Annotated in this window: 53 protein-coding genes and 1 pseudogene (2 of these 54 only partly in view); 22 read left to right on the top strand and 32 right to left on the bottom strand. The window is 64.2% G+C overall.

The features are described from left to right. Window positions 1–63 (bottom strand): annotated as a pseudogene (locus UP10_RS25070) (3-keto-disaccharide hydrolase) (it extends 608 nt beyond the left edge of the window). Window positions 64–202: 139 nt separating this feature from the next. Between UP10_RS25070 and UP10_RS25065 the strand changes: the two are divergent. Together UP10_RS25065 and UP10_RS25060 are read left to right on the top strand one after the other, a co-directional pair. Next, window positions 203–685: a cupin domain-containing protein gene (locus UP10_RS25065; RefSeq protein ID WP_245321842.1), complete on the top strand. Its 483-nt coding sequence runs from the start codon at window positions 203–205 to the stop codon at window positions 683–685. A gap of 82 nt (window positions 686–767) precedes the next feature. Next, complete coding sequence (locus UP10_RS25060) at window positions 768–1,109, top strand: hypothetical protein (protein ID WP_044589866.1); 342 nt, start codon at window positions 768–770, stop codon at window positions 1,107–1,109. Here UP10_RS25060 and UP10_RS25055 read toward each other — a convergent pair. Next, window positions 1,083–5,198, bottom strand: coding sequence for a bifunctional diguanylate cyclase/phosphodiesterase (locus tag UP10_RS25055; protein WP_044589865.1), 4,116 nt, complete (start codon window positions 5,196–5,198; stop codon window positions 1,083–1,085). The genes UP10_RS25060 and UP10_RS25055 overlap by 27 nt on opposite strands. Window positions 5,199–5,585: 387 nt before the next feature. Between UP10_RS25055 and UP10_RS25050 the strand changes: the two genes are divergently transcribed. The 4 genes from UP10_RS25050 to UP10_RS25035 all read left to right on the top strand — a co-directional run bounded on the left by UP10_RS25050 (window position 5,586) and on the right by UP10_RS25035 (window position 10,488). Beyond that, complete coding sequence (locus UP10_RS25050; protein ID WP_044589864.1) at window positions 5,586–6,644, top strand: Ldh family oxidoreductase; 1,059 nt, start codon at window positions 5,586–5,588, stop codon at window positions 6,642–6,644. A 119-nt stretch (window positions 6,645–6,763) separates the two neighbouring features. Further along, entirely contained in the window at window positions 6,764–8,128 is a 1,365-nt protein-coding gene (locus UP10_RS25045) for an LLM class flavin-dependent oxidoreductase (protein ID WP_044589863.1), read from the top strand. 12 nt (window positions 8,129–8,140) lie between these two features. Continuing rightward, entirely contained in the window at window positions 8,141–8,926 is a 786-nt protein-coding gene (locus UP10_RS25040) for a fumarylacetoacetate hydrolase family protein (protein ID WP_044589862.1), read from the top strand. 374 nt (window positions 8,927–9,300) lie between these two features. Further along, entirely contained in the window at window positions 9,301–10,488 is a 1,188-nt protein-coding gene (locus UP10_RS25035) for a serine hydrolase domain-containing protein (protein WP_044589861.1), read from the top strand. 131 nt (window positions 10,489–10,619) lie between these two features. On the opposite strand, the gene UP10_RS25030 is transcribed toward UP10_RS25035, so the two are convergent. Further along, window positions 10,620–11,075 carry an Lrp/AsnC family transcriptional regulator gene (locus UP10_RS25030; RefSeq protein WP_044589860.1) on the bottom strand — a complete coding sequence of 152 codons (456 nt, stop codon included), beginning with the start codon at window positions 11,073–11,075 and terminating at the stop codon, window positions 10,620–10,622. A 155-nt stretch (window positions 11,076–11,230) separates the two neighbouring features. On the opposite strand from UP10_RS25030, the gene UP10_RS25025 reads away from it, so the two are divergent. Next, the gene (locus UP10_RS25025; RefSeq protein WP_044589859.1) at window positions 11,231–14,713 is read left to right on the top strand and encodes an indolepyruvate ferredoxin oxidoreductase family protein; all 3,483 of its coding nucleotides are present in this window, start codon (window positions 11,231–11,233) and stop codon (window positions 14,711–14,713) included. Here UP10_RS25025 and mctP read toward each other — a convergent pair. The 3 genes from mctP to UP10_RS25010 form a co-directional block, all read right to left on the bottom strand. Continuing rightward, complete coding sequence (mctP, locus tag UP10_RS25020; protein ID WP_044589858.1) at window positions 14,678–16,174, bottom strand: monocarboxylate uptake permease MctP; 1,497 nt, start codon at window positions 16,172–16,174, stop codon at window positions 14,678–14,680. The genes UP10_RS25025 and mctP overlap by 36 nt on opposite strands. 10 nt (window positions 16,175–16,184) lie before the next feature. Further along, window positions 16,185–16,364, bottom strand: a complete 180-nt coding sequence (locus UP10_RS25015; RefSeq protein ID WP_044538843.1) for a DUF3311 domain-containing protein — start codon at window positions 16,362–16,364, stop codon at window positions 16,185–16,187. Between the two features lie 143 nt (window positions 16,365–16,507). Then, the gene (locus UP10_RS25010; protein ID WP_082077257.1) at window positions 16,508–17,479 is read right to left on the bottom strand and encodes a Bug family tripartite tricarboxylate transporter substrate binding protein; all 972 of its coding nucleotides are present in this window, start codon (window positions 17,477–17,479) and stop codon (window positions 16,508–16,510) included. A gap of 143 nt (window positions 17,480–17,622) precedes the next feature. On the opposite strand from UP10_RS25010, the gene UP10_RS25005 reads away from it, so the two are divergent. Beyond that, window positions 17,623–18,693 (top strand): peptidyl-alpha-hydroxyglycine alpha-amidating lyase family protein, encoded by a 1,071-nt coding sequence (locus UP10_RS25005; RefSeq protein WP_044589856.1) that lies wholly within the window; start codon window positions 17,623–17,625, stop codon window positions 18,691–18,693. Window positions 18,694–18,821: 128 nt separating this feature from the next. On the opposite strand, the gene UP10_RS25000 is transcribed toward UP10_RS25005, so the two are convergent. Continuing rightward, entirely contained in the window at window positions 18,822–19,733 is a 912-nt protein-coding gene (locus tag UP10_RS25000) for a LysR family transcriptional regulator (protein WP_044589855.1), read from the bottom strand. A gap of 140 nt (window positions 19,734–19,873) precedes the next feature. On the opposite strand from UP10_RS25000, the gene UP10_RS24995 reads away from it, so the two are divergent. From UP10_RS24995 to UP10_RS24985, 3 genes are all read left to right on the top strand, one after another. Beyond that, window positions 19,874–21,031 (top strand): HlyD family secretion protein, encoded by a 1,158-nt coding sequence (locus tag UP10_RS24995; RefSeq protein ID WP_044589854.1) that lies wholly within the window; start codon window positions 19,874–19,876, stop codon window positions 21,029–21,031. 125 nt (window positions 21,032–21,156) lie between these two features. Continuing rightward, the gene (locus tag UP10_RS24990; RefSeq protein ID WP_044589853.1) at window positions 21,157–22,782 is read left to right on the top strand and encodes an MDR family MFS transporter; all 1,626 of its coding nucleotides are present in this window, start codon (window positions 21,157–21,159) and stop codon (window positions 22,780–22,782) included. Window positions 22,783–22,812: 30 nt separating this feature from the next. After that, a complete protein-coding gene (locus tag UP10_RS24985) occupies window positions 22,813–23,271 on the top strand; it encodes a carboxymuconolactone decarboxylase family protein (RefSeq protein WP_044589852.1) in 459 nt (152 codons plus the stop codon). Window positions 23,272–23,427: 156 nt separating this feature from the next. On the opposite strand, the gene UP10_RS24980 is transcribed toward UP10_RS24985, so the two are convergent. The 10 genes from UP10_RS24980 to UP10_RS24935 all read right to left on the bottom strand — a co-directional run bounded on the left by UP10_RS24980 (window position 23,428) and on the right by UP10_RS24935 (window position 33,197). Next, entirely contained in the window at window positions 23,428–24,288 is an 861-nt protein-coding gene (locus tag UP10_RS24980; protein ID WP_044589851.1) for a D-amino-acid transaminase, read from the bottom strand. Window positions 24,289–24,458: 170 nt separating this feature from the next. Next, on the bottom strand, window positions 24,459–25,190 hold the full coding sequence (locus UP10_RS24975) for an amino acid ABC transporter ATP-binding protein (protein ID WP_044589850.1): 732 nt from the start codon (window positions 25,188–25,190) through the stop codon (window positions 24,459–24,461). Between the two features lie 44 nt (window positions 25,191–25,234). Further along, window positions 25,235–25,927, bottom strand: a complete 693-nt coding sequence (locus tag UP10_RS24970; RefSeq protein ID WP_044589849.1) for an amino acid ABC transporter permease — start codon at window positions 25,925–25,927, stop codon at window positions 25,235–25,237. Between the two features lie 2 nt (window positions 25,928–25,929). Next, entirely contained in the window at window positions 25,930–26,661 is a 732-nt protein-coding gene (locus UP10_RS24965; RefSeq protein WP_044589848.1) for an amino acid ABC transporter permease, read from the bottom strand. 266 nt (window positions 26,662–26,927) lie between these two features. After that, window positions 26,928–27,839 carry an amino acid ABC transporter substrate-binding protein gene (locus tag UP10_RS24960; RefSeq protein WP_044589847.1) on the bottom strand — a complete coding sequence of 304 codons (912 nt, stop codon included), beginning with the start codon at window positions 27,837–27,839 and terminating at the stop codon, window positions 26,928–26,930. A gap of 28 nt (window positions 27,840–27,867) precedes the next feature. Next, window positions 27,868–28,731 carry an alpha/beta fold hydrolase gene (locus tag UP10_RS24955; protein WP_044589846.1) on the bottom strand — a complete coding sequence of 288 codons (864 nt, stop codon included), beginning with the start codon at window positions 28,729–28,731 and terminating at the stop codon, window positions 27,868–27,870. Next, a complete protein-coding gene (locus UP10_RS24950) occupies window positions 28,728–29,144 on the bottom strand; it encodes a hypothetical protein (protein ID WP_044589845.1) in 417 nt (138 codons plus the stop codon). Before UP10_RS24950 ends, UP10_RS24955 begins: the two co-directional genes overlap by 4 nt. 153 nt (window positions 29,145–29,297) lie before the next feature. Then, window positions 29,298–30,143 carry an IclR family transcriptional regulator gene (locus UP10_RS24945; protein ID WP_050043793.1) on the bottom strand — a complete coding sequence of 282 codons (846 nt, stop codon included), beginning with the start codon at window positions 30,141–30,143 and terminating at the stop codon, window positions 29,298–29,300. 171 nt (window positions 30,144–30,314) lie between these two features. Continuing rightward, window positions 30,315–31,544 carry an MFS transporter gene (locus UP10_RS24940; RefSeq protein ID WP_044589844.1) on the bottom strand — a complete coding sequence of 410 codons (1,230 nt, stop codon included), beginning with the start codon at window positions 31,542–31,544 and terminating at the stop codon, window positions 30,315–30,317. Between the two features lie 270 nt (window positions 31,545–31,814). Then, window positions 31,815–33,197 carry a M20 family metallopeptidase gene (locus UP10_RS24935; protein ID WP_044589843.1) on the bottom strand — a complete coding sequence of 461 codons (1,383 nt, stop codon included), beginning with the start codon at window positions 33,195–33,197 and terminating at the stop codon, window positions 31,815–31,817. Window positions 33,198–33,369: 172 nt separating this feature from the next. Here UP10_RS24935 and UP10_RS24930 point away from each other — a divergent pair, with 172 nt between their 5' ends. Further along, entirely contained in the window at window positions 33,370–34,752 is a 1,383-nt protein-coding gene (locus UP10_RS24930; protein ID WP_044590108.1) for an LLM class flavin-dependent oxidoreductase, read from the top strand. Between the two features lie 136 nt (window positions 34,753–34,888). Here UP10_RS24930 and UP10_RS24925 read toward each other — a convergent pair whose 3' ends face one another. After that, window positions 34,889–36,553, bottom strand: a complete 1,665-nt coding sequence (locus tag UP10_RS24925; protein WP_044590107.1) for a thiamine pyrophosphate-binding protein — start codon at window positions 36,551–36,553, stop codon at window positions 34,889–34,891. Between the two features lie 199 nt (window positions 36,554–36,752). Between UP10_RS24925 and UP10_RS24920 the strand changes: the two genes are divergently transcribed. After that, the gene (locus UP10_RS24920; protein WP_245321840.1) at window positions 36,753–38,261 is read left to right on the top strand and encodes an argininosuccinate lyase; all 1,509 of its coding nucleotides are present in this window, start codon (window positions 36,753–36,755) and stop codon (window positions 38,259–38,261) included. 6 nt (window positions 38,262–38,267) lie between these two features. Here the strand turns inward: UP10_RS24920 and UP10_RS24915 are convergent, their stop codons facing one another. Both UP10_RS24915 and UP10_RS24910 read right to left on the bottom strand, forming a co-directional pair. Then, window positions 38,268–38,786 (bottom strand): GFA family protein, encoded by a 519-nt coding sequence (locus UP10_RS24915; RefSeq protein ID WP_044590106.1) that lies wholly within the window; start codon window positions 38,784–38,786, stop codon window positions 38,268–38,270. Between the two features lie 112 nt (window positions 38,787–38,898). Next, window positions 38,899–40,026 carry an alkene reductase gene (locus UP10_RS24910; RefSeq protein ID WP_044589841.1) on the bottom strand — a complete coding sequence of 376 codons (1,128 nt, stop codon included), beginning with the start codon at window positions 40,024–40,026 and terminating at the stop codon, window positions 38,899–38,901. 103 nt (window positions 40,027–40,129) lie between these two features. On the opposite strand from UP10_RS24910, the gene UP10_RS24905 reads away from it, so the two are divergent. Then, entirely contained in the window at window positions 40,130–40,513 is a 384-nt protein-coding gene (locus tag UP10_RS24905) for a winged helix-turn-helix domain-containing protein (RefSeq protein WP_044538801.1), read from the top strand. A gap of 285 nt (window positions 40,514–40,798) precedes the next feature. On the opposite strand, the gene UP10_RS24900 is transcribed toward UP10_RS24905, so the two are convergent. Continuing rightward, window positions 40,799–42,295, bottom strand: a complete 1,497-nt coding sequence (locus tag UP10_RS24900) for an aldehyde dehydrogenase family protein (RefSeq protein ID WP_044589840.1) — start codon at window positions 42,293–42,295, stop codon at window positions 40,799–40,801. 199 nt (window positions 42,296–42,494) lie between these two features. Here UP10_RS24900 and UP10_RS24895 point away from each other — a divergent pair, with 199 nt between their 5' ends. Next, window positions 42,495–43,346: an SDR family NAD(P)-dependent oxidoreductase gene (locus UP10_RS24895; protein WP_044589839.1), complete on the top strand. Its 852-nt coding sequence runs from the start codon at window positions 42,495–42,497 to the stop codon at window positions 43,344–43,346. Window positions 43,347–43,445: 99 nt separating this feature from the next. Here UP10_RS24895 and UP10_RS24890 read toward each other — a convergent pair whose 3' ends face one another. Next, the gene (locus tag UP10_RS24890; RefSeq protein ID WP_044589838.1) at window positions 43,446–44,237 is read right to left on the bottom strand and encodes a substrate-binding domain-containing protein; all 792 of its coding nucleotides are present in this window, start codon (window positions 44,235–44,237) and stop codon (window positions 43,446–43,448) included. Between the two features lie 183 nt (window positions 44,238–44,420). Next, window positions 44,421–44,801 (bottom strand): hypothetical protein, encoded by a 381-nt coding sequence (locus tag UP10_RS24885; protein ID WP_044589837.1) that lies wholly within the window; start codon window positions 44,799–44,801, stop codon window positions 44,421–44,423. A gap of 169 nt (window positions 44,802–44,970) precedes the next feature. On the opposite strand from UP10_RS24885, the gene UP10_RS24880 reads away from it, so the two are divergent. Continuing rightward, the gene (locus tag UP10_RS24880) at window positions 44,971–46,380 is read left to right on the top strand and encodes an aldehyde dehydrogenase family protein (protein WP_044589836.1); all 1,410 of its coding nucleotides are present in this window, start codon (window positions 44,971–44,973) and stop codon (window positions 46,378–46,380) included. 71 nt (window positions 46,381–46,451) lie between these two features. Beyond that, window positions 46,452–47,012, top strand: a complete 561-nt coding sequence (locus tag UP10_RS24875; protein WP_044589835.1) for a DUF2478 domain-containing protein — start codon at window positions 46,452–46,454, stop codon at window positions 47,010–47,012. Between the two features lie 131 nt (window positions 47,013–47,143). Here the strand turns inward: UP10_RS24875 and UP10_RS24870 are convergent, their stop codons facing one another. The 5 genes from UP10_RS24870 to UP10_RS24850 all read right to left on the bottom strand — a co-directional run bounded on the left by UP10_RS24870 (window position 47,144) and on the right by UP10_RS24850 (window position 51,132). Beyond that, window positions 47,144–47,350 carry a zinc ribbon domain-containing protein gene (locus UP10_RS24870; RefSeq protein WP_044589834.1) on the bottom strand — a complete coding sequence of 69 codons (207 nt, stop codon included), beginning with the start codon at window positions 47,348–47,350 and terminating at the stop codon, window positions 47,144–47,146. A gap of 111 nt (window positions 47,351–47,461) precedes the next feature. Next, window positions 47,462–48,763 (bottom strand): hypothetical protein, encoded by a 1,302-nt coding sequence (locus tag UP10_RS24865; protein WP_044589833.1) that lies wholly within the window; start codon window positions 48,761–48,763, stop codon window positions 47,462–47,464. After that, complete coding sequence (locus UP10_RS24860) at window positions 48,760–49,821, bottom strand: GNAT family N-acetyltransferase (RefSeq protein ID WP_197086896.1); 1,062 nt, start codon at window positions 49,819–49,821, stop codon at window positions 48,760–48,762. Before UP10_RS24860 ends, UP10_RS24865 begins: the two co-directional genes overlap by 4 nt. Window positions 49,822–50,112: 291 nt before the next feature. Next, window positions 50,113–50,388: a YiaA/YiaB family inner membrane protein gene (locus UP10_RS24855; protein WP_044589832.1), complete on the bottom strand. Its 276-nt coding sequence runs from the start codon at window positions 50,386–50,388 to the stop codon at window positions 50,113–50,115. 48 nt (window positions 50,389–50,436) lie between these two features. After that, complete coding sequence (locus tag UP10_RS24850; protein ID WP_044589831.1) at window positions 50,437–51,132, bottom strand: PspA/IM30 family protein; 696 nt, start codon at window positions 51,130–51,132, stop codon at window positions 50,437–50,439. A 112-nt stretch (window positions 51,133–51,244) separates the two neighbouring features. Between UP10_RS24850 and UP10_RS24845 the strand changes: the two genes are divergently transcribed. The 4 genes from UP10_RS24845 to UP10_RS24835 all read left to right on the top strand — a co-directional run bounded on the left by UP10_RS24845 (window position 51,245) and on the right by UP10_RS24835 (window position 53,708). Beyond that, entirely contained in the window at window positions 51,245–51,853 is a 609-nt protein-coding gene (locus tag UP10_RS24845) for a TetR/AcrR family transcriptional regulator (RefSeq protein ID WP_044589830.1), read from the top strand. 180 nt (window positions 51,854–52,033) lie between these two features. Continuing rightward, window positions 52,034–53,158, top strand: a complete 1,125-nt coding sequence (locus UP10_RS45950; RefSeq protein ID WP_044590104.1) for a hypothetical protein — start codon at window positions 52,034–52,036, stop codon at window positions 53,156–53,158. A gap of 74 nt (window positions 53,159–53,232) precedes the next feature. Next, on the top strand, window positions 53,233–53,406 hold the full coding sequence (locus UP10_RS44525; RefSeq protein ID WP_156164595.1) for a hypothetical protein: 174 nt from the start codon (window positions 53,233–53,235) through the stop codon (window positions 53,404–53,406). 65 nt (window positions 53,407–53,471) lie between these two features. Next, window positions 53,472–53,708, top strand: coding sequence for a hypothetical protein (locus UP10_RS24835; RefSeq protein WP_044538790.1), 237 nt, complete (start codon window positions 53,472–53,474; stop codon window positions 53,706–53,708). A 53-nt stretch (window positions 53,709–53,761) separates the two neighbouring features. Here the strand turns inward: UP10_RS24835 and UP10_RS24830 are convergent, their stop codons facing one another. Then, complete coding sequence (locus UP10_RS24830) at window positions 53,762–54,133, bottom strand: cupin domain-containing protein (RefSeq protein WP_044589829.1); 372 nt, start codon at window positions 54,131–54,133, stop codon at window positions 53,762–53,764. Window positions 54,134–54,303: 170 nt separating this feature from the next. Between UP10_RS24830 and UP10_RS24825 the strand changes: the two genes are divergently transcribed. After that, entirely contained in the window at window positions 54,304–54,708 is a 405-nt protein-coding gene (locus UP10_RS24825) for a hypothetical protein (protein WP_245321839.1), read from the top strand. A gap of 96 nt (window positions 54,709–54,804) precedes the next feature. On the opposite strand, the gene UP10_RS24820 is transcribed toward UP10_RS24825, so the two are convergent. From UP10_RS24820 to UP10_RS24810, 3 genes are all read right to left on the bottom strand, one after another. Continuing rightward, window positions 54,805–55,632: an amino acid kinase family protein gene (locus UP10_RS24820; RefSeq protein WP_044589828.1), complete on the bottom strand. Its 828-nt coding sequence runs from the start codon at window positions 55,630–55,632 to the stop codon at window positions 54,805–54,807. An 11-nt stretch (window positions 55,633–55,643) separates the two neighbouring features. Continuing rightward, window positions 55,644–56,456: an amino acid kinase family protein gene (locus tag UP10_RS24815; protein ID WP_044589827.1), complete on the bottom strand. Its 813-nt coding sequence runs from the start codon at window positions 56,454–56,456 to the stop codon at window positions 55,644–55,646. A 252-nt stretch (window positions 56,457–56,708) separates the two neighbouring features. Further along, on the bottom strand, window positions 56,709–56,820 hold the end of the coding sequence (locus UP10_RS24810) for a 2Fe-2S iron-sulfur cluster-binding protein (protein WP_044589826.1). Its footprint extends 1,964 nt past the window's final position; only the last 112 of its 2,076 coding nucleotides appear in the window; its start codon lies beyond the right edge, outside the window; its stop codon occupies window positions 56,709–56,711.

Here is a 56,820-nt window from a genome sequence, read left to right as displayed (position 1 = left end):
CCCGTTTGTTTTGGTGGCGCGCAACCTAGCATCGCCGCGCGCGGCGTAAATCCCGTTTTTCATGTTGCATCTGCGTTGTTGCCGCATCCTCGGGTCACACGTGCGCGAGCGTGTCTTGCCGAGCCGGAACGAGAGCGGCTAGCATCGCCACAACGACACGGAGCGCCAGTATCGAACGGCGCCCATCCAGCGGGAGGACACGATGACGTCGTCGAACCGATCTCGGCAATATCTCTGGCGATACCTGATGCTGCCGCTGGCCTTTGCCGGCATGCTGAGCATCAGTTCCGCGGCTGAACTCAATCCCGCCGCGGTCACCTACAAGCTGCCGGACCAGATCCCCTGGAGCCCGGTCGACGCGCGCGGCGCGCAGAATGCCGTCGTGGTCGGTGATCCCTCGAAGCCCGGGTTCTACATGGTCTACACCAAATGGACGAAGGGCAATCACTTCAGCCGCCCGCACTTCCATCCCAACGATCGCTACATCGTGGTGCTACAGGGCACCTGGTGGGTCGGCACCGGCCCGAAATTCGACCCCGAGCACGGCACGGTGCCGATGCCGGCCGGCAGCTTCGTCACCCATACCGGCAAGCAGGTGCATTGGGACGGCGCCAAGGACGAGGACGCCGTGCTGCTGATCATGGGCGAAGGGCCGGCGACCGCGACCGAGGTGGAGCAGAAGTAGCCGCCGCGCGCCGGCAGGGCCGCACCGCGCATTGCATGGATCGAGGGCGCTGCTATCATCGAGGGCCAGGAGAGACCGATCGATGCATCCCGCCGCCAAGCTGCAATTTGCCCGCATCGTCGACGAGTTCGTGCGCTGGCGCGCGATTGCCGAACCGGAGCGGCCACCTGCTCCGGCCTGGTGGTGGGGACCGGCGTTCGAGATGCGCGACGTCGCCGAGGCGCTGCCATCCCGGTGGTGCCGCCAGCTCCGCCTCAATGACGGCGCGACCTATGCCGACGGCGCCGCGGCGCTGCGCCGAACGATGGCCGACCAGACCCTCGTGCCCTGGCCCTATGATTTCTCGCGCATGGTCGCATCCACCGATTCCGACGTCCGCGACCTCCACGTGCAGCCGTCAGACGACAGCGCGTTTCCGCCCTGAGTCCGGCTCGACATCAGCCGCAGCCTCGTGGTCCAACGCCGGCTGCAGCGGCGGCGAGGCCAGCAGCGGCGACGAGTTCAGCAGTTCCGCGAGATCGCGCGGCGGCAGCGGCTTTGAGAACAGGAAGCCCTGCATCTCGTCGCAGGCATGCGCCCGCAGGAAGTCCCGCTGCTCGGAGGTCTCGACGCCTTCGGCGACGATGGTCATGCCGAGCGCCTTGCCCATGCTGATGATCGCCTGCGCGATCGCGACGTCCTCGGAATCGTCGGGCAGGTCGCGCACGAACGAACGGTCGATCTTGATGGTATCGATCGGGAACTGCTTCATCAGTGACATCGACGAATAGCCGGTGCCGAAATCGTCGATCGCAAGCCGGATGCCGCGGTTCTGGATTGCGTCGAGCACGCGGATCGCCCGCGGCACGTTGCGCATCACCATGCTCTCGGTGACCTCGAGCTGCAGCAGCACCGGCGACATGCCGCTGTCGCGCAACGCCGCGTCGATATCGTCGAGCAGATGCGGATCGGCGAACTGCCGCGGCGAGAGGTTGACCGCCATGGTGCCCGGTTTGAGGCCGCCGCGCTGCCACGCCATGTTCTGCGCACAGGCTTCCTTCAGCACCCAGCGGCCGATCGGCACGATCAGCCCGGTTTCCTCGGCCAGCGGAATGAATTGCCCCGGCGTGATCTGACCGAGCTCCGGATGGCTCCAGCGCAGCAGCGCTTCGACGCCGCTGATCTGTCCGCTCGCCATATCGACCTTGGGCTGATAGTGCAGCGAGAACTGCTCGCGCTCGAGCGCACGGCGCAGCGCGTTCTCCAGCGTCAGGCGCTCGATCGACTGCGCCTTGATCTCCTTGGAGAAGAAGCGGAAGTTGTTCTTGCCGTCCTCCTTGGCGAGATACATGGCCATGTCGGCGTTCTTGGTCAGGGTCTGCACGTCCGAACCATCGGCCGGATAGGTCGCAATCCCGATCGAGGCGGTGGTGTGGCACTCATGGCCGCTGAGCTGCAACGGCTGACTGAGTTCCGCCAGCAGGACGCCCGCGATGCGCTCGACGTCGGCGCGCTCGGCGGCTTCCTCCAGGATCACCACGAATTCATCACCGCCGAGCCGCGCCACGACGTCGCTCGCACGCAGCGAGCCGCGCAGCCGCTCGGCGATCGCGACCAGCAGCATGTCGCCGGCGTCGTGCCCGAGCGAATCGTTGATCACCTTGAAGCGATCGAGGTCGATGAACAGCACGGCGAACTGCCGCTGGTGGCGGTCCGCCGCCTCGATCGCATGAAGCAACAGCTCGTTGAACATCTCGCGATTGGGCAATTTGGTCAGGCTGTCATGCGAGGCGAGATATTCGATCCGCTCGTCGGCCTTGTTCTTTTCATCGGCACGAACGAAGCTTTCCAGTGCGAACGCCAGATTGTCGGCGAGCCGCTGCAACAGCTCGACGAACTCCGGTGTGAACGTGTCCTTCTCGATCGCCACGAAGATCATGACGCCGACGACCTGCCCGCCGACAACAAGCGGAAACGAGGCGCCGGATTTCGTGCCATCGAGGCGAGCCCGCTCGTGGAAGGCCGCCGTATGCGGATCGGCAGAGTAGTCGTTGATGATGCAGGCCTTGCCCGAGCGGAACGCCCTGCCGCAGGCGCCGCGTCCTTCCGGGTGCGCCTCGTTGATCGACAGCGTGACCTGGCGCGCGCCCTCCGCGGCCGGTCCTGCGATTGCGACGATCTCGAGGTAGTCGCTGCCAGGCCGCGCCAGCGCGATGGTGGTGGAGGTGAACTTGCCGCCGGTCGCCGCCGCCTCGCAGACCAGCCGATACAGCTCAGTGCGGGACTTCGCCCGCATCATGGCCTCGTTGGTCGCGCTCAGCGCCGCGAACATGCGCGACAGCCGCTCCTTCTGCTCGTCTGCCCGGGCCTTCTCGTCGACGCGGTCGAAATTGTCGAGCGCAAAGGACACGTTCTCGGCGAGCCGCTGCAGCAGCGCCATCATCTCCGGGCTGAATGTGCCGAATTCTCCGGAGAGGAACACCAGCGCGCCGATCGCCTCGCCGTTCTTGAGCAGCGGCAACGCCGCGCCGGATTTGCCGCCGCTGTCGCGGGCGACCTGGTAGACATGCGACTCAGGTCCGAAATCGCTGAGATAGTCGTTGCTGATGCAGGGCCTGCGGGTGCGGATCGCGACGCCGGTGAGAGTCTGCCCCTCCGGGCGCGACGCATCGGCCGACAGCAAAACCTCACGAGCGCGAACGCGGTCAGAACCCGAGACCGCCACGTTCTCCAGGAGGACCTCGCCCGGCCGCACCAGCCTGATCGTGGCTGAGACAAACTGGCCGCCGACGGCCGCGGCATCGCAGACCAGGTCGAACATCTCGCTGCGGGATTTCGCCCGCATGATCGCTTCGTTGGTCGCGCTCAACGCGGCAAACATCCGCGTCAGGCGCTCCTTCTGCTCTTCGGTGCGCGCCTTCTCGTCAGCGCGGTCGAAGCTGCCGAGCGCAAAGGACACATTGTCGGCGAGCCGCTGCAGGAGTTCAGCGAATTCAGGCGAAAAGGTATTGCGCTTGGCGGAGATGAACAACATCACCCCGACCGGCCGGTCGTCGACCAGCAATGGAAACGCTGCACCCGATCGCGCCTCCTCTCGGTCGATGACGTCGCGGAATGCGCTGTTCGTGATGTCGTTCAGGAAGTCGTTGTTGATACAGGCCTGCCGCGAACGGAACGCCCTGCCGCAGACCCCGCGCCCCTCGGGGCGCGCCTCATTCGGCGAGACGTTGAGACGGCGCGCATTGTCCGCGGTGGGACCGGCGACCGCCATCATCTCCAGGAAGTCGTCGCCGGGCTTCGCCATCAGGATGCTGGTCGAATTGAACCCGCCGCCATGCGCCGCCGCCGCACAGACCAGCTCGAACATCTCCAGACGCGACCTGGCGCGCATGATCGCTTCGTTGGTCGCGCTCAGCGCCGCGAACATCCGCGACAGCCGCTCCCTTTCGGCGTCGGCCTTGGCCTTTTCGGTGGTCCGACCGAAATTGTCGAGCGCGACCGACACGTTCTCGGCAATTCCGGCGAGCAGCGCGATGATCTCCTCGTCGCGGGCCCAGGAATTGCTGATGAAGAAGATCAGGACGCCGATGCTGTTGCCGAATCGGGTCAGCGGAAGCGCGACGCAGGCCATCAGGCCACTGCCGTGGATTTTCACCTGCGAGGAACTCGCCGATTTGGGGATGTCGCTCTCGACACAGGGCCGCCGGGTCCGGAACGCTTCGCCGCAGATACCCTTGCCGTAGACGCTGGCCGGGTCGGTCGAGAAGCGGGTCTGCGTGATCAGATCGATCGCCTCGCCGGTGCCGGCGACGGGTTCAAGCCAGTGCGTGTCGGGTTCGGCCAGCAGCACCACGGTGGCGAAGGACTTGCCGCTGAACACCGCGGCATCGCAGACCCGTTGATACAGATCGTGCTCGGTCTTGGCGCGCAGGATGGCTTCGTTGGTGGCGCTGATGGCGCCGAACATGCGGTTCAGCCGGCGCATCGCCCGCTCGCCGCTCTTGCGCGACGCCTCATGGTCGAAATTGTCGAGCGCAAATGACACGTTCGCCGCCATGCGTTCGAGCAGCGAGACGATCTCCTCGCCAAGCGAATGCGGCTCGCGCCGCGTCACCATGAAGACGCCGACGCTGCGCCCATTACAGATCAGCGGCATTGCTGCAGACGCACCGATGCCGGCCGCAACCGCGCCGCTGCGCCAGGCCACCGAACAGACTTCGTTGATGTAGTCGTTGCTGACATAGGCCTGCCGGGCACGGAACGCCCGCCCGGCAACGCCCTCGCCCTCGGGGGTGTTCGCGATAATAGAGATGCTGATGCTGCGCAGGCGCGCGACGTCGTCGCCGAAGCCGGCCGCGAATTTCAAGCGGCCGGTATCAGGCTCCAGCAGGAAGACGGTTGCGGCCAGGAAGTCCCCGCTCGAGAAGGCGGCTTCGCAGACCTTGCCGTACAGTTCTTCCGGTGATTTTGCGTACAGGATCGCTTCGTTGGTGGCATTCAACGCCGCAAATGTACGTCCGATGCTCGACTGCACGATCCCTGAGGCCCTGGGGCCGCCCCCTTCAATCTGGGCGGGAACCATGCCCGCGAGAGGACTAAGTGGAGGTTAGGACTTCGGGCAAGTTGCGAGTCAAAGTAAACACATGACGAACAAAGGCAGCCGGTTTCCGGAGAATTACGGGCCCTGCTGTGCCAGGCTGAGGCGCTGATGCCGCCGCCCGGCTCGCGCCGTCATGGTGCCCAAATTCCGCATCGCGACCGCGCCCGTTCCACGCTGTGAAATCGACGTGGCAAGCACCCTGCTCCCGGTATGGCCGTCCGCATTTTCTGCCCTTGCTCCGTCAGCGGCGCTTTGAGACCATGTGGCCAACCACGGTAAGCAAGACCCGCTGATTGTGCGGGCGGACAGCGAGGAAATTCCATGCCGATCGTCCAGGCCGACCGTCTCACGCGCATCGGCGCGGCGCTCCTCAAGGCCGCCGGCGCATCGGAGGAGGAGGCGAACGCCGTCGCCTCCGGCTGCGTCAACGCCAACCTCGCAGGCCACGATTCGCACGGGATCATCGCGATCCCGACCTATATCGACCGCGTCAAGGCCGGCCACATCGTGCCCGGCGCCAAATGGACCATCGTGCAGGAGACCTCGACCACCACCGTGATCGACGGTCACTGGGGGTTCGGCTTCCACGTCAACGCCAAGGCGATGGAAATGACCATCAACAAGGCCAAGACCGCCAATGTCGCGGCCTGCACCGTGTTCCGGCAGAGCCATGTCGGCCGGCTCGCGCATTATCCGCTGATGGCGATGCGCGAGGGCATGATCGGGATCGCCACTGCCGATTCCGGCCGCTCACCGAAGCATGTCGCCCCGTTCGGCGGCCGCGAGGCCCGGCTCGGCACCAACCCGATCTCGATCGCGGTGCCGTCCGATCTCGACGCGCCGTTCTACCTGGACATGGCGACCTCGGCGGTCGCCGCCGGCAAGATCCAGCTCGCGGTCGCGCGCGGTGAAGCGATCCCCAAGGGTTGGATCATCGACGCCGAGGGGCGCGACAGCACCGATCCGAAGGACTACCGCAAGGGCGGCGCGCTGCTGCCGCTCGGCGGCAGCGAGGGCTACAAGGGCAGCGGTCTCGCCGCGATGGTCGAAGTGCTGTGCGGCCTGCTGACGGGTCTGGGTTTCGGCGTCGAGCCGACCGGCCGTCACAATGACGGTTGCTTCATGGCGGTGTTCAACGTCGCCGCGTTCCGCCCGCTGCAGGATTTCAAGAAGGAAGTCGCCGACTTCGCCCGCTATCTGAAATCGACGCCACCCTCCGAAGGAAGCCGCGGCGTGTTCTATCCTGGTGAAGTCGAATTCATCCGCGAGCAGCAGCGGCGCAAGGACGGCATCGAGATCGAGGATGCCACTTGGGACAAGCTGAAGGCGCTCGCGGCCGACTACAAGCTTGCCACCGACCTCGACCTGCATCGATCGTGATACGATGACAAGACATCGCATCACGATCTCGCTTTTCGTTTGAGCATGATCCGTTCGGAAAACCGGTTCCCACTTTCCCGGATCATGCTCTGACCCATCGTCAAGCACGGGAGAACAGCATGACACGGCAAATGGCGATGGTCGGCTTTTTGCAGGCCCAGAACTGCACCAATCTGCCGAGCTCATGGCGTCACCCGGAATCGCGCGACGATTCGATGTCGGCGGACTACTACCAGGAGATCGCGCGCATCCTGGAGGCCGGCAAGTTCCATATGGCGTTCTTCGACGATCGCCTCGCGATGCCGGACCGCTATGGCAACGATCACGCGCACACCGTCGAATACGGCATCCGCTGCGTGAAGATGGATCCGATCGTGGTGCTGACCACGATGGGCATGGTGACCTCGAAGCTCGGTCTCGCGTCCACCGCGTCCACCACCTATTTCGAACCGTTCGACGTCGCCCGCCGCTTCGCCACCCTCGACCTGATGACCGGCGGCCGCGCCGCCTGGAACGTGGTGACCTCGGTCAATGACGGCGAAGCCCTCAACATGGGCCGCGAGCAGCATCTCGAGCATGATCACCGCTACGACCGCGCCGACGAATTCATGGAAGTGGTGCTCGGCCACTGGGATTCCTGGGAAGACGGCGCGCTGATCATCGACAAGACATCCGGCCGCTTTGCCGATCCGGCCAAGGTGAAGCGGCTTGACCACAAGGGCGCGTTCTTCAGCTCGCGTGGCCCGTTCACGGTGCCACGCTCGCCGCAGGGCCATCCCGTCGTGATCCAGGCCGGCGCCTCCGGCCGCGGCCAGCGCTTTGCCGGACGCTGGGGCGAGGTGATTTTCACCGCGGCACGCAATCTCGCCAATGCCAAGCAGGGCTATGAGGCCATCCGAAGCGAAGCCGCCAAGGCCGGCCGCGATCCCGACCAGATGTTCCTCTGCAATCTGATCACGCCGGTCGCCGGTGCCAGCAAGGCCGAGGCCGAAGACAAAATGGCCGTGATCCAGAAGCTGCCGCTCGAGATCGACGCGCTGTCGCTGCTCGCCGAAGGGCTCAACTTCGACTTCGGCGCCAAGGGAATCGACGAGCCGCTGACGACGGAGGAGTTGCACGGCATGCAGGGCATGATCGGCATCCGCGACGGCGTGCTGCGCACCTCCGGCAAGACCAATCCCTCGACCCGCGACTTCATCACGTTTTCCGGCCGCGGCCAGGTGCAGGACGCGATCGTCGGCGGCCCGAAGGAGATCGCCGACCGGCTCGAGGAAATGTTCGTCGGCCGCGGCTGCGACGGCTTTGTCGTTGCGGCGAGCTACGTGCCTGGCTCCTACGCCGATTTCGTCAACCACATCGTGCCCGAGCTGCAACGCCGCGGCCTGTTTCACAAGGATTACGCCGGCAAGACGCTGCGCGAAAATCTCGGCCTGCGGCGCCCGGCGGCCGGCAGCTGGAAGACACGCGCGCAAGCGGCGGAATAGAAGGACACCAACATGCGCTGGCTCAAATTCACCGCCGCAGGCAAGACATCCTGGGGCGTCGTCGAAGGCGACAAGGTCACAACCGTCAGCGGCGATCCGTTTGGCGAATGGACCGGGACGTCGCAAACCCATGCCCTCAACGCCGTCAAGATCGAGCTGCCGCTGATTCCGCGCACCTTCTACTGCGTCGGGCTAAACTATCTGAAGCATCTCAAGGAAGCCGCCGACAAGGCCGGCACGGTGCCGAACATCCCTGATCGTCCCGAGATCGGCTACCGCGCGCAGAACGCGCTGATCGCCCATGACGAAGACGTCGTGATTCCGGCAAGCGCGACCGAGAAGATCCATTACGAGGGCGAGCTCGTCGTCGTGATCGGCAAAAAAGCAAAACATCTCACTGAAGCCAATGCGATGGATTGCGTGTTCGGCTACACTATCGGCAACGACGTCTCCGAGCGCAGCTGGCAGAAGGCCGACCGCAGCCTGTGGCGCTCCAAGAACGCCGACACTTTCAAACCGATGGGCCCGTGGATCGAGACCGACGTCGATCTCGACACCATGGAAACTGCGATCTGCGTCAACGGTAAGGAAACCGGCCGCTTCCGCACCAACGACATGATCTTCGGCATCGTGCCGTTCCTCGTCGAGCTGACGAAATATTTCACGCTGTGGCCCGGCGACGTGATCTGGATGGGCACCGACGGTGCCTCGCCGGATTTGAAGCACGGCGATGTAGTGGAGATCGACATCACCGGCATCGGGACGTTGCGGAACAGGTTTGTGAGGGAAAAGGCGTGAGGCCACTGCGTTTCTGACCGCGCTCCACCCCCATCGTCGTTCCGGCCTAGTGCGCAATTGCGCACGGGAGCCGGGACGACACTGAGTTTGTGGCGCGGTCTGTGAATCATGCATCCGCATTCTCGCGACACGTTCTGTCCGAGGTTTGCCGGTCTTTTCGTCACTCTGGAAACAAGGGCGCAGGGAAAGCCGGGTGCCGATCGCACCCATGGGTCCCGTGCAACAAAAAGCACGGGAGTAGGACCACAGGTGTAACCGGAAAAAACCCGGCTTTCGTCGGGCCATCGTCACGTGGTCACACAGCCACTTTCGTAACGTGACAAGACCAGGGGACACGCAATACCGTGGCCCCACTCCCAAGTCGGCAGGCCGCCATGTCCATTTCACGCCGAACCTTGCTTCAGAGCTCCCTGATTTGTGCTGCGGGAATGGTCCAGGGGCGATCACCGGCCCTTGCCCAGGAGCCTGCGGCGTTACCGACGCCGGATCAACGCAAGCAGATGGCCGAGTTGGCCGCCGATTTCATGAATACCTACGACGTTCCAGGTCTTTCAGTCGCCGCCGCAATCAAGGGAAAGCCCGCCTACGTCGAGGCTTTCGGCGTTGCCGATCGGGAAACCGGCGAAGCACTGACGCCGCAACACCGCTTCAGGATTGCGAGCATATCGAAGCCGGTGACCTCGACCGGGATCTTTGCGCTCGTCGAAGCGGGCAAATTGCGGCTCGGCGATTACGTGTTCGGACCAAATTCCATTCTCGGCGGCGAATACAAGACGACGCCGACCCTGCAGAATTTGATGACGTCCGATACGGCTCGCTCGTACATTGAGCAGATCACGATTGAGCATCTGTTGACTCACACCACCGGCGTCTGGGGAAACCAGTCTCATGATCCGATGTTCATGAACCAGCAAATGAAGCATCGGGAGCTCATCAATTGGACACTGGAGCACATGCTGCTCACCAATCCTCCGGGCGAGTCCTTCGCGTACTCGAATTTCGGCTATTGCATCCTTGGGCGTGTCATCGAGAAACTGACCGGTCAGACCTATGAGCAATACATCAAGGACAGCGTTCTGAAACGATGCGGCATCGCCGATATGCAGATTGCCGGAAATACGCTGAAGGATCGAGCCACAAACGAGGTCAAATACTATAGCCAGACGGGCGGCGATCCGTATGGGATGAATGTCGCTCGAATGGATTCTCACGGCGGCTGGATTGCGACGCCGAGCGATTTAACGACGCTCTTCGTCCACATCGACGGGTTCAAGGATACCGAACAATTGCTGACCGACGACAGCCTCCGCGTCATGAGCGCGCCCAGCACCGCAAACCCTCGCTACGCCAAGGGCCTCTTCATCACGCCGAACAATAATTGGTGGCATAGCGGGCTGCTCGATGGAACGACGACCATTTCCGTAAGAACGAATGGCGATTTCTGCTGGTCGGCGTTTACCAATACAAGGTCGCGGGATGCAGGCATGAGCCGCGCGCTCGATCAGCTGGTATGGCAGATGACAAAGGCGGTGCCTGACTGGCATCCTCAGAAACGCGCCTAGGCCTCTCGTCATTCCGGGGCGCGCCACTTGGCGCGAACCCGGAATCCATTAGGCCGCATGATTCATGGATCGATGGATTCCGGGCTCGACGCTTCGCGTCGCCCCGGAATGACGAGGGGAGATACCGCCCCTCAAAACGGCAGCGTGACGCCGGTCTTGATTTCCTTCAGCACCACGTTAGTGCGGACGTGGCGGATGCCGGGGATGCGGAACATGAAATCGTCCAGGAATCTGTTGTAGGCGTCCATGTCACGCACGACGACGCGGAGGTGATAGTCGGCGTCGCCGGTGGTCGCGAAGCATTCCAGCACCTCGCGGCGCTGCATGACGCGTGCGACGAACTCGTCGACGAATGTCGCGTCATGCCGCTCCAGCGAAACGTGCAGGATCGCGGAGGTCGCAAAGCCCGCCTGCTGGCGCGCGACCAGCGCTGAATAACCTGCAATGACGCCGGACTCTTCCAGCGCGCGGACCCTGCGCCAGCAGGCCGAGGTCGACATCCCGACTGTCTCGGCGAGCTGCTGGTTGGTGGCGCGGCCATCCTTTTGCAGTTCGACGAGGATCTTCTCATCCTGTTCTTCAATCACTGCTCGGCTCCATTTCGGTAAATTCTACCGAAATTGGCATTTTAATGCAATATTCTACCGAATGACGCACCTACTCGGGACACATAGGTATGACCTACCAACCCGGCAGGCGTAGCGTCATCCGATCAGACATTGCGACTCGCGAGAGGTCAGTCATGGGCCAGATGCCGCTGCTCGACGCCTACCAACTCTCCGACCGCTACACGCGCGAACGCGGCCGCGTCTTCCTCACGGGCACGCAGGCAATCGTCCGCATCGCGCTCGACCAGATCAGGCGCGATCGCGCCGCCGGGCTCAACACCGCGGGCTTCATCTCCGGCTATCGCGGCTCGCCGCTCGGCGGCGTCGATCTCGAACTGTGGAAGATCAGCGAGCGGCTGAAGGACAGCCGCATCGAATTCCTGCCCGCCGTGAACGAAGACCTTGCGGCGACCGCGGTGCTCGGCTCGCAGCAGGTCGAGACGCAGAAAGACCGCGAGGTCGATGGCGTGTTCGGCCTCTGGTACGGCAAGGGTCCGGGCATCGATCGTTCCGGCGATGCGCTGAAGCACGGCAATGCCTATGGTTCGTCGCCGCATGGCGGCGTGCTTGTCGTGGCCGGTGACGATCATGGCTGCGTGTCGTCGTCGATGCCGCACCAGTCCGACGTTGCCTTCATGAGCTGGTTCATGCCGACGCTGCATCCGGCCGATGTCGGCGAATATCTCGCCTTCGGCGAATATGGCTACGCGCTGAGCCGCTTCACCGGCATGTGGGTCGGCTTCAAGGCGATCTCGGAGATCGTGGAGTCGGGTGCGTCCGTCGAACTGCCGGCGCCGCGCGACTTCGTGCCGCCGGAGTTTACGCCGCCGGCGGGCGGACTGCATTATCGCTGGCCGGATTTGCCGGGGCCGCAGATCGAGGAGCGGCTGGAGGCGAAGAAACACGCGGTCTATGCCTTCGCGAAAGCCAATCCGATCGACCGCCGCATCTACGACGTCAAGGGTGCGCGCTACGGCATCGTCACCACGGGCAAGGCGCATCTCGATCTGATGGAGGCACTGCGGCTGGTCGGACTTGACGAGGCCGCCTGCCGCGATCTCGGCATCGATATCTACAAGGTCGGTATGGTGTGGCCCCTGGCGCTGCACGATGCGATGGAGTTCGTGAAGGGCAAGCGCGAGATCCTGGTGGTCGAGGAGAAGCGCGGCATCATCGAGAGCCAGTTCAAGGAATATTTCTACGACTATCCCGGTTCGAAGCCGGAGCGGATGGTCGGCAAGCATGACGAGCGAGGGGCGCGGCTGATCTCCTGGATCGGCGAGTTGTCGCCGCGGATGCTCGCCGACGTGCTGGCGCGACGGCTCGATCCGATGTTTCCCGACTTGCAGCTCGCCCGCCGCGTCGCTGCGCTCGCACCTGAACAGGACCGAACGATCGCGGTGCCGGGCGCGACCCGCACGCCGTATTTCTGCTCGGGCTGCCCGCACAACACGTCCACGAAGGTGCCTGAAGGCTCCAAGGCGTTGGCCGGCATCGGCTGCCACTTCATGGCGAGCTGGATGGACCGCGAGACCTCGTCCCTGATCCAGATGGGCGGCGAAGGCGTCAACTGGGCGGCCTCGTCGCGATTTACAGGCCATCAGCACATCTTCCAGAACCTCGGCGAAGGCACCTATTATCACTCCGGCTCGATGGCAATCCGGCAGGCGGTCGCCGCGAACGCCAACATCACTTACAAGATCCTGTTCAACGATGCAGTCGCGATGACCGGCGGCCAGCCGGTCGACGGACCGGTCAGCGTGCATGCGATCGCGCACAGCGTCCGCGCTGAGGGCGTGGCGCGCATCGCGCTGGTCTCGGACGAGCCATCGCATTTCTCGCCGGCGGATTTTCCCGCCGGCGTCACCATCCATCCGCGCGAGGCGATGGACGCCGTGCAGCGCGAGCTGCGCGAGATCAAGGGCGTCACCGTGCTGATTTACCAGCAGACCTGTGCCACCGAGAAACGAAGACGCCGCAAGCGCGGCACGATCGCGGATCCGGCGCGTTTTGCTGTGATCAACGACCTCGTCTGCGAGGGCTGCGGCGACTGCTCGGTGGAGTCGAACTGCCTCAGCGTCGAGCCAAAGGAGACGCCGTTCGGCCGCAAGCGCAAGATCAACCTCTCGACCTGCAACAAGGATTTTTCCTGCCTCAACGGCTTCTGCCCGAGCTTTGTGACCATCGCGGGCGGCAAGCGGCGCGCGAAAACCGCCAGCGGGATCGATCCGCTGGCGCGCGTTGCGAAACTGCCGTCGCCGGAGTTTTCCGCACTCGCGCAGCCCTATGATTTGCTCGTCACCGGCGTCGGCGGCACCGGCGTGATCACGGTCGGCGCGCTGGTTGCGATGGCCGCACATCTCGAAGGGCGCGGCGTCTCGGTGCTCGACTTCACCGGCTTTGCGCAGAAATTCGGCCCGGTGCTGAGCTTTCTGCGGCTTGCCGCAACACCCGACGCGCTGCACCAGGTGCGGATCGACCAGGGCGCGGCCGATGCGCTGATCGGCTGCGACCTCGTGGTGAGTTCGTCCGCCAAAGCCTCCGGCACCTATCGCAAGGGCATGCGCGCCGCGATCAACCTCGCGGAGATGCCGACCGGCGACGTGGTTCGCTTTCGTGATGCCGACCTCGCCTCGCCGGTTCGGCTGCGCGCGATCGAGCGGGTGATCGGATCAGGCAATCTCACGGCGATCGACGCCAATGCGCTGGCCGAACGGCTGCTCGGCGACAGCGTGTACGCCAACATCATGATGCTCGGCTTCGCCTGGCAGCAGGGGCTGGTGCCGGTGTCGCTGGACGCATTGACGCGCGCGATCGAGCTCAACGGCGTCACCGTCGAGCGCAACAAGCAGGCGCTGGCGTGGGGACGGATTGCATGTGCCGATCCGGAGTTCCTGCCGAAGCCCGAGAACGCCGCCGCCAATGCGGCGGAGACGCTCGATCAGATGATCGCGCGGCGCACGGATTTCCTCGTAGGCTATCAGGATGCTGCCTATGCCGCGCGCTACCAAGCGACCGTCGACAGCGTCCGCCGCGCCGAGGCGGCGCTGGGCAGCGAGAGCCTTACCGACGCCGTGGCGCGGTCGCTGTTCAAGCTGATGGCGTACAAGGACGAATACGAGGTAGCGCGGCTGCACATGCAGACCGGCTTCCTCGACGACCTCAAGCGCGAATTCGACGGCGATTTCACGGTGCAATACCACATGGCGCCGCCATTCCTCGCCGCTGGCCACGATGCGCGCGGACGGCCGCGCAAGCGCGCGTTCGGCCGGTGGATCCAGACGCCGCTACGGCTGCTGGCGCGGCTCAAGGGGCTGCGCGGCACGGCGTTCGACGTGTTCGGCTACAGCACCGAGCGCCGCGCCGAGCGCGAGCTGATCACGTGGTACGAGACTCTCATCGACATGATGCTCGGCAAGCTCGACGCGGCGCACCTGCCCGATCTCATCGCGATCGCAGAGGCGCCGATGGAGATCAGGGGCTACGGTCCGGTGAAGGACGCTGCGATCGACAAGACCAAAGCGGAGGTCGCGCGGCTCACCGCGCGCCTCGCCTCAGATCCGACGCATCATGGCGACGGCTCAGGAGCCGACCGCCGCGCTGCGCTTGGCGGGTGATATCAAGCCGACCACGATAGTCGCGAGCACGGCCACCACGATGTTGAGCAGCAGCGCGCCGAGGCCGACATAGAAGGTGTAGCTGGTGTCGCCGAGCGTGATGGTGGCGAGCGGCTTCAGCCCGTTGCTCCACGCCGTATATGTACCCCAGCCGATGCCGACGGCCCAGCCGAGCAACAGCCCCTCGGCGCGGAACCAGACGGTGAACAGGCCGAACACCAGTGCCGGCAGCGTCTGCACGATCCAGAGGCCGCCGAGCAGTTGCAGGTCGAGCGCATATTGCGTCGGCAGGAACAGGATGAAAGCGAGCGCGCCGACCTTCACCACCAGCGAGGTGATCTTTGCCACCGACGCCTCGCCGGCGTTTGAAATGTCCGGATTGACGTAGGACTTCCAGACATTGCGGGTGAACAGATTCGCGGCGCCGATGCTCATCACCGCGGCCGGTACCAGCGCGCCGATCGCGATCGCGGAGAATGCGAAGCCGGCGAACCAGGACGGGAACAGGGTCTTGAACAGCGTCGGCACCACGTCGTTCGGCGACGTCACCTTGATGCCAGCGGCGTAGGCCATGTAGCCGAGCAGCGCGATCAGGCCCAACAAGAGCGTATAGGCCGGCAGCAGCATCGCGTTCTTGCGGATGGTATCCGCCGATTTTGATGCAAAGATGCCGGTCAGCGTGTGCGGATACATGAAGGCAGCCAGCGCCGATCCGAGCGCCAGCGTCGCATAGGGCAGGAACTGCGCGGGCTTCAGCGTCAGCCCGGTGGCGCCGCCCTTCGCGGTGAAGGCGTCGTTGGCGGCCGAGAACACCGCGCCGTAGCCGCCGAGCTTGGTCGGCACCACGATGACGGCGACCAGCACCACGATGTAGATCATGATGTCCTTGACGAAGGCGATCAGCGCCGGTGCGCGCAGGCCCGAGCTGTAGGTATAGAGCGCGAGGATCACGAAGGCCGCGATGATCGGCAACTCGCCGGTCAGGCCCATCGCCTTGATCACGACCTCCATGCCGATCAGCTGCAATGCGATATAGGGCATCGTCGCGACCAGGCCGGTCAGCGCGACCGCGAGTTCGAGACTACGCGACCCGTAGGCGGCATGGACGACGTCGGCGGCGGTGACGTGGCCACCGGCATGCGCCTTCTTCCACAGCACCGGCATCACCGCGAACACGAAGGGATAGACGATGATGGTGTAGGGCAGCGCGAAGAAGCCGTAGGCGCCGACCGCATAGACCAGCGCCGGCACCGCGATCACGGTATACGCCGTGTAGAAATCGCCGCCGACCAGGAACCAGGTGATCCAGGTGCCGAACTGCCTGCCGCCGAGACCCCATTCATCGAGGTGATCGTTGACCGGGCCTGATTTCCAGCGCGCGGCGAAGAAGCCCATCACGGTGACGAGCGCGAAGAAGAAAATGAAGACGGCGAGCGCCGTCCACTCGATCTGACCGGTCATTTCTGTCCCCTCACCGCGTCTCGTCAGGCGTTTGGCGGCGATAGACCAGCCAGATCAGCAGCGAAGAGATCGGCACCCAGGCAAGCTGGTACCAATAGAAGAACGGAAAGCCGAACAGCGACGGCTCGGCGAAATTGTAGAACGGCACCCACAGCAAGCCGATAAACGGCAGCAGCAACAGAACCCACATGGCTCACTCCCACCCCAAACCGGCTTGATTCGCCGGCACCTTCTATCAAACGATCTAGGAACCGGTTCGTCGCGCATGCAACCGGAATTGCGGTTGCTGCGCTGCGATACCGATAGATGTGATTATCAAACTCATCCCGCGCTCTACTCCGCCTTGATGCCGGCATCAAGGATCACCTTGCGCCAGCGCGCCTCCTCGCCGGCGAAGTAGCGGTCGAGCTCGGCCGGCGGCGCGGTGACCATCACGAGGCCTTCGTTGACGCTGAGCTTCTTGAAGGCCTCCGACTGTGCAGCCTTCGCGGCCGATTTGTTGAGGCGATCGATGATCTCGGGCGGCGTGTTCGCAGGCGCGTAGAGACCGTACCAGGATTCCGCAGCATAGCCCGGCACGCCGGCCTCCGACACCGTCGGCAATTGCGGAAACGCCGTCGAACGTTCCGCCGAGGTCACCGCGATCGCGCGCAATTGCCCGGCCTCGACCAGCGCCGCGCAGCTCGCGACCGTTGTGAACATCACCTGGATCTGGTTGCCGAGCAGGTCCGAGATCGCGGGCGCCGCGCCCTTGTAAGGCACAGTGGTGAGATTGACGTTCGCCAGATGCTTGAACAGCTCGCCGGCGAGGTGCGCCGAGGTGCCGGTGCCGTATGTGCCATACGACAGCTTGTCCGGATCGGCCTTCGCCGCCGCGATCAGGTCGGCGATCGATTTGATCGATGACGATGGGTTCACCACGACCACGTTGAAGGAGCGCGCAACCAGCGCCACCGGTGCAAAGTCTTTATGCGCATCGTAAGGCAGCTTCTTGGTGAGGCTCGGATTGACGGCGTTGGCAAACGTACCCATCAGCAGCGTATAGCCATCGCCCGGGCTGCCTGCGACGCTCTGCGTGCCGATGATGGTCCCCGCGCCCGGCTTGTTCTCGATGATGATTGTGGCGCCGAGGTCTTTCTGCATCTCCTGCGCCAGCGTGCGCGCGACGACGTCGGTGCCGCCGCCCGGCGCAAACGGCACCACCATCTTGATGATATGATCGGGATAGGCGGCGAGGACCGGCGACTGCAACAGCACGTTTGCTGCAATCGCGAACAGAATCGAGATCAGAATTCGAAACGGCATGACGCGCCCCGGCGGCGAGAAGCGCCTCTTCATACACGCGCGCGCCATGCAAGGGACGATGAGCGGTCATGACGTGGCGCGCGTGGGCGTCGCTGCGTCCATCGACTAGCCTCCGCGCCGAAAAACCGCTTCGGGAGGATCGTATGAGGCATTGGCTCGCTGGATTGTTGCTGCTGGTTGCGCCGCAGGCGTTCGCACAGCAGGCCGTGCCCACGATTGCCTTCGAGTCCGCGCCCAATCCGCTCAAGCTGCCGCCGAACATGTATTTCGGCGAAGCCTCGGGCGTTTCGGTCAACTCCAAGGGCCACGTGTTCGTGCTGTCGCGTGGCAACACCAGCGGCCCCGCCTACGCCGCTGCAGCAACGCAACTACTCGAATTCGACGCGCAGGGCAAATATGTCAGGGAGATCGGCAAGAACCTCTATGCCTGGTCGTTCGGACACACCGTGAAGATCGATCCCCAGGACAATATCTGGGTGACCGACAAGGGTTCGGACATGGTGATCAAGTTCGATCCCGAGGGCCGTGTCCTGATGGTGTTCGGCCGCAAGCAGGAGGCCTCCGACGAGGACACCGCGCCGCTGAAGCACCCGAAGCCGCCGCTGCCGGCCGAGGACGGCCGCTTCCGACAGGTCACCGATGTGGCCCGGGACAAGGCCGGCGACACCTTCATCAGCGACGGCTACATCAATTCGCGCGTCGCCAAGGTCGACAAGGATGGCAGCTGGTTGAAGTCATGGGGCGACCGCGGCAAGGAGCCCGGCCAGTTCAACACGCCGCACTCGATCGCGACCGACGCCAACGACAACGTCTACGTCGCCGACCGCGGCAACCACCGCATCCAGGTGTTCGACAAGGACGGCAAATTCCTGCGCCAGTTCGCGATCGACCTGCCGGTGCCGCCGGACGCCAGACCTGCGATCGGCAAGATTCCCGATGAAACGATGATGGCTGGCGGCACGTTCCATCCGGGCTCGCCCTGGGCGATCTGCATCACGCCGCCGCCGCACCAGGTGCTGTACAGCTCGGACGCATGGCCCGGCCGCATCTACAAGCTCTCGCTCGACGGCAATGTGCTCGGCATGCTCGGCCAGTCCGGCAAGCAGCTCAAGCAGTTCGGCTGGATCCACGCGATGGCGTGCCCGTCGGAGAACGTGCTCTACGTCGCTGAGCTGTTGAACTGGCGGGTGCAGAAGCTGCTGCTGAAGCCGTAATGTGATGCACAGGCTCGCTATCCACTACGCTCCGTCATTGCGAGCGAAGCGAAGCAATCCATGCCTCAGCGTATGCGGAGCGATGGATTGCTTCGTCGCTTCGCTCCTCGCAATGACGGTTGGGTCCATCACGAATACGGATTGATCAGTTTCTGCTGCTCGGTGGCGTGGCGCACCAAGAGGTCGATGAAGGTTCGCACCTTCGCCGAGAGATGATGGCGATGCGGATAGACCGCGTTCATCGTCAGCTCGACCGGGCGGTATTCGGGCAGCAGGCGAACCAGCGCGCCGGATTCCAGATCGTCGCGGACGAGGAACCCTGCCGCCAGCCAGATCCCGACGCCGGCGATCCCGGCCAGCCGCAGCGTCTCGCCGCTGTTGGAGACCAGATTGCCGGACACCCGCACCGATGCCGGCGCGCCCTTGCGGTCGACGAAACGCCACTCGTCCTTGAAGGGATAATTGACATGCTGGATGCAGTTACGATCAGCGAGATCGGCGAGCTGTTCCGGCTTGCCGTGCTGCTCGACATAGCCGTGCGAGCAGCACAGCACATGTCGCCATGTGGCAATGCTGCGCACGATCAGGCTGGAATCGCGCGGCTGGGTCATGCGCACCGCGAGATCGTAATTCTCGTCGATCAGATCGACATCGCGCTCGCCGATCGTAAGATCGACCTTGACCTCCGGATAGGACGCCAGGAACTCGGCGACTGCCGGCGAGAGGAACTGCACGACGTGGGTATTGGTATAGATGCGCAGCGTGCCGCGCGGTACCGATTGCAGCGCGCCGGCGATGTCGTCGGCCTGCTCGATATCGGCGAGGATCTGGATGGCGCGGTCGTAATAGGCCTGGCCGACCTCGGTCAGGCTGACCTTGCGCGTGGTCCGATTGAGCAGCCGCGCGCCGAGCCGATCTTCCAGCGACTGGACGTGGTTGCTCACCATGGTCGTGGACATGTTGAGCTTGCGGCCGGCGGCGGAGAAGCCGCCGGAGTCGACGACCCGGACGAAGGCGGTCAGGCTGGTCAGGCGATCCATTTACAAGCTCTAGATTGTCCGCTCTGGCTTGATAATGCTTCCGGTTTTATCGGGATTATCACAGCGCGGCGGACATTGCATCTTTCCGGCGTAGCCGGCGCCCTCCCGACGAGGACGCATATGTCGTTCCGGAGGATGCCATGTCGACCACAACCTATGTCTCTGATGATGCTCCGAAAATAAGGCTGCGCCTGTCCCGGAAGGCGATCAAGCGGACAGCCCTCGCGCTGGCCGCCGCGCTCGGTGTCGCGGTGGTGGGCGATTTTGGCTACGGCTACCTCACCACCGGCCGCTACCTCGAGAGTACCGATGACGCCTATGTGAAGGCTGATTCCACGATCATCGCGCCGCGCGTGTCCGGCTACATCGCGCGGGTCCTGGTCAGCGACAACCAGCCGGTCAAGGCCGGGCAGTTAATGGCGCAGATCGACGATCGCGATTTCCGTACCGCGCTGGGCCAGGCCAAGGCCGATGTCGATGCCGCCCAGGCGTCAGTGCGCAATCTCGACGCCCAGATCTCGCTGCAGCACCCGCTCATCGACCAGGAGACCGCCGACGTCGCCGCCGCCGACGCCAATCTGAAGTTCGCCCAGGAAGAGCAGACCCGCTACGACGGCCTGATGAAGACCGGCTCCGGCACGGTGCAGCGTGCGCAGCAGACCGACGCGGCGCTGCGCTCGAACAACGCGCAATTGCAGCACGCCAAATCCGGCCTGCTCGCAGCCCAGCGCAAGGTCGACGTGCTCACCACCCAGCGCGCCCAGGCCACAGCGCAGCTCGATCATGCCCGCGCGGTTGAACAGCAGGCCGAGCTGAACCTGTCCTACACCGAGATCACCGCGCCGGTGGAGGGCACGGTCGGCGCCCGCACGCTCCGCGTCGGTCAGTATGTGCAGGCCGGCACACAGCTGATGGCGGTGGTGCCGCTCGATGCGGTCTATGTGGTCGCCAATTTCAAGGAGACCCAGCTCACCCATGTGCGCAACGGCCAACCGGTCGAGCTCACCGTCGACAGTTTCCACGGCACCAGGCTGAAGGGCCATGTCGACAGCCTGTCCCCGGCGAGCGGCCTCGAGTTCGCGCTGCTGCCGCCCGACAACGCCACCGGCAACTTCACCAAGATCGTGCAGCGCGTGCCGGTGAAGATCGTACTCGACGACAACAGCCTGACCGGCCTGCTGCGCCCGGGCATGTCGGCGGAGCCCGTCGTCAACACGAAGGCAACGGTGCTGGCTGAGCGCGACTCGAAGAGCCGCATCGCCTTGGGGATTGCCGCAAACCGCGGCAACGGCAGCTGACGCCGACAAACCCTGTCCGGTCTGAGATTATCAATCCCGGCCGGACAATCCTTCCAACATTTCTCCGATTATCGAAAGCTGCCGCCAAATGCATCCTCCGCTTGCCAAAGCAAGGGACGACCCCAATGACCGCGCTCCAGCCCACATTGAATACCGCAGCGTCGGCTAACCTCGATGCCCCCAAGGCCGCGACATCAGCGCCGGCGGCGATCTCGCTCAAGACCTGGATCGCGGTGATCGGCGCCACGCTCGGGGCTTTCATGGCGGTGCTCAACATCCAGATCGTCAACGCATCGCTGGCCGACGTGCAGGGTGCGATCGGTGCCGGCATCGATGACGGCGGCTGGATCTCGACCTCCTATCTGATCGCCGAGATCATCGTGATCCCCCTCAGCGGCTGGCTCGCGCAGGTGTTCTCGGTCCGCATCTACCTCCTCACCAACGCCGTCCTGTTCCTGGTGTTCTCCGCGGCGTGCGCACTGGCGCAGAACCTGCCGCAGATGATCGTGCTGCGCGCCGTGCAGGGTTTTGCCGGCGGCGTGCTGATCCCGATGGCCTTCACGCTGATCATCACGCTGCTGCCGCGGGCGAAGCAACCGATCGGGCTCGCGCTGTTTGCGATCTCGGCGACGTTCGCGCCCGCGATCGGCCCGACCATTGGCGGCTACCTCACCGAGAACTGGGGCTGGCAGTACATCTTCTATGTCAACCTGGTGCCCGGCGCGGTCATGATCGGCATGCTGTATGTCTCGCTCGAGCCCGGCCCGATGAAGCTGTCCCTGCTCCGTCAGGGCGACTGGCTCGGCATCATCACCATGGCGATTGGGCTGGCCGCGCTGCAGACCGTGCTGGAAGAGGGCAACAAGGACGACTGGTTCGGCTCGCCCTTCATCGTCCGCCTGTCGGTGATCGCATTGGTTGCGCTGAGCGCCTTCCTGGTGATCGAGCTCAGCGTCGCGAAGCCGCTGCTCAATCTGCGGCTGATGCTCCGCCGCAATTTCGGCTTCGGCATGCTGGCCAACTTCCTGCTCGGCGTCGCGCTGTACGGCTCGGTGTTCATCCTGCCGCAGTATCTGTCGCGCATCCAAGGCTACAATGCCGAGCAGATCGGCATGGTGCTCGCATGGACCGGCCTGCCGCAGCTCCTGCTGATCCCGATGGTGCCGCGGCTGATGCAGCGCCTCGACCCCCGCATCATCATCGGAATCGGCTTCGCGCTGTTCGCCGGCTCCAACTTCATGAACATCTTCATGACCAACGACTACGCCACCGATCAGCTGTTCTGGCCCAACGTGGTCCGCGCCGCCGGCCAGGCGCTGGTGATGGCGCCACTGTCCGCGGTCGCGACCGCAGGCGTCGAGGCGGAGAACGCGGGTTCGGCATCGGGCCTGTTCAACATGATGCGCAACCTCGGCGGCGCGGTCGGCATCGCGGTGCTGCAGACGGTATTGACCAAGCGCGAGCAGTATCACTCCAACGTGCTGAGCGAATCCGTCTCGTTGCTGGAGCCGGCCACCCGCGCGCGGATCGACCAGATGACCCAGTACTTCATGAACCGCGGCATCGCCAGCCAGGCCGAGGCCGCTCATAGCGCGATCGTTGCGATCGGCCGCATCGTGCAGAAGCAGGCCTTCATCCTCGCCTTCAGCGACACCTTCTATCTGCTCGGCATTGCCCTGATCGTGGCGCTGATCGCAGGCCTGTTCCTCAAGAAGCCCGGCCATCTCGCAGGTGGCGGCGGCGGACATTGACCATTACTGACCAAGGAAGGAGAAACGACGATGAAACCCCGCATGAATTTCTACCAGGCTGCCCCCGAGACGATCAAAGCGCTGGTCGCAGTGGAAAACCAGGTCGGCGCCAGCGGTCTCGAGCAATCGCTGATCGAGCTGGTCAAGACCCGGGCATCCCAGATCAACGGCTGCGCCTACTGCATCAATATGCACACCGAGGACGCCCGCAAGCACGGCGAGACCGAACAGCGGCTCTATCTGCTCAACGCCTGGCGCGAGTCGCCGCTCTACACCGACCGCGAACGCGCGGCGCTGGCCTGGACCGAAGCATTGACGCTGGTGTCCGAAACGCACGCGCCCGATGCCGATTATGAGGCGGTCCGCGCGCAGTTCTCCGACGCCGAGTTGGTCAACCTCACCACGCTGATCGGAGCGATCAACGCCTGGAACCGGATCGCGATCGGCTTCCGCGCGGTGCATCCGGTGAAGGTGAAAGTGGCGGCGTGAGCACGACGCTTTCCGCCGCAAACTCCAGTGTCATGCCCCGCCTTGAGCGGGGCCCCCAGTACGCCGCGGCCTCTCGGCTCAAGCAGGACTGTCTCTGGAATACTGGGTCGCCCGGACAAGCCGGGCGATGACAGCTGAGGATACGGCAGGACCGCGCTAAACCGCCGTCGCCTTGGCGAACTCGACATAGATCTCGCGCAGCCGGGCGCTCATCGGGCCGACCTTGCCGTTACCGACTGGCTTGCCGTCGATCGCGACCACGCCCTGCACGAACACCGAGGCGCTGGTGATGAAGGCTTCCTTGGCGGCGAGCGCCTCCTCGACCGTGAAGGCGCGCTCCTCGATGCGGAGCTGGCGCTCCTCGGCGAGCTTGACCACCGCCTTGCGGGTGCAGCCCGGCAGGATCTCGCTGCCGTTCTGCCGCGTCACGATGACGTCGTCCTGGGTGACGATGAAGCTCGAGGACGAGCCGCCTTCGGTGACCTTGCCGTCCTCGATCATCCAGGCTTCACCGGCGCCGGCTTCGGCCGCAGCCTGCTTGGCCAGCACCTGCGCCAGCAGCGCGACGCTCTTGATGTCGCGTCGCGTCCAGCGGATATCAGGCACGGTGATGACGTTGATGCCGGTCTTGGCCGAGGCTGCGTTGATGATGTCCTTTTCCGAGGTGAACATGACCAGCGTCGGCTTGACGTCCGCCTTCGGGAACGGGAAGTCGCGGCCCTTGTCGGCACCACGGGTCACCTCGAGATAGACCATGCCGTTGACGAGGTCGTTGCGCTTGATCAGTTCCTTCTGGATCTGCTCGATCCGCTCGAGCGTCTCCGGCAGCGCCAGCTGGATTTCGCCGACCGAACGCTTGAGCCGCGCCAAATGCGAGGCATTGTCGATCAGCTTGCCGTCGAGCACCGCGGCCACTTCATAGATGCCGTCGGCAAACAGGAATCCACGGTCGAACACCGAGACTTTGGCCTCAGAATGCGGCACATATGAGCCGTTGACGTAAGCGATCTTTTCCAAGCGAATTCTCCTGCGGCGAAGGGCGGGTTTCAGCCCTTCGTATACGCAATTTGTTAACGGCGATAAACCCTCAAGCACGCGTCATTCCGGGGCGATGCGCAGCATCGAACCCGGAATCTCGAGATTCCGGGTTCGGTCCTACGGACCGCCCCGGAATGACGGCTGAGAGATTAATGCTGCAAGATCTTCGACAGAAACTTCTGCGCCCGGTCGCTGCGGGGTTTGCCGAAGAAGTCGGCCTTGTTGGCGTCCTCGACGATCTCGCCGCGGTCCATGAAGATGACGCGGTCGGCGACCTTGTTGGCAAAGCCCATTTCGTGGGTGACGACCATCATGGTCATGCCCTCGCGAGCGAGGTCGACCATCACGTCGAGCACCTCGCTGATCATCTCGGGGTCGAGCGCCGAGGTCGGCTCGTCGAACAGCATGGCGATCGGGTTCATCGCGAGCGCGCGGGCGATCGCGACGCGCTGCTGCTGGCCACCGGAGAGTTCGGCCGGATATTTCTTGGCGTGATCCTTCAGCCCGACGCGATCCAGCAGCTTCATGCCCGTAACCGTGGCCGCGTCATGTTTGCGTCCGAGCACCTTCTCCTGCGCAAGGCAGAGATTGTCGATGATCCGCAAATGCGGAAACAGCTCGAAATGCTGGAACACCATGCCGACGCGCGAGCGCAGCTTCGGCAAGTCGGTCTTGGGATCGTTGACCTTGATGCCGTCGAGGATGATGTCGCCGCCCTGGATCGGCTCCAGCGCGTTGACGCATTTGATCAGGGTCGACTTGCCCGAACCGGACGGGCCGCAGACCACGACCACCTCGCCCTTGGCGACGCTGGTGGTGCAATCCTTCAGCGCCTGGAAGCTCGGGCCGTACCATTTATCGACGTGATTGATCTCGATCATTGGTTCTCAACTTGTCTGTTTGGCATGATCTTGCCGGATCATGCCTAGCGAACGATGGCAATGCGCGCCTGCAGGCGGCGGACGAAGAAGGATGCGGCACAGCAAATGACGAAGTAGACCAGCGCCGCGAACAGATACATTTCGACCAGACGGCCGTCACGCTGCGCCACCTTGCTGGCGGCGCCGAGGAAGTCCGGGATCGAGAGCACGTAGACCAGCGAGGTGTCCTGGAACAACACGATGGTCTGGGTCAGCAGGATCGGCAGCATGTTGCGGAACGCCTGCGGCAGCACGACGTAACGCATGGTTTGGCTGTAGGTCAGGCCGAGCGCGTTCGCCGCAGCCGGCTGGCCGCGCGAGATCGACTGGATGCCGGCGCGCATGATCTCGGAGAAGTATGCCGCCTCGAACATCACGAAGGTGATCAGCGAGGAAGCGAAGGCGCCGACGCTGATCGGGCGCGACGCGCCCGTGATCCACTGACCGATATAGGGCACCAGAAAGTAGAACCAGAAGATCACAAGCACCAGCGGCAGCGAGCGCATGAAGTCGACGTAGAAACCCGCGATGCGGCCGAGCACCTTGTAGCTTGACAGCCGCATCAGGGCGATCAGCGTGCCGAACACCAGGCCGCCGACCGCGGCGAGCGCCGTGAGTGTCAGCGTGAATCGCATGCCCTCGAAGAACAAATAGGGCAGCGCGCGGCGGATGACGTCGAAATCGAGATTGCTGAACATCGCTATTTCCCCGTGATGTAGCCGGGGATCGCGACATAGCGCTCAAGATAGCGCATCGCGGTGACCACGACGAAATTGACGAGGAGATAGATCACGGTCGCTGCGGTGAAGGCCTCGAATACCTGGAACGAGAATTCCTGCATCGAGCGCGCCTCACCGGTCAGCTCGATCAGGCCGATGGTGATCGCAACAGCCGTGTTCTTGATGGTGTTGAGGAATTCGGAGGTCAGCGGCGGCAGGATGATGCGGAATGCAATCGGCAACAGCACGTAGCGATAGGCCTGCACCGTGGTCAGGCCGAGCGCGGTCGCGGCCTGCTTCTGCCCGCGCGGCAGCGAGCCGATGCCGGCCTGCAATTGCACCGCGACCCGCGCCGACATGAACAGGCCGATGCCGATCGCGGCGGTCCAGAACGGCGCATTCGGCATCTGCTTCAGCCAGAGCCCGGCGGACTTCGGCAGCAATTCCGGCAGCACGAAGAACCACAGGAAGAGCTGCACCAGCAGCGGCATGTTGCGGAAGAATTCGACCCAGCAGAAGCCAATCCACGAGGCCGTCTTCGATGGCAACGTGCGCAAGACACCGATCACGGTGCCCATGATCAGCGCGATGATCCAGGCCAGCGCCGCCGTCTTGAGGGTGACCACCAGTCCCGCCAGCAACAGGTCGAGATAGGTGCCCGTCCCCATCGGGTTCGGCTCGAGGAAGATATGCCAGTTCCAGTTATAGTTCACGGGTCCCCCGCGCAAACGCGCCGATCACGCATATTCGCCGGTCAATATGCACCGGTCGATATGCGGCAACCTATATGCAAATGTCCGGCCATTCTCCTCCAAAAATGGCCGGACACGCTAACTTCTGAGCTATCCCCGTCATTGCGAGGAGCGATAGCGACGAAGCAATCCACCGTTCCGCAGGCTCGGTGAAAAGGGATTGCTTCGCTTCGCTCGCAATGACGTGGAGAGCGTTACGCTTCTTACCTCAAGAAGAGGAGACCGACTTACTTGTACGAATCCGGATCCGGCGAGTCCGACGGCTTGGCGAACTCGTTCTTCAGCTCCGGGCCGATCGGCACGTTGAGGTTCAGGCCCTTCGGCGGGACCTTCTGGTTGAACCACTTGTCGTAGATCTTCGCACCCTCGCCGCTGGTGTAGAGCGCTGATGTGGCGGCGTCGACGACCTTCTTGAACGGCGCGTCATCCTTGCGCAGCATGATGCCGTAGGGCTCCGGCTTGGAGAACGCGTCTTTGGAGAGGACGTAGTCATCCGGCGATTTCGAGCCGGCGACGAGGCTCGCGAGCAGGATGTCGTCCATCACGAAGGCGACCGCGCGGTCGGTCTCGACCATCAGGAAGGCTTCGGCGTGGTCCTTGGCGGGAATGATGTTGACGCCGAGGCTGCGCGCGACATTGGCTTCGGTGAGCTGCTTGATGTTGGTGGTGCCGGCGGTCGAGACCACCGTCTTGCCCTTCAAATCGTCGATCGACTTCAGCCCGCTCGACTTCTTGAAGACGTAGCGGCTCGCAGTCAGGAAGTGGGTGTTGGTAAAGGCGACCTGCTTCTGCCGCTCGACATTGTTGGTGGTCGAGCCGCATTCGAGATCGACGGTGCCGTTGGCCATGAGCGGAATACGCGTCGCCGAGGTCACCGGGTTGAGCTTGACCTCGAGCTTGTCGAGCTTCAGCTCTTTCTTCACGGCATCGACGATCTTGTAGCAGATGTCCATGGCGTAACCGATCGGCTTCTGGTTGTCGTCGAGATAGGAGAACGGAATCGAGGAATCGCGGAAGCCGAGCGTGATCGCGCCGGTCTCCTTGATGTTCTTCAGCGTGCCGGTCAGCTCCTCGGCTTGCGCCTGGCTCGCGCCGAGCGCGGCGGCGAGCGCAAAGCCGATCAGATAGTTGCGTGTCATACGTCTACTCCTTCGTGGAATCGGTCGGTTAATGCGTGAGAATTTCGGCGAGGACGGGTGCGATATAGCGGCGAAACTGCTCAGGATTCTCGCTCATCGGGAAATGACCGAGCTTCTCCATGATCGTGACGCTGGCGCCCCCTATAGCCGCTGCCGTCCGCCGCGTGTCCTCGGGCGTGCAGGAGAAATCATACTCGCCCGTGAGCAGATAGAGCTTGCATACTTTAGTATCGATTGACGCGACCCGACCGCGCAGGTCGCCGTCGACCCGGTAGAAGTAAAGATCGCCCTTGAAGACGCCGGGACCGCCCTGCTTGTAGGCCCACAGCGTTTCCATGCGCAAGGCTTGCGGACTCTGCGGTGCGATTAATCCCGATACCAGCGCGGCGCAGACTTCACCGCCATGAACGTCCGGACGGTTGAGCCAGCTCGTATCATACCACGGCGACTGGAAATCGGCGGCCTCGAGCCCGATCAGCGCGCGAAACTCGGCGGCATGTTCGATCGCAAGATTGAGCACGATGCGGCCGCCGATCGAGCAGCCCATCACGACAGGCTTCTCCAGCCCGAGCGCACGGCAGAAGGCACGGATGGTCTCGGTGTATCTGATGGTGGTGAGTTGATAGTCATCACCGGTCCAGCTCTTCGGCGGATTCGACTTGCCATGAAAGGGCATATCGAAGGCAATGATGCGGAAATTTTCGGCAAACTCGCTATCTGCGAGCAGATGCCGCCATTGCCGCGCGTCCGAACCCGCGGTGTGCAGGCAGACCAGCGGAATGCCTTTGCCATTCTCCTCGAAATAGATGCGATGCAATTCACCGTCGATCTCGACGTGAACATAGCGGCCGATCATCGGCTCAATATAACCGTTCTCGATGTGGCCGCTCATGACACCACCGCTTGAACATGTGCGCGCGGCAGCGCCAGCAGATCCTTGAAATATTGCAGATGCGTCATGAAGGGATGCAGATCGCCTTCCAGCACCGCCTCGCCGCGCTTGGTCAGCGCCAGCAGATCGTGCCAGCCGGGCTTCGGCTCCGCCTGCCAATGGGACGCCCATGCGAGCGTGGTCGCACGATAGGAGAAGCGCCAGGAGCGCATCAGGATCGGCGCCGGCGCGAACTCGACGATGCGGCCGGCGCGGATCGCGGCGTAAAACGGATGATCCATCGGACCGAGACGGCAGTCGCAATCGAGCAGCCGGCCGCGCGCAATCAGCGCCGGGGCGAGGTCAAGCAACGCGGGAATACCGGCAAACGCCGTGATGATTGCGGCGTCGGTGGCGTCAGGCGATCGTGTCATCCGTTGAGCAGGTTCCGGCGGCGGCGGCCGCATGATGGCCGGAAGCACGTGAGGTCGCAAGGCGCCGCGGGCCTTGGGTTCCCGTGATTATTCGCTTGACCAAACGCGCCGTGCGAGCAAGCGCCTCGCGCAAGTGGAGGTGACGTGGGCGCTTTAGCCCGCCTTGACACCACGGCCGTTGTTCGGTGCCTGAGCGACCGCACGCGCCAGCACCTGGGCTTCCTTCTTCAGCATGTCGGCCAGTTCCGTCTCGCGGCGGCGGATGCGGTCAGAAGCGGCGCCGATCGAGAGCGCGGCGATCACCTCGCCGGCATCGTCGCGAACGGGAACGCCGACGCCGCCCATGCCGGGAAACGCCGCATCGATCAGCACGGTGTGGCCGATCTTGCGCGCCGACGCGATGCGCTCGCGCAGGAATTTCGGCGTGATGCGCGGCGATTTCGCCAGCCGCGGCACGATCACCTCGATCACAGCCTCGATCTCGGCGTCCGGCAGCCAGACCAGCAGCGCCAGCGCGCCGGCACCGACGCCGAGCGGACGGCGGCTGCCGATCTGCAAATAGTTTGGCTGCAGCGGATGGCTGCCGACCGAGCGCGCCAGATACAGCGCCTCGACGCCGGAGCGCACCGACAGCAACGCCGTGTCGGCGGAACGCTCGGAGAGCCGCAACAGGCTAGGTTGCGCCAGTTCGGCGATATCGACCGAGCGGCGCGCGCCGACCGCCATCACCCGCGCCTCCTGGCCAAGTTCGTAGGTCTTGGACCCGGCGACCCGGCTGACAAACCCCTCCTCGATCAGCGAATTGAGGATGCGCAGCGCGGTGGCCTTGTTGAGCGAGGTGGTGTCGGCGATGTCGGTGAGGCGCAGCGGCGAGCGCTGCGCCAGCACGCGCAGGATCGCGCAGACCTTCTGGATCGCGTTGAACTTGTCGGGCTGGCCCGGTTCCGGCAGCGGCTTGTTCCGGCCGGCCCGTGCGGTCGCAGTCGTGGACGCGTTCATGCCATTCCCTCAGTCGCAAACTCAGCCGTCATCCTAAAGCGGTTGATGGCCGGGGGACATCGTATACTTTCGTCAGATGAAACTTTGATTTCAGCTATTCGCGCTGCCCCGCAGCAAAATAACCTTCATCAGCTTTGATTATTTCGTGGCACGAAATCCGGCGAAACGCGGCTATGCGAGCCGCATCCGGCGGATCGTGACGAGCGCGGCGAGGCTGAGGATGCCGACCGCGGTGAGGTAATAGCCCGGCGCAAGCTCGCCGATCAACACGAAGCCGCCCATCCAGGTCATGATCGCCGGCCCCATGCCGCCGAACAATGTGACGCCGATATTGTAGCTGAGGCCGAGCCCGGTGGCGCGCGTCGCCGGCGGGAACAGCTCAGACATCAGCGCGGCAAGCGGCCCGTAATAGAGCGACTTGAGGATTCCGAGCCAGAGCACGCCGAGCAGGATGATCGTCGGCGTCGGCCTGCCCGTGAGCAGCAGGAAGGCCGGAAAGATCGAGACCAGCAGCAGCACGCCAAACAGGATCATGTGCGTGGTGCGTCCGATCCTGTCGGAGACGATGCCGGCGATCGGCGCCAGCAGCGCGACCGCGCTTTGCGCGGCGAACGCGGCGACGAATCCGACCGTCGGCGGCAGGCTCAGCGTCTTCACCACATAGGTCGGCATGTAGACGATCAAATAGTTGACCGCAGTCGACACCGCGAGCGCACCAATGGCGAGGATCGTGGCGAGCTTCTGCCGCGCGAACACCTGCCTGACCGGCGATTCCTGTTCCCCCGCAGGCGGCGGTGTCGCGTCCTCGACATGGTTGCGGATGTAGATGCCGACCGGGCCGATCAAGACGCCGAACAGGAACGGCAGCCGCCAGCCCCAGGACTGTAAATCCTCCGGGCTCATCAGCGACGTCAGCAGCGCGCCGAAGCCTGCCCCGAGCAATCCGCTGACGCCCTGGCTTGCGAACTGCCAGCTCGCCACAAAACCGCGCCGCTCCGGCATGTGCTCGACCAGGAACGCGGTCGAAGACCCGAACTCGCCGCCCGCGGAAAAGCCCTGCACCAGGCGTGCGAGAATGACCATGATCGGCGCGAGGATGCCGATGCTGGCATAGGTCGGCATCAATGCAAGGACCAGCGTGCCTGCGGTCATCAGCACGATCGAGGCCATCAGCGAGGCCTTGCGGCCGTGGCGGTCGGCATAGGCGCCGAGCATGATGCCGCCGATCGGGCGGACCAGGAACGACAGGCCGAAACTGCCGAAAGTCAGCAGCAACGAGGTGGTCGGATCATTGGCCGGGAAGAACGCCTTGGAGAGGTAGACCGCGAAATAGGCATAGATCGAGATGTCGTACCATTCGAGCGCATTGCCGATCGAGGTCGCGACGATGAGGCGGGTAATGCTCTTTGGCGACGTCGGCCCCGAAGTTGAGCGGCGTAGGTAGTGTCATCGAAATTCCTTGGCGATCTCAGGCTTTCAAGCTCGCTGTTTCTCTTCACCTCGCCCCGCCTGCGGGGAGAGGTCGGATTGCATCGTTAGATGCAATCCGGGTGAGGGGGTACAGGTCTCACCAACAGCTCGTACGTTGAGAGAAGCCCCTCACCCCACCCTCTCTCCGCAAGAGCGGGGCGAGGGAGCCTATCCAGTCTTTGCTTCGCACGACGGCGTGCGTCACTTCCGCGGTGTCTCGCCCAAATCCCAGAACAGGCCGGCCATGATGGTCAGCGCCTCCTCGGTCACCGGCAGCAGGATGTGCTCGTCGGGAGCGTGCTGCGAGCAGCCCGGATAGGAATGCGGCACCCAGATCGTCGGTAGCCCCAGACCCTCGGAGAACACGTCGTTCGGCAGCGAACCGCCGAAATTCGGCAGCACCGCGGGCGCCTTGCCGGTCGTTGTGCGGATCGACGTCGCCGCCCACTCGATCCAGGGGCTGTCCATGTCGGTACGCGAGGCACCAAAGCGCTGCGTGCCCGAGACCTCGACCATCGGAAAGCCGTTCGCGTGCAGATGAGCGCGCACCGCATCGATCACTTCAAGATGCCTTGTGCCGACGACGAAGCGGAGCTGCAGCACGGCGCTGGCTTTTCCCGGAATCGCGTTGGCCGGCTTGTCGATATTGCCTGACGACATCGCCAGCACTTCAAGCGTGTTCCAGGCATAGAGCCGCTCGGCTGGCGTCAGGCCCTCCTCGCCCCAATCCTCCGCGAGCTGAGGTTCGTCCGCCGTAGGCTCGATCTTGACGTCGGCCAGCGCGGCGCGGACGCGGTTGGAGATCGGCGGCGGTTTGAGGATATCGAGCTTCATGCGGCCCTTGCCGTCGACCAGGCTCGCGATCGCGTTGACCAGGATCGTGGCCGGATTGGCGAGCACGCCGCCCCAATTGCCGGAATGATTGCCGCCTTCGCGCAGATTGACGTCGAGATGGATGCGGTTGCCACCGCGGCAGCCGAGGAAGATGGTCGGCCGCTCCGCCGAGAGCCGCGGCCCGTCGGAGGCCAGGAACAAATCAGCCTTCAGCTCCTCGCGGTGGGCCTCGCAGACCTCGCGCAAATCGGGCGAACCGATCTCCTCGCCGGTCTCGATGATAAATTTGGAATTGAAGCCGAGCTTGCCGCCGCGCGCCTGCTTCACCGCACGGAGCGCGGCCATATTGATCGAGTGCTGGCCCTTGTTGTCGGCGGTGCCGCGGCCATAGACCCGATCGCCCTTGACCGTGGTCTGCCAGGGATTGAGGCCGTCGCGCCATTCGCCGACCATGCCGTCGACGACGTCGCCGTGACCGTAGGTCAGCACGGTCGGCCGTGAGGAATCTTCCTGGTAGTCGGCGATCAGATAGGGCCCGCGGCCGGTCGGCGATTCGATCAGCCGGGTCTTGAAATCGAGCTCGGCGAAGGCCGGTTGCAGGTTCTCGACCAGATAGGCCCGCAGCGCATCGCCCTTATCGGCGTTCAGGCTCTCGGTCTGGTAGCCGACCCTGGCGTTCAGCTCCTTCAGGAACTGCCCCGATTGAAAATGCTCTCGCACAACAGCGATTGCGTCGGCTCGTGTCGCCATGATTGTCCCTTTTGGAAGTACGCTTCGGAGGCGGCCAACCTATCGGGATCGGATCGCGACCGGAAGGGCACCAAACGCGATTGGGCCTTGCCAAAACATGGGAAGTCGCAACAAGTTCGGCGCGAACGCCCGATATCCGACCGGGCATCCAATGCACGATCAGGCTTCGACAATGACAAAACAGATTCGGCTCAACGCCTTTGCCATGAACTGCGTGGCGCATCAGTCGCCGGGGCTGTGGACCCATCCGCGCGACCGCACCAAGGACTACAACAAGCTGTCCTATTGGATCGATCTCGCCAAGACGCTTGAGCGCGGCCGGTTCGACGGGCTGTTCCTCGCCGACGTGCTCGGCGTCTATGACGTCTATGCCGGCACGCCCGACGCGGCGCTGCGCAATGCGGCGCAGACCCCGGCCAACGAGCCCTTGATGCTGATCCCCGCGATGGCCGCCGTGACCGAAAATCTCGGCTTCGGCGTCACCAGCAATCTCTCGTTCGAGCCGCCCTACCCGTTTGCGCGGCGGATGTCGACGCTCGACCATCTGACCGGCGGCCGCGTCGGCTGGAACGTCGTCACCGGCTATCTCGATTCGGCGGCGCGCGGCGCCGGCAAGGACAAGCAGACCGCGCATGACGACCGTTACGAGCTCGCAGACGAGTATATGGAGCTGGTCTACAAGCTCTGGGAGAGCAGCTGGGAGGACGATGCCGCGATCCGCGATGTCGCGCGCGGCATCTTCACGGACCCAAAGAAGGTGCATCCGGTGCGCCACGAGGGCACCAACTACCGGCTCAATGCGATCCATCTCTCGGAGCCGTCGCCACAGCGCACGCCGGTGCTCTACCAGGCCGGCACCTCGCCGCGCGGCCGGCAATTCGCGGCCGAGCATGCCGAATGCGTGTTCATGTCGGGGCCCTCGTCGAAAATCATCGGCCCGCGCGTGTCGGCGATCCGCGAGCTTGCTGCCGCGAAGGGCCGCAACCCGGCCGAGATCCTGATGTTCTCGATGATGTGCATCGTGGTCGCTCCGACCGAAGCGGAAGCCAAGGCGAAATACGCGGAGTATCGCAGCCATGTCAGCCACGAGGGCGCGCTGGCGCTGATGTCGGGCTGGACCGGCGTCGACTTCTCGACCTATTCGCTCGACCAGGAGGTGCGCCACGTCCAGAACGACGCCGGCCGCTCCGCGCTGGACAACGTCACCCGCGCCGATCCCGATCGTATCTGGACCGTGCGCGAGGTCGCCGAACATGTCGGCATCGGCGGCGCCGGTCCTGTCATCGTCGGCTCGCCTGAGCAGGTCGCCGACAAGATCGAGCAATGGTTCGAGGAGACCGACGTCGACGGCCTCAACGTCGCATTCGCGATTTCGCCGGGCGATTTCGAGGATATCGCCGACATGCTGGTGCCGGAGCTGACCAAGCGGGGCCGTTACAAGAGTGAGTATGCCAAGGGTACGCTGCGGGAGAAGCTGTTCGGTGCAGGGTGCGCAAGGCTCGATGCGACGCATCCGGCGGGGCGGCATCGGGTCAAGCCGCGGGCGGCGGAGTAAACTGCGTAGCGTGGGCAAAGGCGCGAAGCGCTGTGCCCACCATCCACATTGTGCTCGTGATGGTGGGCACGCGGAGCCTGTCATCGGGCGCGCATTCGCGCGGCCCGTTGGCTTTGCCCACCCTACAATTCAGCGCTCAATTCACCGAATTGCTCACCACGACCTCGATCAGCTTCGCGCCTGGCCGACTGAACGCAGACTTCATGACGCCCTTCAGCTCCCGCGGGTCGGTGACCTTGATCGCCTCCAGCCCCAGCGACCTTGCGATGCCAGTGAAATCCACCGGCGGATCGATGAAATCCATGCCGACATAATTGTCGTCGCCGTGGAAGGCGAGCAGGCGCTGCTTGATGATGCGGTAGCCGCCATTGTTGACGATGACGAAGGTCAGCGGCAGCTTGTGGTTGGCCGCGGTCCACAGCGACTGGATCGAATACATCGACGAGCCATCGCCGGAATAGCAGACCACCGGACGGGCCGGATTGGCGAGGCTAACGCCGACAGACGCCGGCAGGCCCCAGCCGATGCCGCCGGAGGCCAGCGCGTGATAGGCATAGCGGTCGCGGTGCGGGCGCAGCGCCAGCATCTGGCGCGACGAGGTCAGGCCTTCATCGACCAGGATCGCATTGTCGGGCATCGCCTCCACCACCTGCAGCGCGAGCCAGTCCGGATCGATCGGCGAAGTGTTGGCGGCCCTCGAAATCTGCTCGACCAGTGTCTTGCGCTTCGCCGCCCAGTTCTTGGTCGCGAGCGTCGCGATCCCTTGCTTCGCGCGCGTCTCCAGTGCACCGCCGCCGGCTTGCTTCAACACCGGCACCAGCGCGCGCAATGTTTCCCTGACATCGGCCTTGACCGCGATCTCGGCGCCATAGTTCTTGGCGAGATCGCTGTCAACCAGCCCGACCTGCACGATGGACAAGCCGTCCGGCAGCGGATCGACCTCGCTATGGACAGACATTCGCAGGGGATCGCCGCCGAGCGCGATCAGGAGATCATAGGGCGCCAGCACGTCGCGGGCGACCTTCTGCAGGCGCGCGATCGCGCCCATGAAGCACGGGCTTTCGGAGAGGAAATGCGAGCCATAGGGCGTCGGCGATTGCCAGGCCGGGCAACCCAGCGTCTCCGCCAGCTCGGCCGCCTCGCGCAGCGCATCGCTCTTCACGATCTCGTCGCCGACGACGATCACCGGACGCTCCGCTTTCAAGATGCGCGCCGCCAGCGCCTTCAGCGAGTCGTCGGACAGCCTGACGCGCGTATCGACGCGGGTGGAGCGGCCGAGCTCGATGCCGGCCTCGGCATTGAGGATATCACCGGGCAGCGAGATGAAGACCGGTCCGGTCGGCGGCGTGGTCGCGATCTTGGCGGCGCGGCGCACGATCCGCGGCAGGTCTTCGAGGCGCGTCACCTCGACCGCCCATTTCACCAAGGGCGTTGCCATCTGCACCAGCGGACCATAGAGCACCGGCTCGGTCAGGCCGTGGCCCTGCTCCTGCTGGCCTGCGGTAAGGATCAGCGGCGTGCCGGTGAAGCTTGCGTTGTAGAGCGAGCCCATCGCGTTGCCGAGGCCCGGCGCAACATGGACGTTGCAGGCAACCAGCTTGCCCGAGGCGCGGCTGAAACCGTCGGCCATCGCGACGACCAGGCTCTCCTGCATCGCCATCACATAGGTGAGATCGCGGTGATCCTTTAGCGCGTGCATGATCGGCAATTCGGTGGTGCCGGGATTGCCGAACAGATGCGTGATGCCCTCGTCCTTCAACAGCGCCAAGAATGCCGAGCGGCCGGTAATGCGATTCTTCATGTCTCCTCCGGAGCCGCGGGCGCGTTGGCCGACGGGATGCGGCACATGACCAAACTTGCGCGGCAGGAGCAATCGAGCAGGCGGTCATGGCTGCATTCCGCAGGCGCGCGCCTCACGCGCGTTGCCATGCCCGTGGCCATGATAGGCTCTGCAAAAATCCCGCGTCGCGGGCGCAGATCAGGATCCTTGGGAGGCCTCGTTGCCGTATCGTTACATGTCCATCATCGCCGGAATTGTCCTCATGATCGTCCAGCCCGACGCCTCCCTTGCCGCCCCGCGCGACCGCTTCTACTGGATGTCGCAGATCAATCGCGCCTCGGCGGTCATGATCGCCGAGCGCAGGATCGTTCCGAAGCCGTTGGCCGCGAAGATCCACGACGCCATCGTCAGTGTCGATACTGCGGGCGACCAGCCCGGCGCAGCGCGATCGGGCGATTACCTGAACGTGGAACACTATTTGATCGCCGCCGGCGGTGCCGATATCAGCCGCCTTCACTCCGGGCGCAGCCGCCAGGATATCGGCTCGACCACCCAGCGGCTGATCACGCGTGACGATTTCCTTGCTTCGTTCGAGAAGCTCAACGGCATGCGCGACGCGCTGCTGACGCTCGCAGCGCAAGCACCGAACGCGATTATCCCGGCCTATACCTGGGGCGTGCAGGCACAGCCGATCACCTTCGGCCATTATCTCTCGGCCTATGCGGCCGCGTTCGAGCGCCAGGCCACGCGGATGCGCGAAGCGTATGTGCGCCTCAACCAGTCGCCGCTCGGTGCGGCAGCACTTGGCACGTCGAGCTTCCCGGTCGATCGACCGCGGCTCGCGGAGCTGCTCGGCTTCGATACCGTGGCGGAGAATTCGCTCGACGCCAACCAGATCTCGCCGATCGATGGCGGCGCCGAACTGGCGGGGCTCGCGACATCAGGCTCGTTGACGCTCGGCGCGCTGATCGCCGACATCACCGCGCAATACGCCCAGACCGAGCCGTGGATCCTGCTGACCGAGGGCGCCGAGACTGGCGTCAGCAGCATCATGCCGCAGAAGCGCAATCCGAGCGGGCTGGTGCGGCTGCGCGCCGAGGCCAGCACCCTGATCGGCGAGGCCACGACCTTCACCTTCATCGCGCACAATGTCGAGCCGGGCATGAGCGACTACAAGGATTTCGGCAATCCTCATGAATATCCCAACGCGCTGCTGCGCGATATGGCCGCGCTGTTCGCCCATGGCGATGCCGTGATTCGCACCATGCGCTTCCGTCCCGAACGCGCGCTCGACGAGGTCAACAGCGATTACTCGACCACGACCGAACTCGCCGATACGTTGCAGCGCGAGGCCGACGTGCCGTTCCGGATCGGTCACCACTTCGCGTCCGAACTGGTCAATTACGGCCGCGGCCATCGGCTGCGCGCGAGCCAGATTCCGTTCGCCGAAGCACAACGCATCTATGCCGAGGTCGCTGCGACGGCGAAGGTCGACGCAAAACTGCCGCTCTCCGAAGAGCAATTTCGTCGCGCGCTGACACCGGAGAACATGGTGAACTCGAGCAAGGGCCTCGGTGGGCCGCAGGCCGACGAAGTGGCGCGCATGCTGGCCGCTGCCAGGGACCATCTCGCAGCCGACAACGCCTGGCTCGACGCGACACGGGCCAAACTCGTAACGGCATCGCAAAAGCTCGATCAGGCCTTCGCGGGGCTGAAGGACGCAAAGTGAGATGGCTCAGACCATTCCCTCGCGATCACTGCGCTTCTTCTTTTTCGAGCGCTGCCAGACCACGCCGGGATAGCCCTTCAGCGGCACCAGCGGCTCGCCGGTGTAGGCCCATTCCTGCAGCTCCTCGATCGCGATGTGATAGAGCGGCTGGCGGCCGGTGCGGCCCGAGAACAGCGCGCGGGGAATGTTGACCATGTGCGGCGAGCGCGGGCGCTCGTAAATGATCGGCGTGCCACAGCTGGAGCAGAAGCTCCGCGCGGTCCTGGTCGCAGCATCCTCATAACGCGAGAGGTCGCTTGCGCCCTTCGTGATGCGAAAGCGCTTGCGCCAGCTTCCGACATAGGTCGCATAGGCCGCGCCATGCGCGCGGCGGCTCGCCGGTGTGTGATCGTGCCAGGCCCAGCGCGCCGGCACGTCAATCTCGAAGCGCACCTTGCCGCACAGGCATTGCCCCGCGGCGGGCTTTGCGAGCGCGACGGGTTTTGGCTTTTTCGTCGGCGTGAATTCCTCGTCGTCCGGAAACATCGGGGTCTCCTTGCTATCCGTCATTGCGAGGAGCGAAAGCGACGAAGCAATCCATCCATCCGCGCGTGCGGAGAGATGGATTGCATCGCTCCGCTCGCAATGACGGCGACAGTCAGGCCTGCGCCAATTCATCGTGCGCGGGATAATCCGTATACCCCTTTTCCTCGCCGCCATAGAAGGTCGCGCGGTTGTAGGGCGTCAGCGGATAGCCACGCTGCAGGCGGCGCGGCAGATCCGGGTTGGAGATGAAGTAGCGGCCGAAGGCGATGGCGTCGGCGTGGCCTTCCGCGATCGCGCTCGAGGCGCTTTCGCCGACAAAGTTGCCGGCGGTCAACAACACGCCGCTCCAGAGCGGGCGGTACAGCACCATCGCGGACGGCACATTCTGCCAATTGACCTCGGCACGCCCCGTGCCGGAGGCGCGCGGCTCGATGAAATGCAGATAGGCGAGCCCGAGCTTGTCCAGCGCTGTGATGGCGTGGCTATAGAGCGGCATCGGGTCTGCCTCGCCGCTGCCATTGGCGATGCCGTAGGGCGACAGCCGCACCCCGACGCGGTTGGCGCCCCAGACGTCGATCGCGGCCTGCGTCACCTCCAACAGGAAGCGGACGCGGTTGTCGATCGATCCGCCATATTGGTCGGTGCGCAAATTGCTGCGCGACTGCAGGAACTGCTCGACCAGATAGCCATTGGCGCCGTGAATCTCGACGCCGTCGAAGCCGGCGGCCAATGCGTTCTTCGCTCCCTGGCGATAGGCCTCAACCATCGCAGCGACCTCGCTGGTCTCGAGCGCACGCGGCGTCTCGTAGTCGACCACCTTGCCGTCGGCCGTCATCGCCTTGAATTCGGAGGAGATCGCCACCGCCGATGACGAAACCGGTAGCGAGCCGCCGGGCTGGAACGAGGAATGCGAGACACGGCCGACGTGCCAGAGCTGCAGGAAGATGATGCCGCCCTTGGCGTGCACGGCATCGACCACCTCGCGCCAGCCCGCGATCTGCGCCTCGCTATAGACGCCGGGGACGCCGGGATTGCCAAAGCCGGTCGCGACCACCGGCGAGGCCTCAGCGATGAGCAACCCGCCCGGCGTGGCACGCTGCGCGTAATATTCGGCGTTCAGCGACCGCGGCGCGAGGCTCGGCCGCGCCGCCCGCATCCGCGTCAGCGGCGCCAACACGACGCGGTGCTTGAGCTGGTAGGGACCGATTTGCAGAGGAGAAAACAGCGACGGAGGATTCATGCCTGCCCCAGATATTCCTGTACGATTTCCCGTTATCTAACGGGTTCATCTTGTTCGCAAAAGCCTGTAGTGGCAATCTACTGAGGAGACTAGCAGGCTTGCCATGTCGAAACCGAGCGCCACATTCCTCCCTTCCCTGAGCGTCCGCATCGATCTTGATGCCGAGGGCAGGATCGGGCCGGGCAAGATCCAGCTCCTGGAGAACATCCGGGAATGCGGCTCGATCTCGGCTGCCGGCCGCGCCATGGACATGAGTTACAAGCGTGCCTGGGACCTGGTCGACGAGATCAACCGCATCTGCCGGCAGGCGGCGGTGGCGCGGCAAACCGGCGGCAAGAATGGCGGCGGCGCGGTGCTGACCCCGTTCGGCCTCTCGCTGGTGGCGCGCTACCGCAAGATCGAGCGCGACGCCGCAACCGCCGTGCGCAAGGACCTCGAGGCGCTGAGCAGCGATATCGGCAAGCCGAAGCGGGCTGCGGGGCGGTGAAAGCACAAAGGCGGCGGCCGTCGCAGGGGCGCCTTGCCAAAATATCGAAAACAACCCCATGCAAAGTAGCCGGCGGCGGCCGGCGTTCGACCAGGCAACGGCAACTTGACACGTCGGGCAACTCAGGGATATTATTCTAATATTCCGAAATCGCGCAAACGTTGGGGCGAGGGCTCCCCTCCGCGAGCGCGCCGAATGTTGGGACCTGTACCCCCTCACCCGGATTGCTGCGCAATCCGACCTCTCCCCGCAGGCGGGGAGAGGTGAAGAGAAGCAGCCGAGCAACTAGCCCGTCTTGATCCAGACGGCCTTGACGTTGAGATACTCCTCGACATGCTGCTTGCCGGATTCGCGGCCGTAGCCGCTCATCTTGTAGCCGCCGAACGGCACTGCCGGGTCCATCGCCTGGTAGCAATTGACCCAGACCGAGCCGGCGCGCAGCGCCTTGGCGACCTGGTGCGCTTTGCTGACATTGCTGGTCCAGACGCCCGAGCCGAGGCCGAAGGTGGTGGCATTGGCGCGCTTGATCAGTTCGTCCGAATCCTTGAACGAGATCGCCGAGATGACCGGTCCAAAGATCTCCTCCTGCGCGATGCGCATGTTGTCCTGCACATTGGCAAACACGGTCGGCTGCACGAAGTAGCCCTTCGACAGCGCGCCCTCGGTGAGGCGGCCGCCACCGGCAAGCGCCTTGGCACCTTCCTTCTGGCCGAGCTCGAGATAGCCGGAGACGCGATCGAGCTGATCCTTCGACACCAGCGGCCCGATCTGGGTGTTGGGGTCGAGGCCGTTGCCGACCTGCAGCTTCTTGCCGAACTCGGCGACGCGACCGACGAATTCGTCATAGACCTTCTGCTCGACAAACAGCCGCGTGCCGGCGCTGCAGATCTGGCCAGAGTTGGCGAACACCGCCATCGCCGCACCCGGCACCGCCGCATCGAGATCGGCATCGGCGAACACGATGTCGGGCGACTTGCCGCCGAGCTCGAGCGAGACGCGCTTGAGGTTGCCGGCCGAGGCGCGGATGATCGACTGTCCCGTGACATGCGAGCCGGTGAAGGCGACCTTGTCGACATCGTGATGCGAGGCCAGCGCCGCGCCCGCGGTCTCGCCATAGCCGGGCACGACGTTGACGACGCCGGGCGGAATACCGGCTTCCATGCAGAGCTCTGCGAGCCGCAGCGAGGTCAGGGGCGATTCCTCGGCCGGCTTCAGCACCACAGTGCAGCCGGTCGCGATCGCAGGGCCGATCTTCCAGATCGAGGCGGTCAACGGACCGTTCCACGGGATGATGGCGCCGACCACGCCGATCGGCTCCTTCAGCGTGTAGGAGAAGATCTCGCCGGGCAGCGAGTTCTCGATGGTCTCGCCATGGATCGCGGTCGCCTGGCCGGCGTAGTAGCGCAGCATGCCGAGCGAGCGGAGCTTGTTGCCGCGGGTGCGGCTGATCGGCGCGCCCATGTCGAGCGTGTCGAGCTGGGACAGCTCCTCGAAATTGGCTTCGACGAGGTCGGCGAGCTTGAGCAGCAGGCTCTGCCGCTCATACGGCCTGACCTTGCTCCACGGGCCCTCGAAGGCGCGGCGCGCAGCCGCAACCGCACTGTTGATGTCCTCGGCATCGCCCTCGGCGACGGTCGCGAGCAGTTCGCCGGTGGCCGGATTGTGGGTCTGGAACTTCTTGCCGGAGGCGGCGTCGACCCATTTGCCGTCGATCAGCATCTTCTTGTAGGAGCCATCGGCATAAGGATGGCGCGTGATCGGAATTGCCTGCGAAACAGCCATGTTTGCACTCCCTGAATGTCGGCTGGGGTCTTTGAAAGCGTTATATCCTGGATTCTACAGCGCCGGCGCGAAACCGTAAAGCCGAGCGGCCGTTGATGAGGACGGCGCGCATGAAGACCTCCCATGCGCGCGCGTGCATGCTGCGCGTCCTGTGCTAGCCTAGAGGACAAGCTCGCCACAATCTGCCCGGAGACCTCCGATGCCCCATCCCGCGATGTCATCACATCATGTTGCCGTGATCACCGGAGGCGCGTCCGGCATCGGGCTTGCCGCCGCGATGACGTTTGCGAAAGCCGGCATGAAAGTCTGCATCGCCGATCTCGGCGCCGACAGGCTGAAGGAGGCCGAGACAAAACTGTCATCTGCGGCGCCCGGCGGCGCGGCCGACATCATGACATCAGCGGTCGATGTCAGCCGCGCGGACGAGGTGGCAGGCCTCGAGGCCGCGGTCGCGAAACGATTCGGCGGCACCGATATCCTGATGAACAATGCCGGCATTCAGCCGGGCAGCACTATGTTCGGGCCATCAGACAACTGGCAGCGCATCCTCGCCGTCAATCTGTGGGGCGTCATCAACGGCACCCAGGCCTTCGTATCAAACATGATCAAGCGGGGACGGTCGGGGCTGATCATCAACACCGGCTCCAAACAGGGCATCACTACGCCGCCAGGCGATCCCGCCTACAACGTCTCTAAGGCCGGCGTGAAGGCCTTCACCGAAGCGCTGCAGCACGAGCTGCGCAACACCGACGGCTGCAAGATATCAGCACATCTGCTGATCCCGGGTTTCGTGTTCACTGGCCTCACCGCACACGGCCGCACCGAGAAGCCGGCCGCCGCCTGGACCGCGGAGCAGACCGTCGACTTCTTGGTCGCGCGCCTCGATGCCGGCGATTTCTATATCCTCTGCCCCGACAATGACGTACCGCGCGCGCTCGACGAACGCCGCATCCTCTGGGCCGCCGGCGATATCGTCGAGAACCGCCCGCCGCTGTCGCGCTGGCATCCGGATTACGGCGATGCTTTCGCGGCATTCGTGGAGGGGAAGTAGGATTTCGTCTCGCGTAGGGTGGGCAAAGCGCAAGCGTGCCCACCATCACGAGCACGCCGGGAATGGTGGGCACGCTTCGCTTTGCCCACCCTACAAAACCTACGGCCCGGCCGGCAGCGTGACCGGGATGAACCCGAAACTCTTCAGCGTCGCCTGTCCCTGCGGCGACATCAGATACATCGCGAAATCGGCGGCGCCGGCCGGCGCCTGGCGCGAGACGGTCAGGCCGTATTCGGGACCGACCACCAGCTCCGGCGGCAGCGAGATCGACTTGTATTTTGCGGAGTCGCGCACGATCTGTTGCGCGCCCGAGCAGTAATAGACCAGGAGATCGATCTGGTGCTGGTCGATCGCAGCGAGCAGTTCCTTGATGGTCATCGTGGTGGTGGGTCCGCCGAGCAGCTGGTGCGCCTTCTTCGACAATGTCTCGAACGCGCCGGCATGCATCGCGTCCACCTTGTGGAACATCTCCCAGGTGTAGTCGCCCGACGGATCGGAGACCGGCGTCGATGTCGCAATCTTGATGTCGGGCTTGAGCATCGTCTCGACAAGACTTCCGGTGTCGAGCGCACGGTCGGCTGCCGCCACGACGCACATCGCATTCTTCGTGAACAGCATGCTTGGGCCGGAGATACCCGTATCGGTCAGGACTTGCGCATGCGGCAGCGCGGCGGAGGCGAACACGTCGAACGCCTCGCCCTTCTGCAATCGTTCACGCAGGCCTCCCGAGGGCCCAAAGACGGGCGCGAAGGTGTGGCCGTACTGCTTGCTGAAATCGGCGAACATCGCGGTGAAGGCCTCCTTCAGGCTTCCCGCTGCCATCACCTTGAGTTCAGCCGCCTGAGCCGAGGACGAAAGTGCGATCATGAGGGCCAACAGGAGTGTGCGCATCGAGCGATTCCAATTGCTGTCATTCCGGGGCAGCCCGAAGGGCTGAGCCCGGAATCCATTTCACAGCAACGCGTGCGGCCCAATGGATTCCGGGCTCGCGCTTCGCGCGCCCTAAGGTGCGCAATTGCGCACCGGGGAATGACGATGGATGAAATTGACCTGGATGTCACTCCGATCCGCGACCTAATTCGCGCGCACCCGCACCTGCGTCGCAGGCTGCGCCACCAGCGCCTCGCCGAGTTCGTTCTGCTGGGCACGCGGGATCGAGAAGCAGACGCTGAAGCCGTCGGTGGTCTTGAGCGTCATCATGCCCTGGGTCGGATCGCTCGACTGCTCGATCACCCATGAATCCAGCGGATAGGCGTAGCGCAGGCTCTGATCGCCGAAGCGGGTCTGCAGCGCCTTGCTGATGAGCCCGGGCAAGGTCATGACCAGCGCGCCGACCTGGTTGATCGACAGCCGGATCGTCGCGGGTTCACCCTTGCCGTCGACGAACCCCAGCGAAATCGCGCAGCCGTCGGACGCGATTTCGCAGGTGGTGAGTTCCTGGGTCTCGATCTGCATAGCGGTACTCCGGATCATATCTTCGTTATATTCCATAGAATATATCGGTCCGGTGGCGCGCGTCCAGCCGTGAAGTTAATAGGCCGTGGCTCCCCCACCGCAGACGTGATATATGGCAGGATATAGCGAGACCCGCGAAGGGTCCGCCGACCCAGGGAGAGCGAAGCCTATGAGTGATTACAAACTTCTCATCGACGGCAAGATGGTACCGGGCGACCAGACCATGCCAGTCCTCAATCCGGCGACCGAAGAGGTGGTGGCGCAATGCCCGCGCGCTTCCAAGGAACAGCTCGACACGGCTGTTGCTGCGGCCAAGGCTGCCTTCCCGGCATGGGCCGTCACCCCGATCGAGGAGCGTCGCAAGCTCATCGTCAAGATGGCTGAGGTGATCGAAGCCAATGTGAACGAGCTCGCCCACATCCTGACCAGCGAACAGGGCAAGCCGCTGGCCGACGCCACCGGCGAAGTCATGGGCATGGCCGGCTTCTTCCGCTATCTCGGCTCGCTCGACCTGCCGATGCGCGTGATCGAGAATTCCGGCGACCGCAAGGTCGAGGCCTATCGCCGCCCGCTCGGCGTGGTCGGCGCGATCATTCCCTGGAACTATCCGCTGCTGATCCTCGCGTTCAAGCTGCCGTCGGCGCTGCTCGCCGGCAACACGCTGGTGGTGAAGCCTGCTCCTACCACGCCGCTGGCATCGCTGCGGTTTGCAGAATTGGTCAAGGACGTGCTGCCGAAGGGCGTGCTGAACTTCATCGCCGACGCCAACGACCTCGGCGATCACATGACCAAGCACCCGGATATCCGCAAGATCTCCTTCACCGGTTCGACGGCGACGGGCCAGAAGGTGATGGCGAGCGCGGCGCAGACCCTGAAGCGGATCACGCTGGAGCTCGGCGGCAACGATGCCGGCATCGTGCTCGACGACGTCGATCCGAAGAAGGTCGCACCCGGCATCTTCGAAGGCGCGTTCCAGAACTCCGGCCAGGTCTGCCTCGCCATCAAGCGGCTCTATGTGCACGAGTCCGTGTATGACGAAATCTGCAACGAGCTGGTCGCGATCGCCAAGAACACGGTGGTCGACGATGGTGCCAAGCAGGGCACCAAGCTCGGGCCGCTGCAGAACAAGATGCAGTACGAAAAGGTGAAGGCGTTCCTCGACGATGCCCGCAAGAACGGCAACGTGATCGCCGGCGGCTCCGCGATGGACCGTCCCGGCTACTTCATCGAGCCGACCATCGTGCGCGACATCAAGGAAGGCTCCAAGCTGGTCGACGAGGAGCAATTCGGTCCCGTTCTGCCTGTGATTAAATACTCCGACAAGGATGACGTGATCCGCCGCGCCAACGCGACCAATTACGGCCTCGGCGCATCGGTGTGGTCGTCCAACATCGAGCGCGCGCACGCGGTCGCGACCCAGATCGAGGCCGGCACGGTCTGGATCAACAAGCACCTCGACATGGCGCCGAACATCCCGTTCGGCGGCTCCAAGCAGTCAGGCATCGGGACCGAGTTCGCCGAGGAAGGCCTCGCGGAGTTCACCCAGCTGCAGATCATCAACGGCCCGCCGGCCGCCTGATCCTGATACTTGCGATCGCGGCGCAATTGCGCCGCGGTCGCTCCCCCGCCCACCACGAACAGAGACGCTCGATGTTCGACGCCCAATGCGACCTTGCCGCCCTGGTCTACGACGACCACGATGATCCCGACGCGGTGCTGCGCGACTTCGCCGCTGAGCTGAATGCGCAGGGCTTCCGGGCCATCGGCATGGTGCAGGCCGGACAATGCGCCGATTCCAGCCTGTCGGCCGTGCTGGTTCATAGCGGTGAAACGCTGCTACTGGCGCAGGACCCCGTCCCCGGCGCAGCCGGCTGCAAGCTCGATTTGGCGCGACTGCAGGACGCGGGCACCCGCGTCGCCGGTGCGCTGGAAGCCGGCGCCGACATTCTGATCGTGAACCGCTTCGGCAAGCGCGAGCGCGACGGCAAGGGGCTCGCGTACCTGATCGAACGCGCCCTCGACGCCGACATTCCCGTCGTCATCGCGGTGTCACGCAAGAGCTTTGCGGACTGGATCACATTCGCCGGCGGCATGAGCGTGAAGCTCGCCTGCGACCGCCATGCACTGGATGCCTGGTGGCGCCGCGTCTCGCTGCGGAATGCAGCCCAGATCACGCCGGATCACGTCACGGTGTGCGAAGTCTTCAAGTAATCGCGCAATTCGTAGGGTGGGCAAAGCCACCGGGTCGCGCGAATGCGCGCCCGATGACAGGCTCCGCGTGCCCACCATCAAGAGCACGCCGCGGGTGGTGGGCACGCTTGCGCTTTGCCCACCCTACAAGCTCACAGCGTTTCCTGCTTGTGGCCGCACTGCTTGCAGACGTATTTGACGCGAGTTTCGCCCCTGTCCGCTTGCAGCCGGTTCGGCGCACCGCATTTGCCGCAGACCGCCTCGATCCGGGTCGCGCCGTGCTTGACGACGAGGTTCCGCTTTTCCATGGTCTCGCGGATCAGGCGTTCGGCCTCCTCGCGCATCGACTGCTTCGACATGATCCATACCGGTCGTTGGTTGCGGGCGCGGTCATAGCACGACCGTATGCCGCTTCAACAGCGGATATCGGGCCGTAGTAACCCTGTCGGGTCAAACGGCAGCACGCAGCGTCATTTGGCCTCCGGAGTCAGCGCCAGGAGCCGCCGCACCAGCGCCAGCGCGGTTTCGGTGGCGGGGTCGGCGGCGGTGACCGGCACCGCCAGCACGATCAGGTCGAGCGGATCATGCGCCAGCACGATGACATGGCTGGCGCTGTTGGCCGTCATCAGCGAAACCATGCGCTCGACCGCGGGCTCGGTGGCCGCGAGCCCCCACGGCGCATCGGACCGGCGCAGCACCCGCCTGGAGCTATTTCCGTTCCGATGGAATCGGAACGGAGCTCCAGATTCTTGTTTTGACGCGTTTTCTTCACGCGAACCGGTATCCACTTCGCTCGAAAACGCTTCGGCCGCCAGGAAATCGCGCAACAGCGGCGGATCGTAAAGCGCCAGCTCGCTTTCACGGAATCTGCGCGCGCTTTCGAAGATCGGGTGGCGCGCCAGCTCGGCGATTAGCTGATCCCGGGTTTGCGCCGGTGAAGCGGCAACCGAATTGAGCACGCCCGGCTCCTGCGATTCGAACAGCGCCCGCAGCGTGTCGGTCATCAGGCCGATGGTGAGCACGCCGGCGATCGCAACCGCAACGAAGCGGATGATCTGCGCGGCATCGACATCTTCAGCCATGAAGGCGGCGGCGAAGCCAAGCAGGCCCGAGCTGATCAGCCGCAGCGCCATCATCGCAAGCCCGTGCCGGCGCGTCTCGGCGCCGCCGCCCGCGATCAGCATCACGGTCACCGTGAGCAGCGCGCCGAGTGCGCCGAGCCGAACTGGGATATCCGGAAACAGCGTGCGGAAATCGGTGAGGATGAACGGGATCACCACCAGCGCGCCGACCGCCAGCCGCCCGATGCTGCGGTTTTCCGAGGCCATCAGCGCCGCACGGTCGCGCGTCGCCAGCAGAAGCGCGCAGGTGGCGAAGCCCAATAGCTGGAACAGCGCCAGCGTGATTGCATAGGGCATCGCGAAGCGTTGCAGCCCGAACGTGCCGCCGAGACCGAGCAGGACGCCGCCGCCAAGTGCTGCGATCTTGACGGCGCGCGGCGCGTGACGCCGCAAAATGCCCTCGGTGACGATCAAAGCGCCGAGCGGGATCAGCGAGGCCGGGATCACCGAGAGGCGATCGAGCACCACGCTGCCGGTCCACCACGCCAGCCCGCGATCGAGGAACAGGATCGCAATCACGCCAAGGGCGATCAGCAGGCGGCGGGTCAGCGGGCTACTGGGATCGCGCCGGTAGAACGTCATCATCGCCACCGCCAACCCGATGGCGCCGCAGAGATTGACGATGGAATCGGCGATCACGCCCGAGGTCATTTGCTGCCTGTCGGTTCGGGATCGTGTCTGCGCGGCCGCAACGTGCCGAAGGCGCGGGTATCGTCCAACCAGTAGACGACCGGCAGCACCAGCCGCTGCAACGCCAGCACCCCAGAGGCCGCCAGCAATGCCGGCAACGAGCCATGCGGGACCTCGCTTGTGAGATAGCGGCGCGCGCCGGCGAGATCGATGCGGCCGAGCTGCAGCACGTCGTCGCCGCGGTCATAGTCGAGCTCGCGCTCGCAAAACTCGTTGTAAACGGCGTTGCGATGCTTGGGCGCGATCTCAAAGGTCTTCTTCAGCGCATCCGAGCCGCCGGTATAGGCGTTGGTGATGACAGAGCGCGCCTCGTCGAAGCCGGCCTCCGCGCCGACCCCGAACACCGCGCGATGACGCGCCATGATGCCGCGAGCGAGCTGCAGATGCGCAAAGCTCTGCCGCGCGTCCGGCAGCGGCGACGGGTAGACGTCGGAAAAGGTGTCGCTGACCATACCGACCACTGAGGGAACCTGGGTGACATTGGAGATCCATTTCGGCCGCAGCCCATCGCGCGCGAACAGCACCAGCGCGGTCAGGCCGTAGAGCACCCAGGACAGCCCCTGCCCGCGCACATCAGGGTCGACCATCACAAGGCCGAGATGAGTGACTTCGGTCGGCTCGCCGTCGAGCACGACATCCATCAGCGAGAGCGCGTTGAAGGCGATCGGACGCCCGCTCTCCTCCTCGCAAATCAAGGTGACGACGACGCGCGACAAGCGTTCGGGTTCGCCCGAGAAAATGCCGTAGGTCAGGCTCTCCTGCGGCAGCGTCTTGGCGGCGACGCTGCGCAATTGCACGACCAGTTCATCAAGCTCGGCTTTCGGCAGCGACAGGCCGGGCGATTCGACGATGCGGGTGCGCTGGCCGGCCTGGGTGCGCAGCGTGAGATCGATGGTCGGCTGCGACAGCGCCTTCAGCCAGAAGCCTGCATGGCCGGCCAGGCGGTCGAGAACCGCACGCACCTTCGCAAAACCGTTGGCCGCGCGCGATGCCGGAGTGCCGTTGTCCGATGACGCCATGTGTCCTGCCCGTGATCGGCGCGATTTGTGCACGTCAGCCTGTTAAAGCGCGATGAGCGCCAGCTGACGCCGTTTGTCGCAGGGTAAACGAGCCGTTCCGGAAACAGGACAAGTTTATCCCGACAGACCGAGAACCATCCACGTCATTGCGAGCGAAGCGAAGCAATCCATTGTCACCGAGCTTACGGAGCGATGGATTGCTTCGTCGCTTCGCTCCTCGCAATGACGGCGGGCCACTTACCCCTGCAAAGCGGCGGGTGAGGAACACCCGCCGCTTCCTTTGATTCCGGCTCAAGCCGCCTTGGAGACTTCCATCAGCAGGCGCTCGGCCTTGGCGTCCTCGATGCGATTCACCAGCTTGCCGCTCTCGTGCACGTCGCGCACCGTCTTGGTCAACGTGATGCAGGTCTGGACCAGCATCACGATGCCCATGGTGAGATAGCCCTGCATCCAGATACTGACCGGCAGGAAGAACACGCCGATGGCGACGAGGAAGGCGGAGGCCGCGAAGGACGCGTAGGTGAAGGTGACCCAGGCACCGCTGTGGGGTTGGATATTCTGGTTCATGGTACTCTCCTTGATGATACGAGGTTTGATGAGGGTTCAGGTTTGGAACTAAGCAGCGGGCGGGCGCCTGGCTTTCAGCCGCGCCAGCACGTCGTCGGCGGTCGATTTCATGCGCGGGCCGAAGCCCTGCTCGGCGAGCTTCTCGGCGGTCGTGAGCGGCCCCGAGGCCGCGTCGATCTCGAACAGCGCGTCGTCGGCGGCCTGGGCTTCCATCTGCCGTTCGCGCAGCCGCTTCAGCGTGGCTTCCGCCTCCGGCAGCGTCGACTCGTAGGGACGCGCCGCCTCGATGCCGCTACGGCGCAGCGAGCGCACCGCCTCCGAGGCACGCGCCAGCCGGCGGCCGCGGTCGAGTTCGGAGATGCGCGCTTCCGCATTGGCGACGTGGCGCTTCAGCCGCGAGATCTCCGAGGCGAACAGTGCGCGGGCGGTCATCGCGGCATCGCGCTCGGCCTCGAGATTGGCGATCGCCTGCGCCGCTTCGCGGGCGAGATCCTCGCGGCCGCCCTCGATCGCTGCGGTCGCGCGGACCTCGAGATCGGCGATCCGGCTGTTGGTGGTCTCGAGCCGCCGGCCCTCCTGCTGGTCGCCGGCGATGGCGAGCGCCAGCGTCCGCTTCGAGCGGTCCACGGCGGCCGCGGCGTCGCGCACCTGCTGGTCGAGGACGACGAGCGCCGTGCGGTCTTCCAGTTCTTCCTCGGCTGCGGCCACGATGCCGCGGAAAATCGTCAAAACAGTTTTGAACATTTGGTCACTCCCTGCTATGAGCATCGCTCATGAATCTGGTGTAGCACGTTCTGAACATTGCTCAAGAAATATTTGAGCATCGCTCAAGAATTTCATTAATGGCAGGTAAATCATGTCCAAGGCATTGGAAAGACGCGCCAAACTGCGCGAAGCACTGATCGAGGCCGCCGAACGCGCGATTGCGGCAAAAGGCTTGGGCGGCCTGAAAACGCGCGAACTGGCGCAGGAAATCGGCGTCGCCAATGGCGGCGTCTATAATTTGGTCGAGGATGTCGACGAGCTGATCCTGCGCGTCGGCTCGCGCACGCTGGCGCGGCTGGACGCGTCGCTGTCGCTGGCCGAGATCGGCGGCTCAGCCAGCCAACGCGAGATGTTGGTGCGGATCGCGGTCGCCTATTGCGACTTCGCGGCGGAGAATCTCGAACTGTGGCGCGCGCTGTTCGAGCACCGCATGCAGCCGGGCAAGCCGGTGCCGGATTGGGCTGTCAGCGAGCAGATGGAATTGTTCCGCCACATCTACAAGCCGCTCGCCGCGCTGTTCCCGCAGCGCTCAGCCACACAGCTCGGCGTCACCGCGCGCAGCCTGTTCTCCGCCGTGCACGGCATGGTCGCGCTTGGGCTGGAGCAGAAGCTGATCGCGGTGCCGCTTCCCGCACTGCGCAACGAGATCGCGACCCTGACGCGGGCGATGATCGACGGGCTGACGGCGAAAAAAGAATAGCGCTTATCCACGATGCATTCGGGCAACACTCGTCGGGAAGCTTGACGAGCTGCATTTTCCGCCATTGCCTGTCCATATCGTGATCCCACCATCCGTGGCGTCGCATGCTTGGCTGTGCAATCCGGCTCCGAAAGAGCCTTTCCGAGGGACCATTTACGAGGAGCTTTGGAGGCTGGGATGATGAACTCGCGGCGAATGAGGGCGGCGGCGTTGTTCGGAGCGATCGCTCTCCCGAGCGCGATTGTCGCGTGGCTCGCTCATGGTTCAGCCGGTATCGAGAATGCTGCTGCACCGATCGTCGACCACCCTACCCCAATTGTCGTCGCCGAACCGGTCGCACCACAGCCAGCCACGATGGACAGCGTCGCTGCCGGCAGCGCTGATACGAAAGCCACGGACGGACCAGAGCCGGCGGCAACCGCCGTGACGACGACGACCTCGGACAAGGCGGAAGCGACGGTCGAGACCGCATTGACCGATCCTGCGCAAGTCCTGCTGCCCGCGGCGGAGCCGCTGCAAGTGTCGACCGCAAGCACCCCGGATCCCGCGCCTCGCGATGCCAACAAGGCGCTCAACTCCGTCGAAATTCTCGACGAGTGCTGGGTCGTGGCCGCCTGCGTCGACCGATACCTGTGGGCGCTCTATCAGCGCGCGCCCAAGGAGGACAGCATCAAGGTGCCGGAGCAAAGCCAGGTGGAGGTCAAGAAGAGAGGCAAAATGGTGACTGTCACCAGAACGATCACCAGGCTTGTCGATGAGGATTTCGCCTGGAAGGATCCGAAGGCGGCCGCAAGAGCCGGCATGCCCATGATGGACTACGTCATCGGCGGCGTGACCCCGAGCTTCAAGCTGAAGCTTTTCCATGTGCTTTACGCGGCGGAGCAGGCCGGCCTGTCGCCCGGCATCACCAGCGCATTCCGCGATGACTACCGCCAATCGATTGCAAGCGGCCTCGCAGCGGCCAGCAACCGGTCCTACCATGGCGGCAGCCTCCGCGGCGGCTACGGCCATGGGCTTGCCGCCGACGTCGTCAGCGTCGATGGCGCGACACGCGACGAGCGATGGGTGGCCTCGGAGCGGCTCTGGAAATGGATCGATGCACATGGCAAGGAGTTTGGGATCGGGCGCCCCTATCTCGACAGGGATCCGGCGCATCTGGCACCGATCGACGGCCAGGAATATGCAGGTCACCGCGGGACCGGGACGCATTTGGCGGGATTGGCGTCGAAGAAGCGCAACCGGGACAGTCACGGCGGGGCAAAACACCCGAGAACTGCAAAGTCATCGAAAGTGAGAACGATCTGATACCGCCACGCGGCATTGCCGCGTCAATTTCTGCTGCCAGGCCAACGGTAGCATTTTGCCTTGGGCATCCCCATATGGGGTGGATGGCAAACTGGCAGAAATCCGGCAAACGAGAACCACCCAGGACCAAGGCTGAATTGCGCGAGATGCTGACCGAGGCTGTGCGCAACACGCCCAACCCCGAGCAGGCGTCGCAGCGCCCGGCGAAAGCCAAAAAGATCGCGGCTGGAGCCGCCGACGCCGACTAGGCCTTGCGGCCCGGCCGACCGAATTCCACGCGCGACGAGCGCGAGATTTTTCGTGAAGGAGCAGCATGCGCAAGCTTCCCAACCCCACCGAACAAGAAATGATCGAGGGGCCCCAAGCTGTATCTTTTCAGATTGCGAATGGAAACGCGCGGCAGGACTGCGTTCTGCAAACCACCTTCCCGACGAAGGCACAGGCGCACAAGTACCTTCTCACAAATTGGCCGACCATCGAAAAGATGGCTCGCGACGCTCTTGCGGCGGGAACCATTGAAGGCGGCCAGATCAAACTCATGATGGACTGAACAGAAGCGACGCTGATGCGATCGGGTCGTCCGCGGCCGGAAGCACTCTGACCTCACGGCTCCATCGTGTAGGAGCGGCCAGCTTCGAGCGCGTAGATGGTCAGAAAGCGCAGCGGGCGTTCCGGATCGCAATTGCGAAACAGCGTGTGTGGGATATCGGCGCGATCCTGCAAGGTCTCACCTGCCCGATACTGCCGCGGATCATCGCTGCCATAAGCAGACTCGGCAACACCTTCGACGATGAAGATCACGCCGCCAACGGGATGCCGATGCAGCGGAGCGACGCCACCGGGTGGATAGGTCACCTCGACCACGACAAGCTCCCGATGATCGCCGGGCAATGCAAGACGTTCGAGAAGCTTGCGCGTGACACCCGCAAACCCGGTCTGCTGAGCACTTGCCTGACCGTCGATACTTTCACCCATTGGACATCCACTCCCGTCGCGCACTGAGTCGTTGCAGCTCGATCATATCGCGGCGCGATTGACGACGAAGACACCTTTTGATCAAAGCCCTTGCCTACAGCGCACGCGCGCTGCAAGATTCTCGCGCAGCGTCAGCTTTGTAAGGGGCGGCATTGGTCACGGGATCTTGCATGAGAACGAGTATTTTGGCTGCGCTTGTGTCCAGGGTCGCCGCTTTGGCGCTGATCGTTGGAGTTGCCGGACTGTTGCCAGCGTCTTTAGCGCGCGCCGCGCCCGCGCCCGACTGTTCCACATCGGCGACGCTGGCGGATTGGGGCGAGAATTCGACCGGCGACATCGACGTCAAATCCGGGGAAAGTTGCCTGTTGCCAATCGGGATACGCGGCACGGTGACCGATTCAGCGATTTCGCAAAAGCCGGAGCACGGCAAGCTGAAGAAGGTCAACGCATCGACCTTCGAATACACGGCGAAGGCCAAATACAAGGGAAGCGACACGTTCGCCGTCAAGGCAACGGGCCAAGGGCCGAAGGCGTCGGGCACCTCGGTCATCACGGTGCACGCGACGATCAAATAATCGATTTCGCGCCGTCTCCGACACTGCTTGTCGAGCGATGCGCTCCGCCGCGTGCCGGGATTGATGGCACGCGACGGTTCTACCCCAATCGGGGGCTTAGGCCGGGCGTGCGGCGGTGTGAATGATCGACCCGACGTGCTGGCCGCGCAGCGCCGCGGTGAGGCGGCCGGGAACGAGGCCATTCACGACCTGCACGCGCGCGATGTGGCGTGCATTCGCCATGACATCGAGAAGCGCGGGATCGAGCGGCAGCGTGCCCTTGTGCTTCGCAAGGTCAGCGGCACTGGTCTCGCGGAGCAACTGGGCATTCTTGCCGTCGGGACCATTGGGATCGGCGGTAAACACCCCATCGACATCCTCCACGATCGTGAGCCCGGCAGCGCCCAGCGCGTCGGCGAGCAGGAACGCGCCGGTATCGGCGCGGTGGAGCGGGATGCGCGAGTTCGGGAACTCATGGTGATGATAGGGCGGAAAGGCGCTGCCCACGACCGCGCGGGCCGCGGACAAATGAACGGCGAGCTGGCTCGCGATGGTGGGGTGCTCGATGTAAGAGACGCCCTCCGGCGCGAGCAGGCTCGCAAGGATATGGCCGTTCTGCCCGGCCTCGCTGGCCGCCAGCGGCGCAAGCGACCCGACCGGCAGTCCGAGATCGAGGCCGACGCTGTAGAGATGGCGGGCGCGGATGCCGGCGCCGGTCAGGATCAGCAGCCGGTGCTCAGGTAGCAGCGTCCGCAGCTCGTCGACAAGCGGCAGGATCGCTTCGTGGCCGCGATCCATCAGGCGGCCACCGATCTTCACGACCTGCAGCCAGGGGAGAAGCCGGATCGGGCGGCTACCTGCGACAGGGCGGGTGAGATCGCCGTCGAGCAGGGTCTGGCGCGCGAGCGGCGAAGCGACATGCTTGATCTGGTTGGTGTCAGCCATGATGTCTCTCTCTAGCTCGCGGTGATGATGGTGCCGACATGCTCACCCGCGAGCGCGCGGGTCAGATTGCCGGGAACGAGGCCGTTCACGACCTGCACCTCGCGCACGTGGCGCGCCGAGGCGAGCAGATCGAGCACCGGGAATTCCAGGATGGAATCCTGCAATCCCTTGGCCTTCATCTCGGCCACCGAGATCTTCGGGATGAAGGTCGCATCCTTCGTGGTCTTCGGGTTCGCGGTGTAGAGGCCGTTTTCGTCCTTCACATAGATCATCGCCTTGCAGCCGAACTGCTCGGCCACGAGGAAGCAACCGGCGTCGGTACGGTAGGGCGGGATGACGCCTTCGGCCGCGGGACGCATCCAGAGGCCATAGGGCGGCATGCCGCTGAAGATGACGGCGTGCACCTCGGCCAGGTAGAGCGGCACAGCCGAGAGCGCGGCGCCGCTGACGGCGGAGATGCCGTGCCTGGCAAGAAGTTGCCCCAGCATCGCGGCATTCTGATCGGCGACCGAGGCGCCGAGTTGCGAGAGCACGCCGGCCGGTAGGCGAAGCCCGGCCGCGATCGAGTAGAGATGCCGGGCCCGCGTGCCGGCTCCGGTCCCGATCAGCATCTTGTGGGCCTTGCGGGCCGCGACGATCTCATCAACCAGCGGATAAACCGCGGCGCGGCCCCGATCGATGACGCTCTGTCCGCCGATCTTGATCACTGTAGCGTCCGGCAGGATCCGGAAGTCGGGCGCCGCTTCCGCCGCAGCCAGAAGCTGCGGATCGGTGAGCGAACGCTGCATCAGGAGCTGCTCGAGCTCCGCGATCGTGTCATTCATGAGAAACGTCCTTTCTCCAATGCGTTGAAACGCCGTTCAACAGGCCCGCGAGCCGAACCGGTCTCCACCGGCGGTCCCCTCAAGCCCCGCATCTGGTTGCAGTGGTAGCGATAGTTTGCGTGCGCCTCAAGGCACAACGGCACGATCATTGGTCGTGCATGCCGGATTGACGGCGGTCGGGTGCCGGGCTCCGAATTCGGAGCAAGTGAAAGCCGTCTACTTGGTCGTCGAGCCACCGGCTGGGGCGGCCGATCAAAGCGCGAGCTGGATCCGATCCTCGCCGTCAGCTTCCGACTTCGCCGGCACGGCGCAGCAGATCAGCACTTCATCATCGGCCACCGCGGCGGTGGGCTCCTTCACATAG

Source organism: Bradyrhizobium sp. LTSPM299, from assembly GCF_000938235.1.
In the GTDB taxonomy this organism is placed as follows: domain Bacteria; phylum Pseudomonadota; class Alphaproteobacteria; order Rhizobiales; family Xanthobacteraceae; genus Bradyrhizobium.
Note: the sequence above shows the minus strand (reverse complement) of the source record. Positions and strands in the feature narration are given on the sequence as shown.

Bases quoted from the DNA above. Each gene is read 5' to 3' on its own strand.
- UP10_RS25065 (WP_245321842.1), top strand. From the start codon at position 203: ATGACGTCGTCGAACCGATCTCGGCAATATCTCTGGCGATACCTGATG.
- UP10_RS25060 (WP_044589866.1), top strand. From the start codon at position 768: ATGCATCCCGCCGCCAAGCTGCAATTTGCCCGCATCGTCGACGAGTTC.
- UP10_RS25050 (WP_044589864.1), top strand. From the start codon at position 5,586: ATGCCGATCGTCCAGGCCGACCGTCTCACGCGCATCGGCGCGGCGCTC.
- UP10_RS25045 (WP_044589863.1), top strand. From the start codon at position 6,764: ATGACACGGCAAATGGCGATGGTCGGCTTTTTGCAGGCCCAGAACTGC.
- UP10_RS25040 (WP_044589862.1), top strand. From the start codon at position 8,141: ATGCGCTGGCTCAAATTCACCGCCGCAGGCAAGACATCCTGGGGCGTC.
- UP10_RS25035 (WP_044589861.1), top strand. From the start codon at position 9,301: ATGTCCATTTCACGCCGAACCTTGCTTCAGAGCTCCCTGATTTGTGCT.
- UP10_RS25025 (WP_044589859.1), top strand. From the start codon at position 11,231: ATGGGCCAGATGCCGCTGCTCGACGCCTACCAACTCTCCGACCGCTAC.
- mctP (WP_044589858.1), bottom strand. From the start codon at position 16,174: ATGACCGGTCAGATCGAGTGGACGGCGCTCGCCGTCTTCATTTTCTTC.
- UP10_RS25015 (WP_044538843.1), bottom strand. From the start codon at position 16,364: ATGTGGGTTCTGTTGCTGCTGCCGTTTATCGGCTTGCTGTGGGTGCCG.
- UP10_RS25010 (WP_082077257.1), bottom strand. From the start codon at position 17,479: ATGCCGTTTCGAATTCTGATCTCGATTCTGTTCGCGATTGCAGCAAAC.
- UP10_RS25005 (WP_044589856.1), top strand. From the start codon at position 17,623: ATGAGGCATTGGCTCGCTGGATTGTTGCTGCTGGTTGCGCCGCAGGCG.
- UP10_RS25000 (WP_044589855.1), bottom strand. From the start codon at position 19,733: ATGGATCGCCTGACCAGCCTGACCGCCTTCGTCCGGGTCGTCGACTCC.
- UP10_RS24995 (WP_044589854.1), top strand. From the start codon at position 19,874: ATGTCGACCACAACCTATGTCTCTGATGATGCTCCGAAAATAAGGCTG.
- UP10_RS24990 (WP_044589853.1), top strand. From the start codon at position 21,157: ATGACCGCGCTCCAGCCCACATTGAATACCGCAGCGTCGGCTAACCTC.
- UP10_RS24985 (WP_044589852.1), top strand. From the start codon at position 22,813: ATGAAACCCCGCATGAATTTCTACCAGGCTGCCCCCGAGACGATCAAA.
- UP10_RS24975 (WP_044589850.1), bottom strand. From the start codon at position 25,190: ATGATCGAGATCAATCACGTCGATAAATGGTACGGCCCGAGCTTCCAG.
- UP10_RS24970 (WP_044589849.1), bottom strand. From the start codon at position 25,927: ATGTTCAGCAATCTCGATTTCGACGTCATCCGCCGCGCGCTGCCCTAT.
- UP10_RS24960 (WP_044589847.1), bottom strand. From the start codon at position 27,839: ATGACACGCAACTATCTGATCGGCTTTGCGCTCGCCGCCGCGCTCGGC.
- UP10_RS24955 (WP_044589846.1), bottom strand. From the start codon at position 28,731: ATGAGCGGCCACATCGAGAACGGTTATATTGAGCCGATGATCGGCCGC.
- UP10_RS24950 (WP_044589845.1), bottom strand. From the start codon at position 29,144: ATGACACGATCGCCTGACGCCACCGACGCCGCAATCATCACGGCGTTT.
- UP10_RS24945 (WP_050043793.1), bottom strand. From the start codon at position 30,143: ATGAACGCGTCCACGACTGCGACCGCACGGGCCGGCCGGAACAAGCCG.
- UP10_RS24935 (WP_044589843.1), bottom strand. From the start codon at position 33,197: ATGGCGACACGAGCCGACGCAATCGCTGTTGTGCGAGAGCATTTTCAA.
- UP10_RS24930 (WP_044590108.1), top strand. From the start codon at position 33,370: ATGACAAAACAGATTCGGCTCAACGCCTTTGCCATGAACTGCGTGGCG.
- UP10_RS24925 (WP_044590107.1), bottom strand. From the start codon at position 36,553: ATGAAGAATCGCATTACCGGCCGCTCGGCATTCTTGGCGCTGTTGAAG.
- UP10_RS24915 (WP_044590106.1), bottom strand. From the start codon at position 38,786: ATGTTTCCGGACGACGAGGAATTCACGCCGACGAAAAAGCCAAAACCC.
- UP10_RS24910 (WP_044589841.1), bottom strand. From the start codon at position 40,026: ATGAATCCTCCGTCGCTGTTTTCTCCTCTGCAAATCGGTCCCTACCAG.
- UP10_RS24905 (WP_044538801.1), top strand. From the start codon at position 40,130: ATGTCGAAACCGAGCGCCACATTCCTCCCTTCCCTGAGCGTCCGCATC.
- UP10_RS24900 (WP_044589840.1), bottom strand. From the start codon at position 42,295: ATGGCTGTTTCGCAGGCAATTCCGATCACGCGCCATCCTTATGCCGAT.
- UP10_RS24895 (WP_044589839.1), top strand. From the start codon at position 42,495: ATGCCCCATCCCGCGATGTCATCACATCATGTTGCCGTGATCACCGGA.
- UP10_RS24890 (WP_044589838.1), bottom strand. From the start codon at position 44,237: ATGCGCACACTCCTGTTGGCCCTCATGATCGCACTTTCGTCCTCGGCT.
- UP10_RS24885 (WP_044589837.1), bottom strand. From the start codon at position 44,801: ATGCAGATCGAGACCCAGGAACTCACCACCTGCGAAATCGCGTCCGAC.
- UP10_RS24880 (WP_044589836.1), top strand. From the start codon at position 44,971: ATGAGTGATTACAAACTTCTCATCGACGGCAAGATGGTACCGGGCGAC.
- UP10_RS24875 (WP_044589835.1), top strand. From the start codon at position 46,452: ATGTTCGACGCCCAATGCGACCTTGCCGCCCTGGTCTACGACGACCAC.
- UP10_RS24870 (WP_044589834.1), bottom strand. From the start codon at position 47,350: ATGTCGAAGCAGTCGATGCGCGAGGAGGCCGAACGCCTGATCCGCGAG.
- UP10_RS24865 (WP_044589833.1), bottom strand. From the start codon at position 48,763: ATGACCTCGGGCGTGATCGCCGATTCCATCGTCAATCTCTGCGGCGCC.
- UP10_RS24860 (WP_197086896.1), bottom strand. From the start codon at position 49,821: ATGGCGTCATCGGACAACGGCACTCCGGCATCGCGCGCGGCCAACGGT.
- UP10_RS24855 (WP_044589832.1), bottom strand. From the start codon at position 50,388: ATGAACCAGAATATCCAACCCCACAGCGGTGCCTGGGTCACCTTCACC.
- UP10_RS24850 (WP_044589831.1), bottom strand. From the start codon at position 51,132: ATGTTCAAAACTGTTTTGACGATTTTCCGCGGCATCGTGGCCGCAGCC.
- UP10_RS24845 (WP_044589830.1), top strand. From the start codon at position 51,245: ATGTCCAAGGCATTGGAAAGACGCGCCAAACTGCGCGAAGCACTGATC.
- UP10_RS45950 (WP_044590104.1), top strand. From the start codon at position 52,034: ATGAACTCGCGGCGAATGAGGGCGGCGGCGTTGTTCGGAGCGATCGCT.
- UP10_RS44525 (WP_156164595.1), top strand. From the start codon at position 53,233: ATGGGGTGGATGGCAAACTGGCAGAAATCCGGCAAACGAGAACCACCC.
- UP10_RS24835 (WP_044538790.1), top strand. From the start codon at position 53,472: ATGCGCAAGCTTCCCAACCCCACCGAACAAGAAATGATCGAGGGGCCC.
- UP10_RS24830 (WP_044589829.1), bottom strand. From the start codon at position 54,133: ATGGGTGAAAGTATCGACGGTCAGGCAAGTGCTCAGCAGACCGGGTTT.
- UP10_RS24825 (WP_245321839.1), top strand. From the start codon at position 54,304: ATGAGAACGAGTATTTTGGCTGCGCTTGTGTCCAGGGTCGCCGCTTTG.
- UP10_RS24820 (WP_044589828.1), bottom strand. From the start codon at position 55,632: ATGGCTGACACCAACCAGATCAAGCATGTCGCTTCGCCGCTCGCGCGC.
- UP10_RS24815 (WP_044589827.1), bottom strand. From the start codon at position 56,456: ATGAATGACACGATCGCGGAGCTCGAGCAGCTCCTGATGCAGCGTTCG.